The organism is Halomonas sp. YLB-10 (genome assembly GCF_003856855.1).
Lineage (GTDB): Bacteria > Pseudomonadota > Gammaproteobacteria > Pseudomonadales > Halomonadaceae > Halomonas > Halomonas litopenaei.
Genome location: NZ_RRCU01000002.1, coordinates 519,043 through 576,713, shown reverse-complemented (window position 1 = coordinate 576,713; position 57,671 = coordinate 519,043). Strand labels below are relative to the sequence as shown.

Below are 57,671 nucleotides of genomic sequence, written 5' to 3'. Positions count from 1 at the left end.
GGGGGTGAGCTGAAGGACGAGAATCACAGCGTGATGACCGCCCAGACCGTGGAGTTTGCCCGCCAGCGGGTGCAGGAGTTCGAGCGCCGCCACCGCCTGCATCGTTATCAGGTGAACTGACCGCGCAGGCGCTGCCTGGCACGCGACGGCCCCGTGGAGACACGGGGCCGTCTGCGTTTTCCTTCTGTGTCTTGATGGGGCGGACCGGGGTTGCCTGTCGGGGGCGGTGATGCCTGGCGGTTTTCTCCCGGCGGGCATGGGGTAGAATGGCCGATCATCAGCACTTCGCACTTCGCCAGGACAAGGGTTTACATGACCACCGATGCTTCGACCCGTGACGAGGTCGCGCGGCTTCGCACCGAACTCGATGACGCCAACTACCGCTATCACGTGCTCGACGACCCGCGCCTGCCCGACGCCGAGTACGACCGGCTGCTGCGTCGGCTGACGGAGCTCGAACAGGCCCATCCCGAGCTTGCGAGCCCCGACTCGCCGACCCAGCGGGTCGGTGCCAAGCCCGCCGACGGCTTCCCCGAGGTGACCCACGCGCTGCCCATGCTGTCGCTGGACAACGCCTTCGATGACGATGAGATACGAGCTTTCGTCAAGCGGGTGGCCGAGCGTATGGAGCTGGACGCCGACGCACTGTCGTTCTCCTGTGAGCCCAAGTTCGACGGCGCTGCGGTCTCGCTGGTCTACCAAGACGGTGTGCTGGTCAGCGGTGCCACACGTGGCGACGGCCGTACCGGCGAGGGCATCCTGTCCAATCTGAAGACGCTGAAGTCCATTCCGCTGCGCCTTCGGGGCGAGACGCCGCCGACGCTGATGGAGGTGCGCGGCGAGGTCATCATGCGTCACCAGGAGTTCGAGGCGATGAACGAGCGTGCCCGTGAGCAGGGCAGCAAGGTCTTCGCCAATCCTCGTAATGCCGCCGCCGGCAGCCTGCGCCAGCTCGACCCCAGGGTGACCGCCACGCGGCCACTCGAATTCCGTGGCTACCAGGTAGCGCGCCTCGAGCCCGATGGAGGCGCGAGCACCCATAGCGAACTGATGCAGCGGGTGGCCGAGGTCGGCCTGCCGGTCAGTCGCGAGCTCGAAGTGGTCAAGGGGGCGGACGGTGTTATCGACTACTGCCGCCGCCTGGGGGAGCGTCGTGAGCGCCTGGACGTCGATATCGACGGGGTGGTGATCAAGGTCGACGAGCTACGCCTGCAGCGCGAGCTGGGCTTCGTTTCGCGGGCGCCGCGCTGGGCCATCGCCTTCAAGTTCCCGGCCCAGGAGCAGACCACGACCCTCACCGACGTGGAATTTCAGGTGGGGCGCACCGGGGCGATCACCCCGGTGGCACGGCTCGACCCGGTCAGCGTGGCCGGGGTGACGGTGTCCAACGCCACCCTGCACAACGCCGACGAGATCGCGAGGCTTGGCGTGCGCATCGGCGACCGGGTCGCCATTCGCCGCGCCGGCGACGTGATCCCCCAGGTGGTCAGGGTGGTCGAGGCGGCAGGCGAAGGTCAGGATATCGTCTTCCCCGAGCGCTGCCCGGTGTGCGAGTCCGAGATAGAGCGGATCGAGGGCGAGGTGGTGGCACGCTGCTCCGGCGGGCTGGTATGCGCCGCCCAGCGCAAGGAGGCGCTCAAGCACTTCGCCTCGCGCCGGGCGATGGACATCGACGGCCTCGGCGTCAAGCTGATCGATGCCCTGGTCGAGCGTGACTGGGTCAAGACCCCGGCGGACCTGTTCAGCCTGTCCGCCGAGCGGCTGGCAGAATTGCCGCGCATGGCCGAGAAGTCGGCCAGCAATCTGGTCGAGGCGCTGGAAAGGGCCAAGGCCACCACCCTGGCACGCTTTATCTACGCCCTGGGTATCCGCGAGGTCGGCGAGGCCACCGCGGCCAACCTGGCGAGCCACTTCGGCAACCTCGATGCCCTCAAGCAGGCCGACCGTGAGACGCTGGAGGCGGTGGACGACGTGGGGCCGGTGGTGGCCGCCCATATCGCCACCTTCTTCCACCAGGCGCACAACCTCGAAACGCTGGAGGCGTTGATCGCCGCGGGGGTGCACTGGGACGAGGTCGACGTCGGCGAGCGCCCCACGCCATTGGAAGGCCAGGCCTGGGTGCTCACCGGTACTCTGGAGACCATGACAAGGGACGAGGGCAAGGCGCGCCTGCAGGCGCTGGGCGCCAAGGTGGCCGGCAGCGTGTCGAAGAAGACCCATTGCCTGGTGGCCGGCCCCGGTGCCGGCAGCAAACTGGCCAAGGCCGAGCAGGCGGGGGTCGAGGTGATCGACGAGGCGACCTTCCTCGCGCGCCTTAACGAGTGGGAATCCGAGAGTTCGGAGGAGCAAGCATGAGCCGTTTCGTCGAAGTACCCTATCGCATGTTGCCCGGGGAGACACTGGACGCCCTGCTCGAGAGTTTCGTCACCCGTCAGGGCTACGACACCACCGACACCGGAGAGGGCATGAATGGTTGGGTCAAGGAGCTCAAGGGCCAGCTCGAGCGCTCGGAGCTGATCATCGCCCACGATCTGGAGACCGAGAGCACCGAGGTGCTGACCCTGGCCCAGTGGCGATCTTTTGGCAGAGACATCGCAGATGACGAGGAAGAAGGAGACATCTGATCTGCCGATGCCCCCGGCCGCCTGACGCTTGCTGCGGCGGGTGAAAAAGACGACGGCCCGCCTTCAAGGCGGGCCGTCGGCGTCTGGGCGTTGCTGCTCGCGTCCAGCCCTGGAGCAAGCTCTGGTGCTAGCCCTGGTGCAAGCCCCGGAGCTAGCTCTATAGCCAGGCCCTGGAGCCCGCCCTTTTGCTAGCCCTGTCGCTAGCCCTGTCGCTAGCCCTGGCGCTTGCCCTGGACGATATCGCGGATCAGCCGCCGCCCCGGGTGCAGGTGGTCGGCCAGGGGGGCTTCCAGCGGCAGCGGTTCATCGCAGATCCGCGAGGCCAGCAGTTCGGCGCACAGCGGCGCGCTGGCCAGCCCCCGTGAGCCGTGGGCGGCGCTGATCCACAGGCCGGGATGGTGGCTGCTAGCGACGTCCGGCACCCGGGTGGCGTCCTTGGCCAGCACCGCGTAGTCGCGAAGCCATGCCGGCTGATCGGGCAGCGGGCCAGCGTAGGGCGTCTTGTCGGGGCTTGCGCAGCGCACACCGCCACGGCCATCGAGGTTCTCTATCGCCAGAGGATGGCCGGCCTGGCGCAGCTGGTCGAGGTAGCCCGGCAGGGTTCTGTCGAGTTCCTCCAGGTTGGCCTGGTGGTCTTCGTCGAGGGTGTCGTTGTCGCTACGCCCCGGGGCAAAGGTCGCGCCGAAGGTCAGCACGCCATCCAGCGGCGGTGCCACGTAGCCACCGGCGCAGACCACTCGCTTCGGCGCCGGGGCCTCGAGCGCCAGGGGCGCGCGGCTGACCTGGCCGCGTACCGCCTGCAGCGGCAGGCCAGTGACCTGGCTGAAGTCAGCCGAGCGATAGGCGGCGGCGACGATGACCTGATCCACCTCGATGGCGACGCTGGTGTGATCGCCCTTCAGGGCGTGGCTGCCGACAAGACGCCAGCCGCCGTCCTCCAGAGGCTCGATGCTGTCGATGCTGGCCTGGACGAAGGTCACCCCTGGCGTGCGGGCGAGCTGCTCGCACAGCTCGCGCGGCCTGGCCCAGCCTGCCAGCGGATAGTAAAGGCCGCCGTGGGGCAGCGAGAGCCCGGCGAGGCTGGAGGCCTCGTCGGCGTCGATGCCACGCACCACCGTGTGGGGAAGGCCGTGGTGATCGAGAAAGCGTCGCTGGCGACGGGCCTCGCGCTCGTTGGCACCGAGTTGCAGCACGCCACAGGCTGACCACAGGAGCTGCTCGGGGTCGAGCCGGGCGAGCCAGCGCTGGCTGTAGAGCAGTCCGCCCAGATAGACCCGGCTCTGGTGGTTGGTGTCGGCGGCGAGCTTCACGTATAGCGCGCCCTGGACATTGCCGGAGCCCCCGCTGCCGGGTCGCGAAGCGTCGATCAGGGTGACCTCGACACCACGTCGGGCCAGCGCCTCGGCGGCGCTGCAGCCGGCGATGCCCGCGCCGACAATGGCCACGCGCCGACAGGGCCGCGCCTCAGGAGGGCGAAACCAGGGGGTGTGACGTCTGCCGGTATCGTCGGGAGGCGAGTCGATCTCGCCGGCGAGCATCTCGCGCTTGCGTCCATGGCCCGGTACCTTGCGCCAGGTGAAGCCGGCGGCCTTGAGCCCGCGCTTGACGATGCCTGCGCAGGTGAAGGTGGCGAAGGTGGCGCCAGGACGGGAGTGCGCCGCCATCGCGGCGAACAGTGCAGGCTGCCACATTTCGGGATTCTTCGAGGGGGCGAAGCCGTCGAGGAACCAGGCGTCCACCAGGCCGTCGAGCAGCGCAAGGCGTTCGCTGCTGTCACCCAGGTGCAGATCGAGAATGACCCGGGGCGACAGCACCAGTCGATGCACCCCGGTGACCGCCACCGGCCATTGACGAATCAACGCCGCCGCCTTGTCGGCCAGATCCGGCTGGCCTGCCAGGGCCCGAATCAGATCCTCGGCGCTCATGGGATAGCGCTCGGTGGAGACGATGTGCAGCCGCGCCCCGGGGGGCGCCAGCGCCTCGAAGCTGTGCCAGGCGCACAGCACGTTGAGCCCGGTGCCGAAGCCCGTTTCACCGATCACGAAGGGGCGCTGCTCGTGCCAGGCGGCAAAGCGCTGGGGCAGCCGGTTGGCGGCGATAAACACGTGCTCGGTCTCGGCGCGACCGTCGTGGCGCGAGAAGTACACATCGTCGAAGGCACGGGAGTGAGGGCTGATTCCGCTGTCGTCCTCGCGCCAGTCCAGTTCGGCGGTAGTGGCGGCGGTCAGGGCGGGGAGGCCATCTGGAGATGATGTCACGTCGAAGATTTCCGGCTGGCGGGGCTGGTCAAGAATTGATCACTCTGTTGTCGAGGGCGTGGCAACAGGGTTACAGCAATGCGTCCGCGGCGTTTCAACAGACTTTTCCACAGACTCTGTGAACAAGCAGGCTGTGAACAAGACCTGTGCAAACAGGCTGTTCGTGAACGGCAGCCAGGACATCGCTTGTCCACGAACAGGTGCCAGAAGCTGGGTGCCCGCGATCCCGCCAGGTGCGCGGGGCAGGCACTCGGCTCGCCTCAGGGCAGGACCTTCTTGAACGGCTTGACGGTGACCGACGCGTAGACGCCGGCGATCATGTAGGGGTCGGCATCGGCCCAGGCCTGGGCGCTGGCCAGGTCGTCGAACTCGGCGACCACCAGGCTTCCGCTGAAGCCGGCGTCTCCGGGATTTTCGCTGTCCACCGCCGGGTGCGGTCCGGCCAGCACCAGGCGTCCCTCATCGCGCAGGGCCTCGAGTCGAGCCAGGTGGTCGGGCCGGGCGGCCAGTCGACGTTCCAGGCTGTTGTCCACATCTTCGCTGATGATCGCGTAGAGCATCGATAGTTCCTCGATAGGGCCCGGTTGACGTTGGCCCGGGCAGACTCGCCGGGCGGTCGGATGCCGCTCTACGGCATCCTGGATGACGATCACCCGGCTCGGGGAGGCGCATGCGCGACGCGACCAGCATTGACCGCGGCAGGCGCCACGCGCACCATGGAGGCCATATTCTGTCAAAGTCGCCGCCCGGCGTCATGTCGAGGAGCCAGTTTCCTGTCCCATGCCAGCCCTTCCTGAGTCCTTCGAGGGCACGGCCCTCGCCATCGATTTGCATATGCACTCGACCGCTTCCGACGGCGCTCTTGCGCCGTCGGAACTGGTGACGCTGTGCCACGCCAAGGGGCTTTCGCATATCGCCCTGACCGACCATGACAGCCTCGAGGGGGTCGCCGAGGCCGACCGTCGCGCCCGCGAGCTTGGGCTGTCGGTGCTGCCCGCCAGCGAACTGTCCTGTCAGTGGCGGGGACTCAATATCCATGTGGTCGGGCTGTTGCCGTCGGGGCCGGGGGACATGCTGGAAGCCGGCCTTGCCGAGCAGGCCATCGCCCGCGAGAAGCGTGCCGAGACCATTGCCCGGCGACTCGAGCGCATCGGCCTGAGCGACGGGCTGGCCAAGGCGCGTGCCTGGGCCGGCAGCGACCGGCCGCTCAATCGCCCCGACTTCGCCCACGTGATGGTGGCAGAAGGGCTGGTGGCGGATCTGTCCGGGGCCTTTAGCAAGTATCTTGGCAACGGCAAGATCGGCGACGTGAAGTCGCATTGGCCCTACCTGTCCGAGGTGGTGGAGTGGATCCTCGACAGCGGCGGCGTGGCGGTGCTGGCTCATCCCCTTCGCTACAAGCTGACCCGGCGCAAGCGCGGCCTGCTGCTCGATGAGTTCTGTCGGGCGGGGGGCCAGGCGGCGGAGCTGGTCAGCGGCTTCCAGAACCCGGATGTCACCCGGGACCTGGCGCGACAGTTGATGGAGCGCGACCTGTACGGATCGCTGGGCAGCGACTTTCACTTTCCGGGAGGACACCTGGCACCGGGCAGCATGAGTCCGATTCCGCGCACCGCGGTGGCGCCGGTGTGGGCCCATCCGCGCCTTGCCGCCTGGTTCGCCAGCGCGGCGAGTACGGACGTGGCGGGCCCTGGCGCGACAAATGGGAGCGTGGACGATGACACCCCGCGCGCCGGCCCGGAAGGCGAGAGCCCGGAATACCAGAGCCCGGAAGACAAGAACGCCGCCCATTCGGTCTAGTCTCAGAGGGAAGGCCCGCGCTGCGCCTCGTGCTTTCTTCGCCAACTTCTTTTGCCCGTTTGTTCGCCAGGGAGGCAACATGACCCAGTACTTTCAGATTCACCCCGACAACCCCCAGAAGCGCCTGATCGACCGCGCGGTCGAGATCATCCACAAGGGCGGAGTGGTGGCCTATCCGACCGACTCGGGCTACGCCCTTGGCTGCCACCTGGGGGACAAGAAGGCCATCGAGAAGATCAAGTGGCTCAGGTCGCTGGACGACAAGCACAACTTCACCCTGGTGTGCTCGGACCTGTCGGAGATCGGCACCTACGCCAAGGTGGACAACGCCGTCTTCCGCCTGCTCAAGGCCCACACCCCGGGCGCCTACACCTTTATCCTGCACGCCACCACCGAGGTGCCCCGGCTGCTGCTGCATCCCAAGCGCCGCTCCATCGGCGTTCGGGTGCCGGACCACGAGATCTCGCGTGCCCTGCTTGAACGCCTGGGCGAGCCGCTGATGAGCGTGACCCTGATTCCGGTAGGGGAGGCGTTGCCGATGACCGACCCCGAAGAGATTCGCGATCGCTTCGGTGCGCACCTGGACCTGGTGATCGACGGTGGCGCCTGTCAGCTGGAGCCGACCAGCGTGATCGATCTGCGCGACATGCCGCCGGTCATCGTGCGCGAAGGGCGCGGCGATATCTCACCCTTCCAGGAGTAGCGCTCGACGCAAACCAGCGAAAGCATGCGGCGCATTGTCAGAAAGGCGACAGGCGCATGCAGCCACGATGTTTCGACTGGTCCCGTCCCTGGCTCGCTCTCCTGAACCCCCGCCCTGGACAGGGGCCCGCTGCGGCCAGGGCCTTGGACAGAGGGCCCGTTGCGGCCAGGGCCTTAGACAGAGGGGCCGCTGCGGTCGGGATTGCTGACGCCATCGTCGCCATCATCGTCGTCATCTTCGCGCTTGGCCTTTTTTTCCTCACCGCCGTCGTCCTCCGGTTCCTCTTCTGGTTCTTCCTTCGGTGCGTTGGGGTCGGGGGTGTCCTCGTCGAGCCAGGTGCCACAGATCAGGCAGTACTTGGCACGCTGCTCGTGGCGGTCGTGGCCGCAGCCTGGGCAGGCTTCGTCGGAGTAGCGATCGGCACGAATCGAGCGGATTACCTCGGCGGAGAAGACCCCGGTGGGGACCGCGATGATCGAGTAGCCGATCAACATGACCACCACGCTGATGGCCTGGCCAAGCGGCGTCACCGGCGAGATATCGCCGTAGCCCACCGTGGTCAGGGTCACCACCGCCCAGTAGATGGCTACCGGAATGCTGGTGAAACCGGCCTCCCTCGGCTCGATCAGATACATCATCGAGGCGAAGATGGTCACCAGCATGAACACCGTGAACAGGAACAGGAAGATCTGGTGGCCGCTGCGCTTCAGCGCGTCGATCAACAGGCGTCCCTCGCCGACGAATTCCATCAGTCTCAGTATCCGGAAGATGCGCAGGCTGCGCAGCAGGCGGATGACGATCAGCGACTGGGCCCCGGGGATCAGCAGCGCCAGCCAGCTCGGCAGGATGGCGATCAGGTCGACGGTGCCGTAGAAGCTCTTCAGATAATTGAGTGGCCGCTCGAGGCAGTAGAGCCTGAGGACTAGCTCGATGGTAAAGAGGATGGTGAAGGTCCACTCGATGGCCCGGAACAGCTCGCCATACTGCATGCGCAGGCTATCGACGCTCTCCAGCACCACCACCAGCACGCTGGCCAGGATGGCGGTGATCAAGGCGATGTCGAAGCCCTTGGCCAGCCGGGTATCCGACTCGAAGATGATCTGAAAGATGCGCGTCTTGAGGCCTTCGGCGGCCGGCTTGTAGCCGTTGATCACGGGCGTGTCCTTGTGGTCTCGGGGCATTCTCCTGCAGGGATCGGGCTATCGCCTACAGGAAATGGGGCCATCGTCGGCGTTGCTCGCTATTGACGTTACTCCATCTCGACGTTGTCGGGTAGCCGGCGACCGAGTCTCAACAGGCCGGCGCCGACCTCGGCACTGAGCCAGTCGGGACGGTGCTCGGCGTCCTCGAGGGAGCCTTGCAGGTGCTTCACTTCCTCACCGACACCGGGCGCCGACGAGCACTGTGCAAGCCGCTTTAGCGTCTCCCGGGCGGTGACCATCCAGCCGCTGTCCTGGGTGTCGGCGTAGGCGTCGAGGGCGACCACCAGGCGATGCAGCAGGGCCGAGGGGCTGTCGCCGGACGGCAGCCGCCAGCCCTCCGCCAGTGCCGTTCCGCGAGCCGCCTTGCTGGTGTCCGATGGGCGCAGCGGGACGCTCTCGGCGAAGCCGTCGGCCAGCTCCAGTAGCTGTCTGGCGTCTCCCCGCTTGAGCTCGAGCTCGACCTCGCGAATGGTAACGCTTAGCTCCCCCACGCGAATCTCGCCCTCGTCGAGGGCGATTTCGACCTCGCCACCATCGCTTTGCAAAAGCCACACCTCCCGCTGAAAGTCGGTGGTAAAGCAGGGAACCAGGCGGGTCAGCAGGGGCTCGTCCAATGCCTGGATCGGCTCGAGCCCCTTGAGACCTTCCAGGTCGAGGGTGTCGCCGGCCACCTTCCATTCCCATTCTCCCCGGGTGGACAGGCCGCCACCGCCCTGGCCGCTGGTCTTCAGGGTCTGGCGCCACTCGTCGCCGATACGCCGCAGACGCAGGGCGACGCGGGCCTCTTTGAGATCTCCCTCTGGGGTGTCGTAGTAGGTATTGACCAGCGTCTCACGGCGGGAAGCCTCTCCGGCGAGGCGGGGGTGGCGTCGTAGCGCATCCGGGCCGTCCGGCCCCAGGGCGAGTTTGAGTTCGACTTCATGGCTCATGCGGAGCGTCCTGACAGGGATAATGGAGGGTGAATCACATCAATGTGACGTTAGTGTGGCGGTATTTTTTCCATGACGTGACAGTTTGGGGTCACTATACTGTCGCCGCCATTTCTCCAGTGTCCGTGACTCCCTATGGTGACATCAAATCCGTTTTCGGCGATGTTTGGCCGCTCCCCCTTTCAACCGCTGCTGGCCCATATCGAAAAGGCGCACGACTGCTCTGCCGAGCTGCTGCCCTTCTTCGAGGCGACCCTTAGGGGCGACTGGGATGCGGCGGCCTCGCATCGTGAAGTGATTACCCGGCTCGAACACGAGGCGGACTCGCTGAAGACCGAGCTGAGGCTGAACCTGCCCAACACCCTGTTCCTGCCGGTTTCCCGTTCGGACCTGCTGGACCTGGTCAGCGTTCAGGACAAGATCGCCAACAAGACCCGCGACATCACCGGCATCATGCTCGGCCGCCAGATGCAGGTACCCGACGCCCTGGCGACCCCGATGCGCGAGTACATCGCCACCGCCGTCGACTGTGTCGCCCAGGCGCGTCAGGCCCTCGAGGAACTCAAGGACCTGCTCGAATCCGGCTTCGGACGCAATGTCACCGAGCTGATGCAGAAATTGATCCGTGGGCTGCATGATCTGGAGCAGCGTGCCGACGAGCAGCAGATCGCCATTCGTCGCCAGCTGTTCGCCCTCGAGAAGGACCTGCCGCCGGTAGACGTGATGTTCCTCTATCAGATCATCGAATGGATCGGAGAAGTGTCGGACCGCGCCGAGCGGGTCGGCAGCCGACTCCAGATCATGACGGCGAACTGAAGACCGTCTTTCCATCCGACCGCCCGCGGGCGGTCTGACGTCATTCAGACTTTCCTCAGTCAGCAATCAAGGGATCTTCTCCCATGTCGATCATTGCCCAGCACGGTGACATCTTCATCCTACTGGCCTGCGCGTTCGGTTTCTTCATGGCCTGGGGCGTCGGTGCCAATGACGTGGCCAATGCCATGGGTACCTCCGTAGGTTCACGGGCGGTCACCATCAAGCAGGCGATCATCATCGCCGTCATCTTTGAATTTCTCGGTGCCTGGCTGGCCGGTGGCCAGGTCACCGAAACCATCCGCAAGGGCATCATCAATCCGGCCCTTCTGGAAAACGACCCCCAGTTCCTGGTCTACGGCATGCTGGCCTCGCTGCTGGCCGCCGGCACCTGGCTGCTGATCGCTTCGATGAAGGGCTGGCCGGTGTCCACCACCCATTCCATCGTCGGTGCCATCGTCGGTTTTGCCCTGGCCGGGCTCGGCATCGAGGCGGTGGGCTGGGGCAAGGTGGGCCAGATCGCCGCCAGCTGGATCGTCTCGCCGCTGCTCGCGGGCTCCATCGGTTTCATGCTGTTCAAGTCGGTGCAGCGTCTGGTGTTCGAAGCCGACGACCCGTTCGCCGCTGCCAAGCGCTATGTGCCGATGTACGTGTTCCTGGTGGGTTTCATCGTCGCCATGGTGACCCTGACCAAGGGCCTCAAGCACGTGGGCCTGCACCTTGCTCCGTTCGAGAGTCTGCTGATCGCGGTGCTCTTCGGCCTGGCGCTGATGGGCCTGGGTATCTGGCGCGAGCGCAGCATCGGCCGTAGCCAGCGCAAGACCGACTCCTTCGGTTTCGAGGGTGTCGAGCGAGTGTTCGGCGTGCTGATGATCTTCACCGCCTGTGCCATGGCCTTCGCCCACGGTTCCAACGACGTGGCCAATGCCGTCGGCCCTCTAGCCGCGGTCATCAGCGTGGTGCATGAGCATGGCAGCATCGAAGGCGCCTCGGCGGTGCCCTGGTGGGTGCTGGTGCTGGGCGGTGGTGGCATCGTGGTCGGCCTGGTGACCTATGGTCACAAGGTCATCGCCACCGTCGGCACCGGCATCACCGAGCTGACCCCGAGCCGTGGCTTCGCCGCCACCCTGGCCGCCGCCACCACCGTGGTGCTGGCCTCGGGAACCGGCCTGCCGATCTCGACCACCCACACCCTGGTGGGTGCGGTGCTGGGCGTGGGTCTGGCCCGCGGTCTTGCCGCCCTCAACTTGCGGGTCATCGGTACCATCGTGATGTCCTGGCTGATTACCCTGCCGGCAGGGGCGGGCCTTGCGATCATGTTCTTCTTTATGTTCAAGGGGATCTTCAACTAACGGGTTGGAAAGGGGCGATAGGGCTGACAGGCGAGATCGCCAGGCGATTATGTCGCTCACTCCTCCCCCCCCACCACACACACACCCGCTACGGCGCCTTCGGGCGCCGTTGTCGTGTCTGGCATTCGGGCAACCGGGCGTAACGGGCGGGGCGGGTGTGGGTCGATAGCAGGCTCTGATATAGTGAGAACTCCTTTCTCCTTGTCCTCCGCAGCAGGTCCGGTCCTTGAACACGTCCTTTTCCTTCGTCGACTGGTTTCGCCATTCCTCGCCCTATATCAATGCCCACCGTGGCCGCACCTTCGTCGTGCTGGTCGAAGGGGAGGCGATGGCGGCGGGGCGAGGGGAGTCGCTGATCCAGGACCTGGCGCTCTTGCACACCCTAGGGGTCAAGCTGGTGGTGGCCTTCGGCATTCGCCATCAGGTACACAGCGTGCTCGAGGCCGAGGGTATCTCGCCGGTGCGCCATCAGGGGCGCTGGGTCGCCGACGAAACCATCATGGCCAGGGTCGAGCGGGTCGCCGCCGAGCAGCGCCTGTGGCTCGAGGCGCGGCTGTCACTGGGGCTGCCCAACACGCCGCTGCACGGTATCGAGTTGACCACGGTGTCCGGCAATCTGGTCATGGCCAAGCCCCTGGGGGTGCGTGACGGCGTCGACTTCCAGCGTTCCGGCGAGGTACGTCGGGTCCGTTCGGGGGCGGTCAGAGCCCTGCTCGAGCAGCACTCGCTGGTGCTGCTGCCGCCGCTCGGGTTTTCCAGCACTGGCGAGGTCTTCGACCTGGACGCCGCAGAGGTCGCCCAGCAAGTGGCAGTGGCGCTGAAGGCCGACAAGTTGATCCTGCTGGGGGAATCCGACGGTCTGCGCGATGACAGCGGGCGGTTGTTGCGACAGCTGTCTCCGGCGGAGGCGCGGCCGCTGCTGGACGACGCCTCTATCGGTGAGGAGCGCGCACGCCACCTGGGAGCCGCCTGCGAGGCGGCGTCCCATGGCGTCGCACGCACCCACCTGTTGTCCTGGCGCGACGCCGACGCTCTGCTGGGCGAACTCTTCACCCGTGACGGCGTCGGCACCATGATCACCCAGCATCGCTACGAACAGCTTCGAGCGGCGGGCGTGGAGGATATCGGCGGGCTACTGGAACTGCTGGATCCGCTGGAGAAGCGCGGCATGCTGGTCCCGAGATCCCGCGAACGGCTCGAGCACGAGATCGACGACTACCTGGTGATCGAGCGTGATGGCATGGTCATCGGTTGCGCCGCCCTGCACCGTTTCGACGACGCCAACGTCGGTGAGCTGGCCTGCGTGGCGGTGCACCCGGACTATCGTAGCGGGGCCCGTGGTGAACGCCTGCTGGCAGAGATCGAGCGTCAGGCCCGGCGCCAGGGCATCGATCGTCTGTTTGCCCTGACCACCCACACCGCCCACTGGTTTCTTGAGCACGGCTTTGTCCCCTCGGCGCTCGATGAACTGCCACCGCTGCGACGCGATGCCTACAATCATGCGCGGAAGTCGAAGGTAATGAGCAAGGCCTTGTAGGGCGTACCAGGGAAGGTGCTCGTCGACGTTTCGGCCAACCATTGCGGCGTCTCCAAATGGAGACGCCGTAATTTTTTGTTAAGTAAGGATATTTTGATTTTTACTCGTTTTGCGTCTGGATTTGGCGACGTTTGTTCAAAGGTCAGGCCTCGAAAGTCGGCCATGACGCTCAAGATGTCTATGGTTGGCGATTTTTGATAATTTTAAGTTATTGATAATAAATAAGTTGCTTTGTTTTTGGCACGGTGATCGCAATAGTCTTGGCGAGCAGGGAAGGTGGCGATCAAGTGTCGTTGTCCTTCCGGGATCGGCGGAGAAATCACTGCCCTGTGCGACTCCGACGAACCCAGCGCCTGCTCCGCGTGATGTGCGACACAAGGTTGCGATGAGACGGCACCGGCCGATCAGGCATGGAGAGGTGTCGTGAAGAGCAAGGATGCTCTGGCAAGGAAGCCGACCCCTTCGGGGGAGTCTTTCGCTCCGCCGCCCAGGCGACGGAGCCAGAACGAGGCAGGATGGGAGACCATCCGAGAGGTGAGATCAGGTTCCTGGTAACGACGATCGCACCTTGGCTTCGGGCCCTTCGGGCCACCCGAAAACCGTTCAATGGGCGGACCAGGCCATCGATTGATCTGTTTTCGACCCTTCAGTTCCCTGCGTATTCGGGCCGGCCTAGCCGGCCCCTTTTTTTTCATACGGTTTTTTGCGAAGTCGGCTGAGCGTTTGACGCGGGGGTAATGGGCCAATTCTGGTATTCTTCTGGATGGATTGATGGACGCTTCATTCACCTTCCTTCACAGAACTCTGGTCATGACCTCTGCTGCCACGCGCCGTTGGCGCCCCCGCTCGTTGTTGCAACTGGTGCTGCTGGCCTTCGTGGTGGTCATGCTGCCGCTTGGTGTGCTGATGTACCAGGCTGGTCAGGCGCTGTCGGAGCTGTCGCGGCTGGCCGAGGTCAGCGCTCGTCAGGCGGTGTCCGAGACGCGTCGGGCACGCACCCTGGGGTCGCTGGCGGTGGAAATGGAGCGTGGTGCGCGCCAGTACGCGGTGATCCAGGAAGAAAGCCTGCTCGACATCTATGCCGATCGTCTGGCCGAGTTCCGTGAGTTGCTGGCGCGCCAGCGCCTGCTGCTGCCCGATGACCCCGACATCCAGGCGCTGGAACGCCTGCTCGACGAACTCGCGACCCTGCCGCAACAGCCGCCGGAGGCCTACGCGGCTTCGCTCGACGACTTTGTAGCTTTTTCCCGACACGTCGAGGGTATGCGCCAGGCCACCAACAGGCGTATCGATCTACGCCTGGACGCCATCCGTGAACGTGCTCGACAAGTGCAGCAACGCCTGTGGTGGCAGACCGGGGCGCTGGTCTCGGCGAGTCTGATGCTGATGCTGTTGTTCACCCGCTTGATCATACGCCCGGTGCGTCAGCTCGAGCGGCGCATCCTCGGCATCGGCAGTGGCTATCAGGACAGCCAGCAGCGCCACGTTCAGGGCCCTGCGGAGCTGGTAGCGCTGGGCGAGAGGCTCGACTGGTTGACCCATCGCCTGGAAGAACTCGAAGCCCAGAAACAGCAGTTCCTGCGCCATATGTCCCATGAACTGAAGACACCGCTGGCCAGCGTTCGTGAGGGATCGGCGCTTTTGTCCGATGGCGTGGCCGGTGAGTTGAGCCCGCGTCAGCGTGAAGTGCTGGACCTGATCGACGCCAGCGGCGCCGAACTGCAGCGCCTGATCGAGCAACTGCTCGACTATAATCTGTTGCAGCACCACCGCAGTGCGGCCATCGAGCGCCTCGACATGGCCACGGTGGCACGCGAGGTGCTGGCCAAGCATCGATTGAGCCTGCAGTCCAAGGAAATGGCGGTCGAAGTGTTCTCGGGCCCGCTGCAGTGGCGTGCCGATCATCAGGCCACCGCCCGATTGCTCGATAATCTGGTGTCCAACGCCGTGGCTTACGGTGAGGATGGTGGCAAGCTGCTGATTCGCGCCCGTGCACGCCACGACAGGCTCGAGCTCGAGGTGGCCAACACCGGCGAGCCGATCGCCGAGCAGGACCGTGACCACCTTTTCGAGGCCTTCTACCAAGGACGAGCACGACGCAAGGGTGCGCTCAAGGGCTCCGGCATCGGACTCTCCGTGGCGGCCGACTGCGCTCGTCTACAGCACGGCCGGCTCGAGCTGATCGATGATCCCGAGTGGCCGGTGTGCTTTCGACTGACGCTGCCGGCAGCACCACCGGAAGATGGCCGACATTACGGCCTACATAACGATACAAGGCCCGCATTGACGGGTCAGGACGCAAGGAACCTGACGCTATGAACTCAAGGGGTGTGACCCTGACACCTCGACGCTCGCTTACCCGAGTCGTCGGCCCTGCCGCTGTTGTCAGTCTGATGCTGGTGATCAGCGGTTGTGAAATGCTGCCTATCGAGTCAGTCGGTGACGAAACACCGGCGGTCGAAGCGCTTGATCTGACCACCTGCCATGCAGAGGTGCCGACCTTTGCCGAGTCCTCTTGCATGTTGACCGACTGGATCGCCTTCGGTCTGGCCTCCCAGCGTGGCGATCGCCAGTGGCGTGACGCCATGCTGGCGCGGCTGGAAGGTCATGCGCCCGAGCAACGCCTGGGGCGCGCCGTGGCCTTGAGCTGGGGCAGCGAAGCCCAGTGGGACCAGGCCTCGGAGCTGTACAAGGCGGACCTGAGCCTGGCGCCCGTTGAACTCCAGCCCCTGCTGCGCTACTGGCTCAATGAACTCGAAGGGCGGCGCGCCCTGGATGACCGCGCCGGTCGCCATCATGGCGAGGTGGCTCGGCTACGCCAGGAAAACAAGGAACTGGCAGACAAGCTCGATGCGATGACCGCCATCGAACAGAACATCAATCTGCGACAGCAGGCGGAATGAGAGCAGAGCACCAACCAGCGACAGCGGATGGAGTGAAATTGTGGAGACGGTGATATGAAGCAAGTCGCAGCGACCGCGAACGCCAGGACATCGGCCCATGTACTGCTGGTAGACGATGATGTCAGCCTGCTGAAGCTTCTGGGCATGCGCCTGGAAAGCCGCGGCTACCGGGTGACCACCGCCGAGAGCGGTCGCGAGGCGCTCAAACGGCTGGAAGAAGGGCGGCCGGATCTGGTGCTGTCCGACCTGCGCATGGATGAAATGGACGGCATGGCGCTGTTCCAGGATATCCAGCGGCGCATGCCCGGCCTGCCGGTGATCATCCTGACTGCCCATGGCTCGATTCCGGATGCGGTCAGCGCCACTCGCCAGGGCGTGTTCAGCTTTCTGACAAAACCGGTGGACCGCGAAGAGCTGTTCGGGGCCATCGACGATGCCCTGTCCAATACCGCTAGCAGCGGCGAAGGTGATGATAGCTGGCGCGACGAGATCATCACCCGCAGCCCTGAAATGGAGCGTATTCTCGAGCAGGCGCGGATGGTGGCGGGGTCCGATGTCAGCGTGCTGGTCACTGGACCATCGGGCTCCGGCAAGGAGCTGCTGGCCAATGCCATCCACAAAGCCAGCGCCCGCGCCGACAAGCCCTTTATCGCGATCAACTGCGGCGCGCTGCCGGAGCAGTTGCTGGAAAGCGAGCTGTTTGGCCACGCCAAGGGCGCCTTCACCGGGGCCATCAGCGAACACGGCGGGCTGTTCCAGGCGGCCGACGGTGGCACCCTGTTCCTGGACGAGATCGGCGACATGCCACTGGCGATCCAGGTCAAGCTGCTGCGGGTACTGCAGGAGCGTCAGGTGCGCCCGGTGGGCTCCACCACGTCGGTGCCGGTGGACGTGCGGGTGCTGTCGGCGACCCATCGCGATCTGGATCAGGCCATGCATGAAGGTGAGTTCCGTGAGGATCTCTACTATCGCCTCAACGTGGTCAACCTGAAGCTGCCGGCGCTCAAGGATCGCGCCGAGGACGTGCCGCTGCTGGTCAAGCATCTGGTAGCCCAGGCGGCGTCGCGCCACAAGCCCTTCGTCAAGGGGTTCTCGCCGGAGGCGCTCAATCTGCTGGCAACCTGTGCCTGGCCCGGCAATGTGCGTCAGCTGGTCAACGTGGTCGAGCAGTGCGTGGCACTGTCCAGTGCGCCGATGATCCCGGAAGCCCTGGTGGCCCAGGCGCTGGCGGCGGAAGACAACGCCATGCCGACCTTCAACGACGCTCGCGCAGGATTCGAGCGTAGCTACCTGGTCAAGGTGCTGAAGATTACCGAGGGCAACGTGACCCAGGCGGCGCGCATCGCCGGACGTAACCGTACCGACTTCTACAAGCTATTGTCCCGCCACGAGCTGGAACCCGCCTCGTTCAAGCCGGGGGTGGCAAGCCCTTGTCGCTAGCCCGATGGGCAGGCTTGGTCCGATGGGCCGAGCCCCCGAAGATCCCCACTCCGGCCCCGTCCGGCTGCTTCAGCCGGCGGCGGTTCGCCGCCAAGGTGCCGCCGGCAAGGTGCCGCCGGCAAGATACCGACAACCTAGGCGCTGTCCGAAAAGTCGACGAGCGAAGGTTAGACAAGGCAAAAATCGGTGAGAAAGCGCAGTTTACGGGGTGTAAATGAGCATTTTGATCCGATTTTTAACGCTGTATTACCGAGCGCAGGCACTTTTCAGACAAGCCCTAGGCCTCGTCGTCGGATCGGTTGTCCGGGGCCTGCTCGGCTGCCGGCCATGTCTCGATCACCTCGACGTCCAGCTCGCCATCGGCGAGACGAGCGTGCAGTCGCTGGCCGGGCGCGGCCTGATCGGCACGGCGCACCGCCTGGCCGTCGCTGGCGGTGAGGATGGCGTAGCCACGACCTAATACGGCCAGCGGACTGACCGCCTGCAACTCCCGGGCGGCGGCTGCCAGGCGCTCGCGCCGATGGACCAGCGATAGCCGCTGGGCGCCGTCGAGACGGCGTCTCAAGCGGCTCAGTTGGCGCCGATTCTCGTCCAGGGTGAGTCCGGGCGAGCGCAGCGACAGACGGTGAGCCAGGTCTGTCTGGCGGCGCCGCTCGGCGACCACTCGACCGCTGATGGCGCGTCCGAGGCGTTCCTTCAGCTGGCCAAGACTATCGCGCTGACGTGCGATCGCCTCGCCGGGGTGACGCAGGCGCGAGCGCAGGTGATCCAGCCGCTGGCCTTCCCGCTGCAACAGGCGTGCTTGTGCACCCTTCAGACGATTGTCTGCCTGGGTTAGCCGGGCCGTCAGTTCCTGGCGCGAGGGCACCAGACGTTCGGCGGCGGCGGAGGGCGTCGGTGCGCTGGCGTCGGCGGCCAGATCCGACAGGCTCTGGTCGGTCTCGTGGCCCACCGCAGACATCACCGGCAGGCGCGAGTGGTGGATCGCTCGGGCCAGGTGTTCATCGTTGAAGGCCCACAGATCCTCGAGACTGCCGCCGCCACGGGTGATCAGCACCACGTCCCGGTCCTGGTCCAGCGTCGCCTGGCGATTGAGCAGGCCCAGGGCGGCGATGATCGCGGGCGCCGCCTCGGCCCCCTGGACCGGTACCGGTATCAGGGTCACCGTGACCAGCGGCCAGCGTGCCCGGAGTACCGCCAGCACGTCGCGCAGGGCGGCGCCGCTGGCGGAGGTCAGCACCAGCAGATGTCGCGGGGGAAAGGCCAGCGAGCGAGCGTTGGTGAAGACCCCCTGGTCGCCCAGGCGTTGCTTGAGCGCCGCCAGGGCGGCGAGCAGGGCGCCGGCTCCGGCGGCCTGCACCGCCTCGACGATCAACTGGTAGTCGCCCCTGGGCTCGAACAGCGAGACTCGGGCGCGCACCCGCACCAGATCACCGTCACGCATGGGCGTCGACACAAAGCGTCCACGCGTGCGAAACAGCACCGCCTTCACCTGGGCGCGTTCATCCTTGAGGGTGAAGTAGACGTGCCCCGAGGCCGGGCGCGAGACCCCCGACAGCTCGCCTTCGATCCACTGTTCGCCGAGATCGGCTTCCAGCGTAGCGCGCGCGCGTCGATTGAGGTCGCTGACCGAGAGTACGTCCTGGGCGCTATCCGACGTCGCTGTCATGGAGGCTTCCTGGGCTGGCATTGAAGAGAATCGGCGAGCATCAGCGACTGGCAGGACCACGCTGGCAAGTGACAGGTTACCAGAGCCCAGGTCGCCGCTTCAGCAAAGTCGAACTACGCTTAACGGGACAGGCGGGCAACCGGTCTGCCTCGCACGCGCCGCTGCGACGGAGGAGGGCACATGTCGGGACTTCGCGCGCCCGATATCGGGCCTATCGTGGGGCACACCACGGCTCACAGCTGTCGGTTGTGGGTTCGCGGTATCGCTCCCAATGATGATGGCGTCGACCTGACCGCGTCCTTGCGTACCGTGGGCCTGCTGGCGGTGGTCGAGGACAATGGCTTGCCCCGCCTGATCGACGGTGATCCGTCACGTCCCCACGCCTTCTATTTTCGTCTGCACCGGGAGTTTGATCGTACCGGAACCTTCGAGCTGGGGGCCGAGGAAGGTCTGGGAGCGATCGATGGCGTGGCGCCGCTGGGCCAGCCCGATGGGGTGGTGCCGTTGACGCCCGATACCCGCTACAAGGTGCGTGTCGCGACCCTCACCCTGGATGACACGACGCCCGATGTGGAAAGCCTGAGTGACGCCCAGATCGCCGCCAGGCTGCCCGACGTCAACGGCATGGCGTCGCTGCTCGCCGACCTCGATGGCGAGCACTGCGAGGCCGAATTCACCACCTTCGCCGCCGCAGTGGAGCCACGACTGGCCTTTCTGCTGGGGTCCTGTCGCTATCCCGGTACCCTGTGGAAGACCAAGGAAGCCGATCGCATCTTCGGCCCCATGGCCAGTCACTTGAGGCGTCGAGGCAGTCGGCCGGCGGCGCGCTTCAGCCTGCTGGTGGGCGATCAGATCTACGCCGATCAGTACAGTCGCTTCGTGCCGATCGGTCGCGCCGAGACCTTCGCCGAGTTTCAGGACCGCTATCGCCAGGCCTTTGGTTCCCCGCAGATGCGCCACTTCCTGCGCCAGGCACCGGTGTACATGATCCTCGATGACCACGAGATCGAGGACAACTGGCATCGTGACCGCCTCGCCGCCAAGCGCGAGCTGTTCAATGTCGCCATTGGCGCCTACATGAGCTACCAGTGGTCACACTGCCCGCGCAGCTTCGGGCGTCATCTGCACTATCACTTCGACTGCGGCGGCTATCCCTTCTTCGTCTGTGACACCCGTACCCATCGTACCTACGGTCGCGAGAACCGGGTGATGGACAACCATCTGCTGGGACGGCCCAGCATCGACCCCCAGCATCCTTCCCAGCTGGACGTGCTGCTCAGGTGGCTGAGCGACCAGCAGGCCCGCTGCGGCGCGATGCCCAAGTTTGTCGTTACCTCGACGGTGTTCGCGCCCAGTCCGCTGGATGAAAGGCTCGATCCGGCCCTGGATGGCCATGACGCCCAGGCGCCGACGGATCTGGTGCGGACCAACCTCTCCCGGCGTGCCGAAAGCGATAGCTGGTCGGGGTTTCCGGCCACCCGCAAGGCGCTGGTCGAACATATCGTCGAGGCCGGCATCGACAACGTGATCTTCCTCAGCGGCGACGTGCACTGCGCCAATATCGCCGAGATGGTGGTGGAAGGGGGCGGCGGCGAGCCGCGACGGCTGTATGACGTCACCTCCTCGGCGCTGTACTGGCCGTTCTTCTGGGCCGACGGGGACCCCAACGGTTTTGTTCACGACTCCCGTCTGCCCGGTCAGGTGGATGGCTTTCCGCTGTTTGATGGTGACATGACGCTGCACTACCGGGCCTTTGGCTTCTATCAGCAGGAAAACTTCTGTCGCCTGGAGCTGGACCGCGCTCACCACCGTCTGCGGGTCAAGGTGATCGATCGCTACGGCGATGAAGTCAGGGTGACGGACCCCGATGGCTCCGTGGTGCCCTATAACGATCTGGCGCTGGTGCCCTGGTAGCGAGCGATATGGCCGGTAGCGGCAATGTCGAAAGCGGGGCTGAAGGGCGCTGGGCTGGAGAGCGCTCGTCGGAAGAGTGCTCGTTGGAAGAGTGCTGACGGGCCGGTCGCCAAAGGGCGGGCGGCCCGGACGACAGGCGCAAGAGCAGGTCCTTTCCTGGAGAAATGGCGGTGAATACGACTAACCCCATGCTGGCGGGATTGCTGTTCGAGGAAACCATGCGAGGCCATTTTTCGCTCGGAAGCCAGGCGCCCGAGCGCGGTGAACGGCTGGGGCATACAGAAGGCACCGAACTGGCCCTCCACGCCAAGGTCCAGATCGATGACATGAGCGCCTTCCTGGCCGACGACCGCCACCACGGCAGGCTGGGTGGTGTCGTCGATTTTGCCCCGCTGGGCCTCGGGCTGGTGATTCTCGAGGGTGACTTTCAGTTGTTTTCCCAGGGCCCCGGGGCGGGGCGTCAGATGGTCTACGACGCGGTTCTGGAACTGGATGAGCGGCGATTGTTCCTGCACGGGGTGAAGCGGGTCAACGACGATCCGGGGCCTGATCTCTGGCGCGATACCACCACCCTCTATACCACCCTGCACGAGGGCGAGAGCGCCACGGCCGACATTCTCGGGGCGGGCATCCTGCACCTGGGCGTGGCCGAGTTGATGGCCATGCTCAAGACCATGACGCCGACGGGCCAAGGGGACCTGCGCACGGTGGCGGATTTCGGTCGCTTCTTCTTTGGTGAACTGTGGCACCTCTATGCGCCCTGGGTCATTCGCCGGGAGCCCGAGGCATGAACTACGACGCCATCGTGGTGGGGTCAGGGTTTGGTGGGGCCGTGGCGGCCTGCCGGCTCGCCGAGGCCGGGCTCAAGGTGCTGGTGCTTGAGCGCGGAAGACGCTGGGAGCGCGAGGACTTTCCCCGGGGGCCGGATGATGACTGGTGTTTCGATGTGGACGCCCCTCGGGAGCGTCATGGCTGGCTCGACCTGCGCTTCTTTTCGCGCATGGCGGTGGCACAGGGCGCTGGCGTGGGTGGTGGTTCGCTGGTCTACGCCAATGTCTCGGTGCCGGCTGAGCGCTTCGCCTTCGACAGTGGCTGGCCGGAGGCGATCGACTTCGATGAGCTCGTCCCCTACCAGGACCGGGTAGGCCAGATGCTGGAGGTGGCCGAGGTCCCCGCGGGCCAGGTCAGCGAGCGCTATCGACTGGTCCAGGAGGCCGCCGTGCGCAGCGGAGACGGCGATCGCTTTCGCCCCTTGCCGCTGGCGGTGCGTTTCGACCCCGACTGGAACTATCAGCTCAGTGAGCCTCACCACCGTCGACACAGTCGGCAGACCCTCAATGTCCACGGCAAGGAACAGGGGACCTGCATCCACTGCGGCTATTGCGATATCGGCTGCCCGGTGGGGGCCCGCAATACCCTTGACCTGAATTACCTGGCCCGGGCGGAGCAGTTGGGGGCACAGGTCCGTCCATTGAGCATGGTGCGATCGCTGGTGCCGGAGTCCGGGGGCTATCGGGTGACCTTTCAGCATCTGGAAGGCGCGCCGACGATCCGTCACGAGCGCGCCGAGCGGGTGATCCTTGCCGCCGGCTCGCTGGGGTCCACCGAGCTGTTGCTGCGGGCCAGGGACCAGTACCGCACCCTGCCGGAACTGTCGCCGCTGCTCGGCCATCACTGGTGCGCCAATGGCGATTTCCTGACCCCCGCGATCTACCCGAACAGACGCATCGATGCTTGTCGCGGGCCGACCATCAGCGCCGCCATCGACTATCTCGACGGCAGCGACGGCGGTGAGCGCTACTTCGTCGAGGACGGCGGCTACCCTGACTTGATCGCCCACGCCTTGACGCAATTGCTGTCGCGCTCGGCCACAGCGAGCATGTTGCGGGGTGGCTGGCGTGCGGTGCTGGCCGAGGCGCTAAAGGAGAATGATCCCGATCGCTGCCTGATGCCCTGGTTCGGCCAGGGCATGGACACCGCCGACGGGGTGCTGAGGCTGACGCGGCGTTGGCTGGAGCGAGAGCCGTCGTTGAGCCTGGACTATCGGGTGGCCGCGTCCCGGGCCACGGTGCAGGCGCTGTGCGAACGCCACAAGCGCCTGAGTGCGGCCACCGGAGGCGTCGCCATCGAGCCACCGAGCTGGCGCCTGCTGGACTATTTGATCACCCCGCATCCGCTGGGCGGTTGTCCCATGGGAGAGAATCGCTGGGACGGGGTGGTCGACCATGCCGGGGAGGTGTTCGGCTATCCGCGACTGTACGTGCTCGACGGTGCCATCGTGCCGCGCGCGCTGGGGCTCAATCCCTCGCGCACCATCGCCGCCCTGGCCGAGCGCGCCATGGCGCGGATGCTGGCCTAGCAGACGGAAGCGGCGACCCACCGGGAGGTAACATCATGGCCCGCGAGATCCCCCTCTACACCCTCGACGGCGTTGTCGACGCCGAGGTCACCCAACACGGCTTCTGTACCGAGGATGGCCTGGGGCTGTCGCTGCTGCGCTTTCGGCGTGGCCAGGGGCGCATGGCGGTGATGATCGTTCATGGCCTGACCACCTCCAGCGACATGTTCATCCAGCCCGAGCATCGCAATCTGGTCAGCTTCCTTTTGGACGAAGGGGTCGACGAGGTGTGGACGCTGGACTTCCGCATGAGCAACCGCCACCCCTACAACCTGCAGCCCAACCGCTACTCCATGGATGACTGTGCGCTGTTTGACTTTCCCGCGGCGGTGGCAAAGATCCGTCAGGTCGCCGGTGACGACGTCGAGCTGCACGTGATCGCTCATTGTCTCGGCTCGATGGGCTTTGCCATGGCACTGTTCGGCGGCACCGTCAGCGGCATTCGCTCCTGCATCCTCAACAGCGTTGCGCTGACGCCCCATGTACCGCGCTGGTCGAGGATCAAGGGCCACATCTTTCCCTTCGTGATCGAGCGCATCTTCCAGCAGCCCTACGTCAGCCCGCGCTGGAGCGAGGATCCAAGATTCACGCTGGGCAAGCTGTTGTCGAAAGGCGTATCGCTGTTCCACCGCGAATGCGACGTGCCGGCCTGCCATATGCTGTCACTGATGTGGGGCACCGGCTGGCCGGCACTGTACAACCACGAGAACCTGGACGAGCGCACCCACCGACGGGGTGGTGACCTCTACGGCCCGGTAGGGCTCAACTATCACCGTCATGTCTTGAAGATGCTGGGCCGGGGCCATCGCACGGTGAAGATGCGCGAGGCACCCGAATACGCCGCGCTACCCGACGACTACCTGCTCGAGGCGCGCCGCGTCGATACCCCCTGCCTGTTGCTGACGGGACGCGACAATCGCGTCTTCACCGACAGCAACGTGCACTGCCACCGGGCCCTGGAGGAGGCCGCCCCGGGCCGCCATGAGCTCGCGATCATCGACGGCTACGGTCATCAGGACGTGTTCATGGGCGCCCGGGTCGACCGTGAGGTCTTTCCCCGGTTGATGACGTTCCTGAACGCCCACGCCTGAGCCCAGGCGCCACGCCAGAATCCAGATGCCGTCAGGCCCTGAGGCGGCGATGGGCCCAGCCCACCAGCGGCGGCAACGCCACCAGCAGAACGGTGATGCGCAGCAGATGGTGGGAGGTGACGAAGGCCGGTTCGATGTTCAGTGACAGCGCCACCAGGCTCAGCTCCGGCGCCCCACCCGGCATGTAGGCCAGCAGTGCCGCGGCCACCGAGATGCCGGTCAGCGCCTGGCCGACCCAGGCTGCCGCCACCGCCAGCACCACCAGGATCAGCGCCTGGACCACCGCCAGTCCCAGCTGTCGCGCCATGTCGGACAGCGCCACGCCGACGAAGCGCACGCCCACCGAGGTGCCGATGACTACCTGAGCCAGGGCGATCAGCGCCGGTGGCAGCACCGCGTGGGTCAGCCCGGAAAAGTGCAGCAGCGACGACACCAGCGCCGGGCCGAACAGCAGGGCGTTGGGCAGGCGCAGCACCCGGCCGACCACGGCGCCGAGCACCGCCGCTACCACCAGCCAGGCGGTGCCGGCGAGCGAGGGTAGCTGGCTCCACTGGGCCGGCCCGTTGCTGGCGCCGGCCAGATCCACGTGGCCGAACAGGCCGAGGATCGGTGGAATCGCCAGCAGCAGCACCAGGATACGCACCGCGTGGGTGATACCGACGGCGCGCAGGTCAGCGCCAGACTCGTGGGCCATCATCAACAGCGCCGACAGTCCGCCCGGGGCGCCGGCGTAGAGCGCGGTGTCCAGCGAGTGACCGGCCACGCGGTAGCTGAAGGCCACCGCCACCACCATCATTACCGCGGTGGCGGCGAGCATGATTGCGGCGCTGGCGGCCCAGGCGGTGATATCGCCGGACAGCTCCGGGGTGAAGGCCGAGCCCAGCATCACCCCGATGACCACCAGAACCCCCTTGCGCAACCGTCCCGGCGAGCCCAGGCGCACCCCGGCGAGGCTCGCCAGGGTGGTGGTGATCAGGGCGCCGAGCAGCCACGGAAGCGGCAGGTCGATCAGGTAGGCGATGACCCCGCCCAGGCTGCCCAGGGCCAGTGTGGGCAGGAAGCGCCAGGCGCCGGGGGGAAGGAGTGAGGGGGCGGCGGGCATGGCGTCTCCTGTGTGCGTTGCCTGTACTCTGTGCACAGGTGGTGGTGATCGAGCCTGACGACGGCGCGCGGCGCCAGATGGCGCCGCGCAGGGACTACATAAGGGCTACATAAGGGCTACGCTGGGGCTTCGTGCGGGCCACACAAGAGCGATGCCGAGATCTATGCCGAGAGCGATGCCAGGGCCTTTGCCGGGGCGACTCGAGCATGGCCCTGAAGCCCGTTGCATCAAGCCTGGCTCGAGGGCCGTTGCTTGAGCAGCTTGGGTACCAGCCAGGGCAGTACAAGCAGTGCCGAGGCGGCGATCCACAGCGACAGCGAGATGCCGGACTGCCACAGGATGGCGGTGTCGCCACCGCTGATCGCCAACGCCCGACGCAGGTTCTCTTCCATCAGGCCGCCCAGCACGTAGCCGAGGATGACCGGCGCCAGCGAGAAGCCGAGCTTGCGCAGCAGGTAGCCGAAGACACCGATGACGAGCATCAGATAGATGGCGGTCAGGTCGGAATGCAGCTGATAGACCCCGACGAAGGATAGCACGGCGATGGCCGGCACCAGCACCCAGCGCGGGATGGTCAGCACCTTGGCGAAGACCCCGGCCAGCGGCAGGTTGAGCGCCAGCAACACCAGGTTGCCGATGTACAGCGAGGCGATCAGGCCACCGGCGACCTCCGGGTTGTCGGTGAACATCATCGGACCCGGGGTGATGTTGTAGAGCATCAGCGCGCCGAGCAGCACCGCGGTGGTGCCGGAGCCAGGGATGCCCAGAGTCAGCATCGGTACGAAGGAGCCTGCGGCGGAGGCGTTGTTGGCCGCTTCGGGCGCCGCCAGGCCACGCATGTCGCCGGTGCCGAAGGTGTTGTCCTTGTCCACCAGCCGCTTTTCGGTGGTGTAGGACACCGCACCGGCCACCGAGGCGCCGGTCCCGGGCAGTACGCCTATGATGAAGCCGAGCACGCCGGAGCGCAGCATGGTGCCCTTGCAGGCCATCACTTCCTTGAGGCTGACGAACACCCGGCCCAGCGGCGGCAGGGTGTCATCGACGTCGTCGCGATGGGCGTGCTCGAGCATCAGCAGGATCTCGCTGATGGCGAACAGGCCGATGATCATCACCACGAAGTCGATACCGTCATAGAGCTCCGGCATGCCGAAGGTGTAGCGCATCACGCCGGTGCCGGAGTCGACGCCGACGGTGCCGATCAGCACGCCGAGTACGGCGCCGATGGCGGTCTTGATCGGGTCCTTGCCCATCATCACCGACATCGACGAGAAGGCGAACACCATCAGCGCGAAGAATTCGGCGGGGCCGAACATCACCGCCACCCGGGCCAGCAGCGGGGCGAACAGGGTCAGGCCGATGATGGCGATGGTGGCGCCGACAAACGACGCCACCGCCGACAGGCCCAGCGCCGGACCGGCCAGGCCACGCTTGGCCAGCGGATGGCCATCGAGGGTGGTCATCACCGCGCCGGCGTCGCCGGGCACATTGAGCAGGATGCTGGACATGCGCCCGCCGTACTCGGCACCGGTGTAGATGCCGGCCAGCAGGATCAGCGCGGATTCGGCGGGCAGGCCCAGGGTGTAGGCCAGCGGCATCAGGATGGCGATGCCGTTGATTGGCCCGATGCCCGGCAGGGCGCCGAACAGGGTGCCCAGCAGCGCGCCGAGGAAGGCCAGGCCAAGATTGAGCGGCGTCAGGGCGACGCCGAAGCCTTCAATAAGAAAGTCGAACATGGGAACACCTTGATCAGGGATCGGTGGCGGTCAGGGCTGGGGCAGCGCTGGCAGCTGAGCTGTTACAGGAGCTGGCTTCAGGGCGGCGGTTCGCGCTACCACGGCAGGCCGGGCAGGCCGATGCCAAGGCCATGGGTGAACAGCCACTGGCCGCCCAGCGCCATCAGCACACCGGTGGCCACGGCCTTGAGCGGACTGGCCTCGAACAGCCAGGCCAGGGCGGCGATCACCAGCATCGAGCTCAACAAAAAGCCCAGGCGCGGGAACAGCACGGCGTAGACCAGCAGCAGCACCAGCACGCCGATCAGGCGCAATCCCAGGCGCTTGTCGGGCCAGTGGCCGTTTTCTCCCGGACGTATCACCAGCACCAGCGACAGCAGCCCCAGCAGGATGGAGAGCCCCAGCGGAAAGGCCTTGGGGCCGACGGGGTCGTAGCTGAAGGGCACCTCGAGGGACAGGGCGTTGACGGCGGTAAACGCCGCCAACCCCATCAGGGCGATACCCAGACAGCGGTCGGCGGCGATACTCATTGGGTCAGACCCACTTCCGTGGCCAGCTCCTTGAAGCCGGCGACCTGATCCTTGACGTAGCCGTCGAAGTCGTCACCGAAGCGGGCCATGGGGAACAGGCCGCGAGCTTCGCGCAGTTCGGCGAAGGTCTCGTTGCCGGCCAGGTTCTCGAGGCGCTCGACCCAGGCCTGGTAGGCCTCGTCGCTGACCTCGGGGCCCATGTAGTAGCCGCGCCAGATCGGCCACTGGACGTCGTAACCCTGTTCGGCGGCGGTGGGAATCTCGGCGTAGGGGCCGCCCATGCGCTCCTCGGACAGCGCCGCCAGCACGCGGATGTCGCCGCTCTCGAGCTGGGACTTGAGCTCCGACAGGTCACCGGAGAACACCTGGATATGGTTGCCGAGCAGTGCGGCCAGGGCCTCACCGCCACCCTCGAAGGCCACGTAGCGCAGGCTGCGCGGGTCGACGTCGGCGGCCTTGGCGGTCAGCGCGGCCTTCATCCAGTCCTGGCTGCCCACGCTGCCACCGGCGCCGAAGGCGACCTGGGTGGGGTCTTCCTGCAGCGCCGTCATCAGCTCATCCAGGGTCTGCCAGGGCGCGTCGGCCTTGACCACGATGGCGCCGTAGTCGACCCCCAGGGCGCCGACCCAGCGCACTTCGCTGGCGTCGTACTGGCCGAACTTGCCCAGCGCCAGGTTGACCGCAGCGCCGGTGCTGGCGGCGACGATCAGGTTGGGGTCGTCGGTGCGCACGCCGTTGACGTGGTTGTAGGCCACCGCACCGATGCCGCCGGGCATGTAGGTGACCAGCATCGGGTCCTCGATCAGTCCGGTCTCGAGCAGGCCATTGGCGGCCAGCCGGCAGGTCAGGTCGTAGCCACCGCCGGGCTTGGCCGGGGCGATGCATTCGGCCTCGTCGGCGGCCTGGGCGGTGCCGACGCTGAGGCTGGCGCCGAGCAGCAGGGCGGCGGGCAGAGCTGTGATATTCTTCATGCGGACTCCTGACAACTATTATTATGGGTTGATGAAACCGGGGTGCTTTAGCGTGAGAGATGCTAGGCCGACTAGCTTTCATCAACCTGTCATGCCCTCCCTGCCTGGATAAGACATTAGTCGCATGCGCCTTCTCGTCGTCGAAGATGATGCCCTCATCAGCCGCTCGCTGGTCGAGGCCCTGACCCCCCTTGGCAATACCGTGGAGGTGTTCGCCTGCTGCAGTGATGCCAGGGCGGCGCTGCGCCAGGGTGGGGTCGACCTGATGCTTCTGGACATCGGCCTGCCCGACGGCGACGGCCTGTCACTGCTGGCCGAGTTGCGTGACGCGGGCGATCGCACCCCGGTGATCATCCTGACCGCCCGGGACGCCCTGGATGACCGGGTCAGGGGACTCGACCTGGGCGCCGATGACTACCTGGCCAAGCCCTTTGAGCTGGCCGAACTTGAGGCGCGGGTACGCGCGCTGCTCAGGCGCAGCCAGCAGCGTGCCGACAACCGTCTTGGCCTGGGTCCCTTGTCCTTCGATCCGGCCAGCGGCGCCGCCAGTCTGTTCGGCGAGCCCATGGCGCTGCCCCATCGCGAATTGCTGCTGGTCGAAAGCCTGTTGCTGCACGCTGGAGCCATCGCGCCTCGCGAGACCCTGGAAGGGCGACTTTTCGGCTTCGGCGAGGTGGGCTCCAATGCCCTGGAGGTCTACGTCAGCCGGCTGCGCAAGCGGCTCAAGGGCGCAGGTCTGCGCATCCGCACCTTTCGCGGTCTCGGCTACCGTCTGGAAGAGGACGACGGGTGATCGAGGTCGAGGGATCACTCAAGCGTCGGCTCGGTGGCTGGCTGGTGGTCACCGTCGGAGTGCTGGGGCTGGCGCTGATGGTGGAGGCCTGGGTCAGCAGTCAGCGGGCGGCGGCGCGGGCCTTCGACGCCCAGTTGCAGGCGGCGGCGCTGACCATCGCCGAGGCGGTGCGCTGGCAGGACGGCATCCCCCAGGTGGTGGTGCCGGCGGCGGCGCTGCAGATCCTCGCCACCGACAGCCAGGCGCGGGTGTTCTACGCGGTGCTGGACGATGAAGGCAGGACGCTGTCGCGTAACTGGCCGGTGGACATCCCCGTCGCCTGGCAGCAGGCGCTGGATGAAGGCGGTATGTCGCGGGACTTGACCACGACGCTGGGAGAGCTGCGTCTGCATGCCCAGCGGGTGGCCTCGGCGGGTTGGGTCACCCAGCTGCCGGTGCAGGTGTGGGTCGGGCATACCCTCGAGGGGCGCCGAGCCCTGGCCCGCTCACTGTTCGAGCGTTCGCTGTCGCGCTTTATTGCCATGGTGCTGCTGACCGGGGTGCTGATGGGCTTGACCATGCGCGCGGCGCTGTCTCCCCTGCGCCGCCTGCGCCGCCAGATTCGTGGACGCGGCGCCGATGACTTCAGTCCGCTGGCGGCCAGGGTGCCCAGGGAGCTTCATGAGCTCGCCCAGGCCTTGAACCACCTGTTCGCCCGTCAGCGCCAGGGCCGCGAGGATCTTCTGCGCTTCACCGCCGACGCCAGCCACCAGCTCAAGACGCCGCTGGCGGGACTCAAGACCGTCAGCGAGCTGGGCCTTCGCAGCAGTGATCCGGATGAATGGCGCCAGGCGCTCACGCGCGTTCACGCCCGGGCCGAGGACACCAGCCGACTGGCCGGCCAATTGCTGTCGCTGGCGCGACTGCGCCACCTCGACCGGGAGACGGCGCTGCCTGCGCTCGACCTGGGTGAGCTGGTACGCGACGTCGCCCTGGACTGGGCGGCGCGGGAGCGGGCGGCGGAGCATGACCTCGGGCTTGGCAGCCTGCCAGCCGAGCCGCTGAAGGTCTGTGTCGAGGACTGGGCACTGCGCGAAGCCCTGGGCAACCTGATCGACAACGCCCTGCGCTACACGCCGACAGGTTGCGAGATCACCCTGCATCTGTCGCGCGAGGGCGACTGGGCGCGGTTGTCGATCGTCGACGACGGCCCTGGTGTCGCCGACGCGGCGCTGGCGACGCTGGGGCAGCCGTTTCAGCGGGGTGGGCGCCAGGACACCGAGGGCTCCGGGCTTGGTCTTGCCATCGTCGATACCACCGCCCGGCGCATGGGCGCCCGCGTGCAATTCGCCAACCGCTCGCCGCAGGGACTCGAGGTGGTGCTGTGGCTGCCGCTGGCGAAGGACGAACAGGATGTCACCGGTGCCTTTGCGGCCGACGTGAATCAAGGAGAGAGTACTTGATGTCCCTGCAGCCCGGACAACGCCTTCGATCCTGTGGACGTCTCCCGGCCCGCTGTGCGACGCAGGTCACACGGCGGCAGCCCCTGGTGGTATCGCCGTGCCTGCCGCTTTTACTGCTCATGCTTCTGCTGCTGGGTGGCTGTCACAGCGGCGACAGCCGCACCCCCACAGATGAAGATCCGCTGGTGATCTCGGCGGCGCTGGATCTTGACGTGGTGGCGCCGCTGCTGGACGCCTTTCGCCAGGCCTATCCCCAGATTCCCCTGCGCTTTGAGGATCGCACCACCCGGGAGGTGGACGACAGCGTGGTGGGACATCTTCAGGGAGGCCAGGCGACGGGCGAAGGGGCGAGCAGAGCGCCGGACGTGGTGATCAGCTCGGCGATGCCGTGGCAGATGGCCCGGGTCAATGAAGGACTGGCGCGGCGCCTGAACGGGCCGGAGATCGAGCGCTGGCCCGAGTGGGCGCGCTGGCGCGACGAGGTCTTCGCCTTCACCTTCGAGCCGGTGGTGATGGCCTATCGGCTGGATCTGTCGCGGCATATGCTGCCGCCTCAGACCCATGGCGACCTGCACGCACTGCTGGCGACCCAGGCCCGCTGGCTGACGGGCAAGGTGACCACCTACTCGCCGCTTTCCAGCGGGGTGGGCTACACCCTGGCCCAGCAGGATGCACGCTACTCCTCGCGCTTCTGGGAGCTGGTCGGCGCCATGGGGCGTGTCGATACCCGCCTGGAGACGACCACCCGGGCCATGCTCGAAGGGCTCAGCCAGGGACGCTACTGGCTCGGCTACAACCTGCTGGGGTCCTACGCCATGGTCTACGCCCAGGAACATCCCGAGGTGATCGTGCAGGTGCCCAGGGACTATTCGCTGGTGCTGATGCGCATGGCCTTCGTGCATCGCGATGCCCCCCACGTCGAGGCCGCCGAGACCTTCGTCAGGTTTTTGCTGAGTCAGCGTGGCCAGCGGGTGCTGGCGGGACAGACGCCACTGTTCAGCGTGCTGCCGGGGGTGACCGGCCCCTACACCGCCGCCAGGCTGCGCACCCAGGTGGGGGAGCGGCTCTACCCGATACTACCCAACGCCACCTTGCTGGCCTTCGTCGATCCTGCCCGCCGGGAGGCCTTCGCCGACCACTGGCGAGCGCGTTTTCAGGGCGAGCCGGCGGCCAACGATGCGGTCGAACGGGGTAGCGGGGCGCTGGCGCCGGAGTAGACGGCGGATGGCAACCGAGGAGCATCGATGTGTCAAGCTGGCACATTGCCGGAGGCCGGGGCGGAACGTTATAATGGGCGATTAACTTCTTCCCTCCCTCTAAAGCCTCAGTGGGTGTTGCCGATTATGCTACGTATGGCCCAAGAAGCACTTACGTTTGACGACGTATTGCTCGTTCCCGGCTATTCCGACGTTCTCCCCAAGGACGTCAGTCTCCGGACCCGCCTGACTCGCGACCTCTTCCTCAATATTCCCCTCGCCTCCGCCGCCATGGATACCGTCACCGAAGCCCGCCTGGCCATCGCCATGGCCCAGGAAGGTGGCATCGGCATCATCCACAAGAGCATGGGCATCGCTCAGCAGGCGCTGGAAGTGCGCAAGGTCAAGAAGCACGAGAGCGTCATCGTCAAGGATCCTGTCACCGTCGGACCCAAGGCCAAGCTGCAGGACCTGCTGGCGATGGCCAAGGAACACGGCTTCTCCGGCTTCCCGGTGGTCGAGGGCGAGACCCTGGTCGGCCTGGTGACCGAGCGTGACATGCGCTTCCAGCCCAACCATGGCGACAGCGTCGCCGACATCATGACCCCGAGCGATCGCCTGGTGACCGTGCCGGAAGGCACCCCGCTGGACGTCATCAAGGGCAAGATGCAGGAGCACCGGGTCGAGAAGATGCTGGTGGTGGACGGCGACTTCCGCCTGCGTGGCCTGGTGACCTTCCAGGACATCGAGAAGGCGCGTACCTTCCCCAGCGCCGCCAAGGATGCCGACGGCCGCCTGCTGGTCGGCGCCGCCGTGGGTACCGGTCCGGAAACCCCTGATCGGGTCAAGGCGCTGGCCGAAGCCGGTGTCGACGCCCTCGTCGTCGATACCGCCCACGGTCATTCCCGTGGCGTGATCGAGCGGGTGCGCTGGGTCAAGGAGCACTTCCCGCAGATCCAGGTCATCGGCGGCAACATCGCCACCGCCGACGCCGCCCGGGCGCTGGCCGAGGCCGGTGCCGACGCGGTCAAGGTGGGCATCGGTCCCGGCTCCATCTGCACCACCCGCATCGTCGCCGGTGTCGGCGTGCCGCAGATCACCGCGGTGTCCAACGTGGCCGAGGCGCTCAAGGAGTTCGACATCCCGCTGATCGCCGACGGTGGCGTGCGCTTCTCCGGCGACATCGCCAAGGCGGTAGCCGCCGGTGCCAGCTGCATCATGGTCGGTGGCCTGCTGGCCGGCACCGAGGAGGCGCCGGGCGAGGTCGAGCTGTTCCAGGGGCGTACCTACAAGGCCTACCGTGGCATGGGTTCCATGGGCGCCATGTCCCAGACCCAGGGTTCCAGCGACCGCTACTTCCAGGACAAGGACGACGGCGTCGAGAAGCTGGTGCCGGAAGGCATCGAAGGCCGGGTGCCCTACAAGGGCGTGATGGGTGCCATCGTGCACCAGCTGATGGGTGGCCTGCGTGCCTCCATGGGCTACACCGGCTGTGCCAGCATCGACGAGATGCGCACCAAGCCCGAGTTCGTCAAGATCACCGGCGCCGGCTTCAACGAATCCCACGTTCACGACGTCCAGATCACCAAGGAAGCGCCCAACTATCGAGCAGGGTAGGCGCTGACGTGACGCGCCAGGCGTATCGCACCAGACGCGTTGCACCAGAGGGCGCGCGGGGCGACTCGCCCCTCGTCACCCTGAGCTGGAAGCGGTCCGCCGCTTCCAGCTTTTCGCTTTTCGATTGCTCGGCCCACCGGCCCCACTGCCTGCAAGGTAAGTCCCCATGACCGATATCCACGCCCACAAGATCCTGATCCTCGACTTCGGCTCCCAGTACACCCAGCTGATCGCTCGCCGGGTTCGCGAGATCGGCGTCTACTCCGAGATTCGCGCTTTCGACATCACCGAGGAGGAGATCCGCGAGTATCGCCCCAACGGCATCATCCTGGCCGGTGGCCCGGAGTCGGTGACCGAGCTGGACTCGCCGCGAGCGCCGGCCTGCGTGTTCGAGATGGGGCTGCCGGTGTTCGGTATCTGCTACGGCATGCAGACCATGGCCGAGCAGCTGGGTGGCAAGGTCGAGGGCTCCAACAAGCGCGAGTTCGGCTACGCCCAGATCCGCCTGGACGCCGAGACGGCGCTGTTCAAGGACATCAAGGATCACGTCGATCCGGACAGCGGGCGCGGCCTTTTGGACGTGTGGATGAGCCACGGTGACAAGGTCGCCCAGGTGCCGGAAACCTTCACCGTCACCGCCTCCACCCCGAGCTGCCCGATCGCCGCCATGGCCTGGGAGGAAAAGCGCTTCTACGGCGTACAGTTCCACCCCGAGGTCACCCACACCCTGCAGGGTCAGCGCATCCTCGAGCACTTCGTGCTGGAGATCTGTGGCGCCGAGCGCAACTGGACGCCGGCCAAGATCATCGAGGACCAGATCGCCCGGGTGCGTGACCAGGTCGGTGACCGCCACGTGCTGCTGGGACTGTCAGGCGGGGTCGACTCCTCGGTTGTCGCGGCCCTGTTGCACAAGGCCATCGGCGATCAGCTGACCTGCGTGTTCGTCGACAACGGCCTGCTGCGCAAGAACGAAGGCGACCAGGTGATGGAGACCTTCGCTCAGCACATGGGCGTACGGGTGATCCGCGTCGACGCCGAAGAGCTGTTCCTCGGCAAGCTCGAAGGCGAGGCCGACCCCGAAGCCAAGCGCAAGATCATCGGCAACACCTTCATCGACGTCTTCGACAGCGAAGCGGCCAAGATCGAGGGTGTGGACTTCCTGGCCCAGGGCACCATCTACCCGGACGTGATCGAGTCGGCCGCCGCCAAGACCGGCAAGGCCCACGTGATCAAGTCCCACCACAACGTCGGTGGCCTGCCGGAGACGATGAAGCTCAAGCTGGTCGAGCCGCTGCGTGAGCTGTTCAAGGACGAGGTGCGCAAGCTCGGCCTGGAACTCGGCCTACCCTACGACATGGTCTACCGTCACCCCTTCCCGGGGCCGGGCCTGGGCGTGCGTATCCTCGGCGAGGTCAAGAAGGAGTACGCCGACATCCTGCGCGAGGCCGACGCCATCTTCATTGAAGAGCTGCACAACTCCGGCTGGTACCACAAGACCAGCCAGGCCTTCGCGGTGTTCCTGCCGGTCAAGTCCGTCGGTGTGGTCGGTGATGGCCGCCGCTACGAATGGGTCATCGCCCTGCGTGCCGTCGAGACCATCGACTTCATGACCGCCCGCTGGGCCCACCTGCCCTACGAACTGCTGGAGAAGGTCTCCAACCGCATCATCAACGAACTGTCCGGTGTCTCCCGCGTCACCTACGACGTCTCGTCCAAGCCGCCGGCGACGATCGAGTGGGAATGATCCCTTCTCCGACGACCTGACGGCGTCGGTGCAATGTTCGAAAACCACAACACCCGCCACTTGGCGGGTGTTGTGCGTTCAGGTGCAGACTATTGGCCCGGGCCTGGCGCACCATCAAGCCGCGCCGGTCGGGGACTCTGTCGTTCAATCGCTCTCGTACAGTTCTGCCTTGGCGTCACGCATGATGTCCTCGCAGGCGGCCTGCTGGGCCAGCTCGGTCATCAGGGTCTGGGAAAGGGCAAAGCCCTTGCCCAGGCAACGATCCACATCGTCCTTGGCGATGGAGGGCTGGACATCCACATCCAGAATCAGGGTGCGGCGGCCTCCTTCGAGACGGTCTGCCATCTGCCTGAGCTGCCAGGCCAGGCGATTCTTCCAGCTTGCGGTCTGCTCTGCGCCCTCGGTCACGTTGAGGGTACATTGCCACTGAGGTTTGTAGACCTTCATGTGAACCTCCTTGCTGGTGAAGTGAGCGATCTCCTGTTCTTTCATCACGTTCAGGTCCCAGCATACTCGCATATGACGTCCTTGCCACTCCCTCCCTCGGGGGCGCTACCTCAACCCTGTTGGGTCGTCTCGTGTAAGTGAGTCCTTGCTGGGGGATTTGGGCACTATCCTTCCTCTGGGTTGAAACTTCGCTGGCGGCACAGTGCCGCAGGAAAGGTATGCCGGAAGGAAGCGGCTACACTGAGTCTGGGCGACAAGGAGTGCTGCGATGCAGTGGGGCGGCGGAGGTGAGTCGGGCAGAGGCATGGGGCGGCTGTGGCTTTTGTTGACCGCGATGGTGGTGCTGCTGGCGTGGGAGCTGGCGGGGGAGGCCTCACGCCCACAGCCCAATGTGTCGCTGTGGGTACTCGACCACCAGGGGCAGCAACCACCGGAGAAAGGAGCGCTTTCTACGGTTACCGCAGAGTCTCTCGATGAGCAGGTCAGCCTAGGACTCAAGGCGCATCCGGTATGGCTGCGACTGAGGGTGGTGGGTGCACTCCCCGGGCAGCGCCTGGTGCTGTCCAATCCGCTGGTTCAGGGAGTCGAGCTGCTGGTCTGTGACGACTCGGGGTGTCGCCCCGTCGCGAGGGAGACGCATTTTGCCGATGATCCGGGGCTCGCTGCTGCCTTGCCCCAGTTCCGCTTGCCTGTGGCAACGAATGAACTGCTGTTGCGCGTCGAGACCGATCAGGCGATACGCTTCAATGTGCAGGTACTGGATGACGTCGATCTACACCGTTACTGGCGTGACTTGTTGCTGGGGCAGGGGCTCTATTTCGGCTTGATTGCGGGTCTGGTGATCTACAACAGCCTTCTGCTGTTCAGTCTTCGCGATACCAACTACCTCTGGTATCTGGGGTTCTTGAGTGGAGCGGGCGCTTACTTCTTGTGTCAGAACGGCTTGCTGCTGCTTTATTTGCCGCAGATGGGGGCACGCCTGAACGAGGCCTTGCTGCTGACGGCTCTGTCGGTGATCAGCATCTGCGGGTTGCAGTTCTGCCGGCGTTTTCTGCTGACGGCGCGCCAGGACCCGAGAGTGGACTCGTTGATGCGGTGGCTGTGCTGGCTCCTGGCGCTGGCCGCCGCCATCGCCTGGCTGCTGCCGAGCTTCTTGACCGTAGTGTTCTATTCGCTGCTGGGGGTGCTGACGCTAACGGCTTTTCTGCTGTCGTCGGTGCGTGGCTTGTGGCGTGGCTTTCGCCCCGCGCAATGGCTGTTGATGGCGTGGTCGGTGCTGGTGGTCGGCGTGGTCCTGTTGCTGCTGGTGACCTATGGGTTGTCCCCCCACAACTTCTGGACGCTGCACGGTTTCCAGATCGGTTCCGCGCTGGAGGCCATCCTCTTGTCGCTGGCCCTGGCCGATCGCATCAGTCTGTTGCAGCGCGAGCGAGAGACGCTGCTGGAGGAGAAGGCGCGGTTGCACGGCATGAGCTATCTCGATGGTCTTACTGGCGTGCATAATCGCCGCTATCTCGACGAAGCCTTGCCCGCTGCGGTGGCCCAGGCCGAGGTAAGCGGGCGACCACTGTCGTTGATCATGCTGGATATCGATAACTTCAAGCGATTCAACGATGGCTGGGGGCATGCCGAGGGCGATCGCGCGCTGCAGCATCTGGGCAAGGTGATCGAGGAGGTCGTGCGCGACATCGATCCTGTGTGTCGCTACGGGGGAGAAGAGTTCGTGATTCTGCTCAAGGAGCGCGACGAGCATCAGGCGCTGGATATCGCCGAACGCATTCGCAAGGGGCTGGCGACGACGCCATTGACGCTGCTTACCGGAGAGCAGGTGTTGTTGACCTGTACCCTGGGGGTGGCCAAGCGACTGGAGGGCGAGAGCGCCTCAGCCCTGTTGCGGCGGGCCGACCAGGCGCTGTATCGAGGCAAGTACGCCGGCCGCGATCGGGTGGTGCTGAATGCCTCCGGTGGCGTCGCCTCGACAACCTCATGAAGGTACCTTCTGAAGTCTGGCGTCTGGCCGGTTCCCTGATCTTCGACATGCGCAGGCGTGGAACCCTTGGCAGGATGGCGGTCCAAGATCAGTCACATGTTGCCACAGCCGTGTGCCAGCATCGTTTCTTCAACACCAAGGGGGCACCATGAAACCGACTCCAGGAACTCTACGCCAGTCGCGTCTGTGGGGGACGGCCTGGCTGTTGCTGCTGATGGCCGGTTGTACCGGGGCGCCGTCGAGTGGCACCGGGTCGAACGAGTCGTTCCAGGCAGAGGCGTCCAGCCTGGCGCCACTTCCTGCGAGCTTTCGTGGTGAACTGTCCTGTGATGACTGCAAGGCGGTACGTCTCGATCTGGCGCTCGATGATGGGGGGCGATATCTGCTCAAGGAGACGCATCTGGGACCCGGCGAGCAACCTCGCCGCCGCCACCGTGGTCAGTGGCAGTTGACGGATGGCGAACTGTCGCTGGGCGAGTCCGCCCCGGTGGCGGCGCAGCGGTGGCAAGTCGCGCAGGGTGGCGATCTTGTGTCGCAGGCGTCGCGTACGCCGGATGGCGAGGCTGCTCGCCTGGCGCGGCTGCCCGAACCGCTGCGCGAACCACTGGAAGAGCGCTACTGGAAGCTGGTGCAAGTCGACGGAGAAGTCGCTGTCGACGGTTCTGCGCATATCGTGCTGCACTCCCAGGAGGGACGCCTGGCCGGATCCGGAGGGTGCAACCGCCTGATGGGAAGTTACCAGCGGGAGGGGGATGCGCTGTCGCTGGCCCCGCTGGCCGCTACCAGGAAGGCCTGCCAGGGGCCTGTCATGGCCCAGGAGCGCGCGCTGGTCGAGGCACTGGGGGCCACCAGAGCGTTTCGTCTGCTGGCCGATGAACTTGAACTGCTCGATGAAAACGACAAGGTGCTGGCGCGATTCGAGGTGGTGGACCTGACCTGAGTCCTGCCTGAAGGCAGGCTTTGACGGGCGGCATATGATTGGCGTGGGAGCGATGACCGAGCGCTGTCCGAGTGGTCGCTTGGCGCTTGGCGCTTGCCGGCTAGAGCGGCGGTGGGACCTGCTCCCCGGTCTGATCGCTGATGATTCTGTCCCGACCTTCGGCCTTGGCTCGGTAAAGCAGGTGATCGGCGCGATTGATCAGCAGATCATAGTGCATGCCGGGCGTATGGCTGGTCACGCCGACGCTGACGGTCAAGGAAATGACGTCGCCGTTGTGCATGATGGGAAGGCTGTGAAGGCGCTCCTGGAAACCTTCGAGCACCGGAAGGATCTCGTTCAAGTCGGCGCCGGGGAAGATCAGCAGGAATTCTTCGCCGCCCCAGCGACAGAGTACATCCGAGCGGCGAAAGTGGCGCACCAGCAGATCGGAAATCTGGATCAGGCACTGGTCGCCGACCTTGTGCCCATGCTTGTCGTTGATCAGCTTGAAATGATCGATATCGATCAGCGCGAGGCTGTAGGGCGTGTTGGTGCCATCCTGTCTGTCGCCTGATAACTGGCGCAGGTATTCGCCGGCAAAACGACGGTTGTGCAGGCCGGTGAGGGCATCACGGGTCGCCATGCTGGTCAGCGTTTCTTCCTGGGTCTCGTAGACGTGGCGGGCCAGCATGGCGAAGCCGACCATGGTGAACAGCGCACAGGAGAGGTTCAGGGTCGCCAGCATCAGCGGGAAGCCGGGGCCGCTTTCCAGCGGAAACATCTGGGACAGCGGGAACTCCAGGAACAGGAAGATCAGCATCCCCATCAGGCCGAGCACCAGCGCGACCCACTTGACCGAGTGGGTGACGGCCGCCCAGCAGGACAGTGTCAGCAGGTAGAAGTGAAAGCCGGCGGAGGTACCCAGGATCACGGTGGCGATGATGGCGTGGCAGTAAGCCTCGGTGGTGATCAGGTAGACCGCGCGGTCCTGCTCGCCATGTTGATTGGCGAGATAGGCGCCAAGCCACATGGCCACGCTGATCACGTTGATCAGTGCCAGCAGCGAGTGATCGAGCACCCAGAACAGTGGAATGAAGAGGAAGTGCACCGCCGCACCCATCAGACTGGCCCAGCGGGTGAGCAGGTGCTTGCGAAGATTGCGGTGTCGAATGTTGTCCGGGCGTTGTGCGGCAGCCTGGGTCAGGGTCGAAAATGGGGCCATGCACGGAAACTCGCTCTCGGTGGAAGTAGTCGTCGAAGCGTTCCAACGAACGGTAGAGTCCTCGCAGTTCTATCGAATCCCATGCCCGGAAGCAGTGTCAGGGCAGGGCTCATGCCTGGGTACGAGCCCCTGCCGGGCACTGCGATGCTACTTAACTGTAGCAGTTTCGTCAGTCGAAAGGCGTCGATGCGCTAGGGTAATTCAGCGCTGTGGTAAACGTTCTGGACGTCATCGAGGTCGTTGAGCATGTCGAGCAGCTTTTCGAACATGGCCAGGTCATCCCCCTCCACCGGCGTGGTGGCCTGGGGCAGGAACTGGATCTCGTCGATCTCGAACTCCTCGGCGCCGAGGGATTCGCGCAGCGCCTGACGCGCCTTGGCGTAGTCGGTCGGCGGAGCAAACACGGTGATCAGGCCGTTCTCGTTCTCGATGTCGGTGACATCCACGTCGGCTTCCATCAAGGCTTCCAGCGCGGCTTCTTCATCCTCGCCGGTGTAGGCGAGGATCGCCAGATGGTCGAACATGTGGCTGACGCTGCCCGGTGTGCCGATCTTGCTCTTGGTCTTGGTGAAGCAGGCACGAACGTCGCCGAAGGTCCGGTTGGGGTTGTCGGTCAGACATTCGACGATCACCATGGCGTTGCCGGGACCGAAGCCCTCATAGCGTGCCAGCGAGTAGTCCTCGCCGCCGACGCCCGACGCCTTCTCCAGCGCCCGATCGATGACATGACCCGGTACCTGGTCCTTCTTGGCGCGGTCGAGAAGGCTGCGCAGCGACAGATTGGCGTTCGGATCGACGCCTCCGGACTTGGCGCAGACGTAGATCTCGCGTCCGTACTTGCTGTAGACCTTGGTCTTGGCGGCGGCCGTCTTGGCCATGGATTCCTTGCGGTTCTGGAAGGCCCTGCCCATTGCGTATTCCTGTGGCGTGTCTACACGAGTCTGGAATTCTACGAGAGTCCGCCCCTCGGCGAGAAGTCTTATTTCCCCTCGGCTTGCCCGGGATCGCCTGGAAGACGAACCGGCTTGACTGTCTACACTGTGGTGAATCGATCAAGGAGACGGCCAATGGATCACCATCAGTACCGCCAGGCCCTGGCGGTAGAGCACGCCGGAAGCGAACTGCCGTTTGCCGCCGAGGAGTTCGAACGCCGGCTGGCACGCGCTCGCGATGCCATGCAGCGACAGGGGCTGGACGCCCTGCTGCTGTGCCAGGCGGCGGACATCTTCTATCTGTGTGGCTATCACACCTTCGAAGTCTCCGTGCACGCGGCCCTGGTGGTCACCCCTTCGCGCACGCTGCTGCAGGTGGCGTCCATCGAGACCGGGCCCGCCGTGGTAACGGCGAGGGTCGATGAAGTGGTCGGCTATCGCTGGGAAGCCCTCGATGAGGTGATCGATCCGTTGGCTGACGCCTTGGCGGACAGTCACGACATCGGCATCGATGGCAGCAGTAGCGGTCTACGGTTTGGCCTGATGCGTCATCTGCAGGGGCGACTCGGTGGCGATCGCTTTCATGATCGTGCCGGTGGCCTGATGGCGAGCCTGAGACTGGTCAAGAGCGACGCCGAACTCGATTGCCTGACGCGCAGCGCCAAGATGACATCGCTAGGGCTTGCGCGTGCCATCGAGGTGGTCGAGCCCGGTGTTACCGACAACCAGGTGGCCGCCGTCGGTGCCCAGGTGATGCTCGAGGCCGGCAGTGAATTTTTCAGCCTGGCCCCGATCGTCACCAGCGGGTCGCGCAGTGGCATCATCCACGTCAACCACAAGCGCCGGGGCATCGCTTCGGGCGATGCGGTGTTCCTCGAGTTTGGTGCCGTCTGGCAGCGCTACACTGCGCCGACCATGCGCACGGTGGTGGTCGGGCCGATCAGCGACGAGATGCGCCTCGCCGCCGACCTGTGTGTCGAGATGGAGGCCCGCATGTGCGAGGCCATGACGCCGGGCACACCTTTCGAAGACGTCGCCCGGCTCGCCGATGCTATCCTGGCGCCACACCGCGAACGCTTCTTCCATTCGGGGGTTTACGGCTACGCGGTCGGTGCCCAGTTTCCGCCGAGCTGGGTGGAAGGCACTGGTTTTCTCGCCGCCGGGCAGACCACACCGCTTGCCCGCAACATGGTCTTCCACCTGCCGCTGTGTCTGCGCTTGCCGGGAGGTTTCGGCATCGGTCTAAGCAATACGGTGAGGGTCACCGATCGAGGCGCGATGCGCCTGACCGACCACGACATGGCACTGGTGCACCGACCCTGACAGGACACGCCGCATGAACGGCACAAGGGTATGATGAGCGGCTGACGTCATGCGATACGAGAGCGGAACATGCTGCGTTTTTTCGAGAGGCTGGTGGATCCCTATCCCGATCAGCCCGAGTCGGTACCCGCGGACCGGTTGTGGCCCTTCGTGCTGCACTATTCGCGTCCCTTCACCGGGCTGTTGGCGGCCATGGCGGTGGTCACGGCGCTGGTCTCCATCGCCGAGGTGGTGTTCTTCACCGCCATGGGCGAACTGGTGGACTGGCTGGCCGAAGCCGACCGTGAGGGCTTCGTCGACACCCACCTGACCAGTTTGATCGGCCTGGGAGCGGCGGTGCTGGCAGGACTGCCACTTCTGGTGTTTTTGCTGTCGTTGATCACCCACCAGGGAATCTTCGGCAACTACCCCATGCTCGGGCGCTGGCTCTCCCATCGGCTGATGCTCGAGCAGAGCCTGTCGTTCTTTCATGACGAGTTTGCGGGGCGCGTCTCGCAGAAGGTGATGCAGACCGCGCTGGCCATGCGCGAGACCGTCACCAAGGTGCTCGACATGCTGGTCTATGTGCTGGTGTATTTCACCGGCGCGCTGGTGGTGCTGGGGGCCGCCGAGCCCTGGTTGATGGCTCCTCTGGTGCTATGGCTTGCGGGCTACCTGGCATTGATGAGGGTTTTTATCCCCCGGCTGCGCCGAGTGTCCATGGCCCAGGCGGACGCGCGGGCGGAGATGACCGGGCGGGTCGTGGACAGTTACAGCAATATCCAGACGATCAAGCTGTTTGCCGATGCCGGGGCGGAGCGGGCCTACGCCCGGGAAGCCATGGATGGTTTCATGGGAACGGTACATCGGCAGATGCGCCTGGCCACCTGGCTATCGGTGTCGTTGGCGACCCTCAATACCCTGCTGCTGGTGGGTATGGCGGGACTGGTCGTACTGGCCTGGTATCACCGCTGGGTGTCCCTTGGTGAAACGGCGGTGGCGATCGGTCTGGTCATGCGGGTGCGCTCCATGTCCGACTGGATCCTGTGGGAAGTCGCTGGCCTGTTCGAGAATGTCGGCACCGTTCAGGACGGTATCAACACCCTGTCGCGTATCCCCGAAGTGCAGGATCGACCAGCGGCCCCTGCGCTGCGGGTCCAGCACGGCGAGATTCGTTTCGAGGACGTGGTCTTTGGCTACGCCCGGGGAAGCCAGGCGGGCCCCAGGGTGTTCGACGGTTTCGATCTGAACATTTCCCCGGGCGAAAAGGTGGGCATCATCGGCCGCTCCGGCGCCGGCAAGTCGACCCTGGCGTCGCTGCTGATGCGCTTTCATGACCTGCAGGCCGGGCAGATAACGATCGATGGTCAGAATATCGCCGAGGTCACCCAGGCATCGCTGCGTCGACAGATCGGTATGGTGACCCAGGATACGTCCCTGCTGCATCGATCGCTGCGCGAGAATCTGACCTACGGCTGCCGAGACTGCAGCGAAGAAAGGTTGTGGCAGGCGGTGCGCCAGGCGCATGTTCACGAGTTTATCGAGGATCTGGTCGACCCTCATGGGCGTCGGGGCCTGGATGCCCAGGTGGGAGAGCGCGGCGTGACCCTGTCCGGGGGGCAGCGCCAGCGGATCGCCATCGCTCGGGTGTTGCTCAAGGATGCGCCGATCCTGGTGCTCGACGAGGCCACCTCGGCGCTGGACTCCGAGGTGGAAGCGGCAATTCAGCAGCATCTCTATACCCTGATGGAGGGCAAGACCGTCATCGCCATTGCCCATCGTCTGTCGACCATCGCCATGCTCGATCGACTGGTAATCATCGACAAGGGGCGCATCGTCGAGATGGGGGAGCACGAATCTTTGCTGGCCCGGGATGGCCTCTATGCTTCCCTGTGGCGCCGTCAGGTCGGAGGTTTTCTGGGGGAATGATGGACCATGGTCAGCATGGTGTGATCAAGAAACTAGGCGGTTTAATGCGCGAGTGGTGCGCAAGTACTGCGCAAGTAGTGCAGGGTTGGCTATGATCACTCGTCCATGCCCAAGACAGTCGACGGAATCTGGATGCGCACCTTCCACATGAATGCTCTAGAGGCGAAACGACGACGTGTCCGTGTCAGTTGATCCATCCCCCTTTGTGACGAATGCGTCCGACTCGGGGCGTCGTCGTGCCATTGCGCTCTATGTGACCGCCTTGATGCTGCTGGTCGCCAGCATCGTGTGGACCCTCAGGGGCCAGTATCTGGCCGAGGTGGAGCGTGTGGAGCAACGTCTCGACGCGCGAGCGGAGGTGGTCGAGGCGCTGGTGGCCGAGCCTTTTGATGTCGCGACTCACGCGCTTGCCGGGCTACTGGCTCTCGATGAAATGATCAATCCTGCCGGCAATGGACCGCCGATGGCACCCTTGCTCAGGGAGCGAACCAGGTCCCTTCCCCTGGTAGAAGACCTGGCGATCCTCTCGGACCCGACAAGCGCAGAAGCTCGCTTTTTCGAGGGTTGGTTACCCCAGGATGCGTTTCTTCGACAGTTGGCCGGATTGAGGAGGGGAGAGACCCTGGTTTCGTCTCTGCACTATTCGCCGTCTGCCGGCGAATATCGCATGACTCTGGTGCAACGGAGCACGGCAGAGACCACTCAGATGCATGTTGCCATGGCATCGATCGACCCCGGGCCCTTGGCGGAAGCGATCAAGGGGTTCGGCCTGATGCAGGGAGAAAGCATCGCCCTGGTCGACAGCGAGGCACGGCTGGTGGTCCGCGTGCCTGCGGCTGGGCTGGCGCCGGGAGAATTGGTGTCGCAGGCGGGAAGTCGATCGCTGACCGCGGACGCGCCGGATACGCTTCACTTTCGTCAGCAATCCCCGCTGGATGGTCAGGAGCGGTTGTTCGTGGCGAGGCGAGTGGCCGAACTGCCTCTGTGGCTGGTGCTGGGCTACAGTCACGAGGCGTTGCTGTCGGGCTGGAGCCAGCGCCTGTGGCCACTGGTAGTGCTGGGGGCGTTGCTGGCCCTGCTCGGATTATGGTTGCTGCGTCACGTGCTGGCGCAGGGGCGTGCCCAGCTGGCGTTGCAGGGGGAGGTGGTCGAACGGCAGCGCGCCGAACAGGCCGCCCACCGCCGTGAAGCTCGCTTGAAGGCGTTGATCGGTTCCATGCAGGACCTGGTACTGGTGCTGGATCGCGGTGGCCACTTCTCCTTTGTCCATGCCGGAGACGAAGCCTTGCTGCTGGCACCGCCGGAGGTCCTGGTCGGCAGCCACTACCGCGCCTTTCTGCCGCCGGACATCGCCAGACGTCTGGACGAGGCGCTGGCCGAGGTGGCGGCCAGCGGTGAAGTACGTCGGCTAGACTATTCTCTGAGCGTAGGTGGTGGCCCCCGTGACTTCAGTGCATTGATCAGTCCGCTGCTCAGCGGTGACGGGGAGCATGACGGTGTCCTGCTGGTAGTGCGTGACGTCACCCTGGAGCGGTTGCATCAGGCCAAGATGAGCATCGCCGCGGTAGCCTTCGAGACCCACCTGGGCATGATGATCACCGATGTCGATGGCCGCATTCTCAAGGTCAATCGGACCTTTACCGACATCACCGGCTATCGCGAAGACGAGGTCCAGGGGAGTCGCCCAGACATCCTGCGCTCGGGGCGACATGACGAACACTTCTATCGACAGCTATGGCAGCGGATCGGTGATACCGGTGCCTGGCAGGGCGAGATCTGGAATCGTCGCAAGAGCGGAGACATCTATCCTCAATGGCTGACCATCAGCGCGGTGCGTGACGAGCGGGGGCAGCTGCGCAACTACGTGGCGACGCTCAGCGACATCACCGAGCGCAAGGCGGCGGAGGAAGAAATTCATCAGCTTGCCTTCTTCGACCCGCTGACGGGGCTGGCCAATCGACGCCTGCTGCTCGATCGACTCGGCGAAAAACTGGAACGTTGTCAACGGGATGGCTGCTACGGCGCGCTGTTGCTCATTGATTTCGATAACTTCAAGCAGGTCAACGACATCCTCGGCCACCACGGAGGTGATGAGCTGCTCAGAGAAGCCGCCCGTCGCTTCGAGTCGGTATTGCGAGAAGAGGATACCTTGGCACGCCTCAGCGCCGATGAGTTCGTGGTGGTCCTCGAAGGCGTGGGCGTGGAACTCGAGACCGCGGTGCGCGTGGCCGATACCGTTGCTCGCAAGCTGCTGAACACGCTGGATATGCCGGTCTGGATCGAAGGACGTCCGGTGTCGCCGAATGCGCGCGTCGGTATCAGTCCGTTTCGCGACGAGGTCTCTCGCGAACGGTTGTTGCAGCAGGCCGACATGGCCTTGTTCCAGGCCAAGAGTCAGACCGCCAGCGACGTCTGCTTCTTCGACCCGGGGATGCAGCGACGGATGCAGCAGCGTGCTCAGCTATACGAAGACCTGCTTGGCGCGCTGGCACGCTCTGAGCTGTATCTGGTCTACCAGAAGCAGGTCGATCAGCTTGATTGTGTCACCGGGGTCGAGGCGCTGATCCGCTGGCGACACCCCGACAGGGGCCTCGTTCCGCCGTCCGAGTTCATTCCGCTGGCCGAGGAGCGCCCTCTGATCCACGAACTCGGTCTCTGGGTCATCGAGCAGGCCTGCCTGACGCTGGTGGATTGGGTGCAGCAGGGTGATGACACCACCAGGACCGTGTCGGTCAACGTCAGTCCCAGGCAGTTTCAGGATCCCGGCTTCGTTGCCCGGGTCAGTGATATCCTCGCGCGCACCGGGGCGCCGGCCCGGCGTCTCAAGCTTGAGGTAACCGAGTCGCTGTTCGTGGCGGATCGCGACGGGGTCGAACGCACCATGACGCGGCTCAAGGCACTGGGCGTGACCTTCGCGCTGGACGACTTCGGCACCGGCTACTCGTCGCTGGCCTATCTGAAGCGTCTGCCGCTGGACGAGCTGAAGATCGACCAGTCCTTCGTTCGCGACGTGCTCGACAACGCCACCAGCTCCGCCATCGTGGCAAGCACCATTGCTCTGGCGCGCAGCCTGGGGCTTGATGTGATTGCCGAGGGAGTGGAGTCAGCGGAGCAGCGGGACTGGCTTCATCGACACGGTTGCCACCGTTACCAGGGCTTTCTGTACGGACAGCCGGCGCCGCTGTCCGAGCTTGATTTCTCGACCTTGTAAGCGGCGGGCGCGGCCCGCCAGACGAACACCTGATGGAGCCTGCATGACCGCGCCTTTTTTCATCGACGCCTGGTCGTTTGGCCAGGAAGTCCGCCAGTTGCCCGAGCCAGCGCCTGGCCCGCTTCAGGCAGGCGCCTGGTACCACTTTCAGCGGGATGCCGAAGCCACCTGCGAGCGCCTCGAGCTGGCAGGAATCCCCGAATCCGCCATCGACGGCGTGCTGGCCGAGGACACCCGGCCGCGCTTCGAGACCCTGGGCGACGGCAACTTCCTGTTGATTCTGCGTGGGGTCAACCTCAACCAGGGCGAGCAGCCCGACGACATGCTCAGTATCCGCATCCTCTATTACGATGGGGTGCTGATTTCCACCCGCAAGCTGCCTTCCCGGGCCATCGCCGACATACGCCGTGAGCTCGAGCAGGGCAAGGGGCCTGACGATCTGGGAGCAGTGGTGGTGGATATCATCGAAAAGCTCCACGAGCGCATCGAGGATTTCGTCGAGCCCTTCGACGCCACCATCGCCGCCCAGGAAGAAGAGCCTGAGGCCGACAACACCGTCCTGATGTCGCTGAACAAGCGGTTGATCAAGCTGCGTCGCTTCCTCAAGCCCCAGCGCTACGCCATTGAAGCGATGATCGACAGCCTGCCACCGCTGCTTGCCGATGATCGATTCGATCTGGCCAATGCCCGCGACACCATCCAGCGAATCAACGAGTCGGTGGACTTCTATCTTGAGCATGTAGGCATGGTTCAGCAGTACCAGACCCATCAGCACACCGAAAAGGTCAACCGCAACACCTACCTGCTGTCGATCATCTCCGGCATCTTCCTGCCGATCAGCTTTCTGACCGGCCTGCTGGGCGTGAATATCGGCGGCATGCCTGGCGTCGACAATCCCATGTCCTTCGCCCTGTTCTGCACCTTCATGGTGGTGCTGGTGGCGGTGGAGCTGGTGGTGCTCAAGCGCTGGCGTTTTATCTAGGCCCCGTCAGCCACTTGAGCCAGCCTCTTGAGCCAGCCGCTTGAGCCTGCCGCTTGAACCAGCCGCTTCAGCGACCTTTGGCCGCCGAACGCTGGTCACACCGCGTCGACGGTTAGCCGGGAGCGGCGATGGCCCGTCGCGCCTTCAGCAGAAAGCCAAGGCCCACCAGGGCAAGTCCCGCCAACAGCCCGAACAGGGCGGTATAGCTGCCGAACAGCCCATGTAGCGCACCCAGCAGGGGTAGCCCGACAAGCACACCGCTGTAGGTCAGCACCAGGCAACCGCCGGCGGCGTCGGCCACCCGTTCGGCGGGGGCCAGACGGGTGATCTCGGCCATGAACACGCCGTTCCAGCCAAGCGCCGACAGGCTCATGAGGCACAGCACCGCGACCATTGCCCAGCGCGGCCAGTCGGCGTCCATGGTGGCGATGGCCAGGCCGCTACCGGCGCTCAGGCAGGCCAGCCCCATCAGGGTGATCAGGCGATCGTCGAGGATATCGCCGACAAGGCCCCACAGCACTCGGCCGATGATGCCGAAGACCTGGACCGCGGACATGGTGGCGCCGGCGACGACCAGGCCGACGCCCAGATCCTCGACCAGCAGCGCCACGGTGAAGGCCGAGACCGATAGCTGGATGGCTGAAAAGCAGAGACTCAAGAGGGCCAGGTAGCGCAGCGCCGGGCGCTGCCAGACGACCTGGAGACCGGCCAGGGGCGTGGTCAGCCAAGGAGTGCGAGGGTCGCGCTCGCGGTCCCAGTGATGGCGCTGCAACTGCAATAGCAGAATACCGATGACGGCGACCAGGAACAGGCAGCCCAGAGCCGCCTGCCAGCCGATGGCCAGCGCCAGGGCGGGGGCGACAAGGCCCGCCAGCACGCCACCGAAGGGCACCCCGGTCTGCTTGAGCGAGAACACCAGGCCCTGGCGGTGACGCGGAGTCACCCGAAACAGCAAAAGCGACGCAGAGGGGTTGGTCAGGCCATAGCCGAGCCCGGCGATCAGCGAGGCCAGGGCGAAGGTGGCCAGCGACGGCAGGGTCAGCAGCGCCGCGCCGCCGCCAAGCAGCCCCAGCGCCAGCTGGCTGACGCGACAGGGGCCATAGCGTCGGGTCAGCGGCCCACCGACCAGCGAGGTCAGCATGGCGCCACCGAAGATCAGGCTGACCTGGATACCCACGGTGGCGGTGGAAACTCCCAGCGAGTCCGCCAGGGTCGGCGCGATCGCCGAGGGAAACAGCGCCACCAGCGACGAGAAGGCCAGCACCAGGGTCGTTGCCAGCAGGGCGATACCGACCTGGGGAGGCGGAGAGGGTGGTGAAGAGGGAGCTGTAGAGGGCGCCGTCTGCTGGTTCATGCCCCCGCGTCTGCCCCGGCCAGGCCCTCACGTGGAACCCGGCGCAGGTGGCTTTCGGTCTTGCCGCCGGGCAGTGCCGCGATCAAGTCGGCCGCGTGCAGCAGCGCGCCAAGATCGATGTCACCTGCCATCCCGCCCCCCTGCAGGGCGTAGACCAGGTCTTCACTGGCGGTGTTGCCGGTGGCCCCCGGAGCGAAGGGACAACCGCCGAGTCCTGCGCAGGCGGCGTCGAGTGCGGTGGCACCGTGGCGGGCCGCGAACAGGGCGTTGGCCACGCCCATGCCGAAGGTGTCGTGGCCGTGGAACGCCCAGGACAGGGCGGGGGATCGGTGGCGCTCGGTCAGCTCGGTGAAGTGGTCCGCCACCTGGAAGGGTGTGGCGCGACCGGTGGTGTCGCACAGGGCGACTTCCACCGGCAACTCGCCGGTGATGGCGAGCGCCTTAGTGAGCACCTCATCGACCCGGCGCCAGTCGACCCTGCCGTCGAAGGGGCAGTCGAAGCTGGTGCCAAGGTCCAGGCGCAGGGCGGTGTTGCCCTTGGCGCGCACCGCCTCGACCACACGGGCGAAGGCCGCCAACGATTCATCCACCGACTGGCGCACATTGTTGCGGTTGTGCGCCTCGGACACCGAGACCACGTAGACCAGCTCGCTCACATCGTGTTCAAGCGCAAGCTCGGCTCCCTTGAGGTTGGGAACAAGCGCGGAGAATCTCACATCGCGGCGATGGGCGAAGGCGCGGATCAGCTCGCCGGTGTCCGCCATCTGCGGAATCGCCCGGGGGCTGACGAAGGAGCCGATCTCCATGCGTCGGATGCCGGCGTCGAGCAGCGCCTGGATGACCTCGATCTTGCGCTCTGTCGGCAGCGGATCGGCGATCGACTGGAAGCCGTCGCGCGGGGCGACCTCGACCAGTTCGATCGGGGCGGGTGACGTGGTGGTCATGCGGGAGTCTCCGTCGGGTTCAAGGGTGGGTGGCATCGATGTGATCGGAGCCGTCCGGCGGCGGCAGTGGGGCGCCGCGGGAAAGGCTCGCCAGGGTGTCGATCAGAAACTGAAGGCCGAGTGCGGTGAAGCCGATCGGCAGCAGCGCGTAGGGGATGCCCATGGGGGTGCCGAGGGCGCTGGACACCCGTTCGCCGTACTCGAAGGCCTGGGCCGCCATCAGATAACCGCGCCAGGCGAGGATCGCGCAGAACGTCATCCCGGCAAGACCAGTGAACACTTCCAGCAGGCGACGCGCCTTGGCGGGAAGCTTGTCCTTGAAGAAGGTGATACGGATATGGGCGTCGAAGCGTTGGGCCTCGGCGGCGCCCATCACCGCCAGATACACCAGCAGGAAGGAGTTGATCTCCAGGCTCCAGTGGGTGGGGGCGGAGAAGGCGTAGCGCATGACAGTGTCGTAGCAGATCGACACCGTCATGAACACCAGCACCGCCATCGAGGCCAGGCGCAGGATGGCGAGTACGCCATCCCAGCCCTTGAGGGGGATCCTCTGTGCGTGCGCTTTCATGGCGACCTCAGGCCTGTCCCAGCGCGAGCTTGATGGCACGTTCGCCGAGTTCCTCACCGACCTCGCCTTTCCAGTGGTCCCATACCTTGTGGGTGGCCTCGTTGAAGGCGGCCAGATCCTCGTCGCTGGGGGCGATGATCTCGACGTTCTCCTCGCGCACCTGAGGCCAGTACTCGTTGGGATAGATATCGTCGTTGCAGTGGCTGATGAAGTTCTCGTCGTACCAGCGGGCGGCATCTTCGAGGATCGCACGGCTGTCGTCGTCGAGGCTGTCCCAGCGGTCACGCAGCATGAAGGGCGCCACCGAGAAGCCGGTGATCGGCAGCTGGTAGCACACGTCCACCTGCTCCTGCAGGCTGCGCCCGATGATGGTGGAGATATTGAACACGCCGGCGTCCACGGTACCGCGCTGCAGCGCCATGTAGGTCTCGGACGAAGGAATGCGCACCGCACCGATGTCGTAGGCCTCCAGCGCCGAGGTGGCCTCGAAGCTGACCACCCTGACCTTCTTGCCGCGAATGTCCTCGAGGCTGCGCACCGCGTTGTCCTGGGTGCTCCAGATGTATTCGGGCTCGAGGATGCCGCCGCCGGAGGTCAGCATGTAGAGGTTTTCCTTGGCCAGCTCCTCATTGATCAGGTCGAACAGCGGGCTGCCCTGACGCAGCCGCTCGGGGTGGCGGTACAGCTCGCCGACGACACCGGGCAGCCCGGTGATGCCGAGGATCGGCAGCGAGCGGGTGATGTAGGAGGTGGTGTGGAACATGAAGTCGATATTGCGCGAGCGCAGCGCGGGAAGCTGTTCGTCGGCCTTGAGCAGCTGGCCCGAGTCGTAGAAATCGACCTCAAGCACGTCGCCGCCGTTGTCGCGCAGGTAGTTGACGAAGCCGGCGGAGCCGTAGGTCAGCGCCTTGTAGGACGGTGGCAGGTAGGTCACGCCGGTGAAGGTGGTGGCGGCGCGGGCATGGCGTGGCATCAGCGCCTGGGGGCCCAGCAGCGAGGCCCCTGCGGTGGCGAAGGCGGTGGTCTTGAGCAGTTGGCGGCGGGTCAGGTTCATGGGAATGTCTCCGTCTTGTCATTGTCGTTGTTGCCCCTGGCCAGCGGGGCGAGTGAATCGGGGCCCCTTCAGTGCATCAGGCTCGGTAGCCACAGGCTGATGCTGGGGAAGAACACGAACAGCATCAGCACCAGGAACTGCACCGCCACGAAGGGCAGCGCGCTCTTGATGATCTCCTCCACCGACAGCTCCGGGCAGACCCCCCTGAGCGCGTAGAGGTTTAGCCCTACCGGCGGGGTGATCACCGCGATCTCCAGGTTCAGCACCATGACGATGCCGAACCACAAGGGGTCATAGCCCATGGCCTGGATCAGCGGCAGCAGCACCGGCGTGGTGACCACGATCAGCGAGACCGCATCGACGATCATGCCGAGCAGGATCAGCAGCAGCATGACCGCCAGCAGGATCGCCCAGTCCGGCAGGCCCGAGGCGGTCAGCGATTCGGTCAGCAGCTGCGGCACCCGCACCATGTTGAGGTAGTCGCCGAAGATCTTGGCGCAGCCGATGATCAGCAGGATGGCGCCGCTGACTCGTGCGGTGCTGGCCAGGATGCGGCCGAAGGAGGCAAGCGTCAGGCAGCGGAAGATCAGCGCGGCGATCACGAAGGCGCCAAAGGCGCCGATGCCGGCGGCCTCGCTGGGGGTGGCCAGTCCAGAATAGATAGAGCCAAGCACCACCAGCACCAGCAGGGCGGCGTGCCAGATGTGGGCAAGGCTGGCGAAGCGCTCGCGCCAGCTGAAGCGTTGCTCGACGCTGGGCGCTTCCTCGGGCTTCAGACTCACCCGGATAAAGATGTAGAGCGACAGCGCCAGGGCCAGTACCACCCCGGGGACGATACCGCCGATGAACAGGTCGGCCACCGATACGCTGGCCACGGCGCCATAGATGATGAAGGGCACACTGGGCGGGATCAGCATCGCCAGGGCGCCGGCGCTGACCACCGCACCGGCGGCCAGCGAGCGGCTGTAGCCGCGCTCGAGCATCTGCGGTACGGCGATCGAACCGACCGCGGCGACGCCGGCCAGGCTCACCCCGGACACCGCGCCGAACACCGCCGAGGCACCCACCGAGGAGATCGCCAGGCTACCCCTGAGCCAGTGCAGCCACCTCACCGCCGCCTGGAACAGGTTGCTGCCCACCGGCGTCGCGCCGAGCAGGTTGCCCATCAATATGAACAGCGGCAGGGCAATCAATTCGAAGGCATTGAGCTGGCCAAACAGCGACGACGGCGCGAAGAAGAACGCCATGGAGCCCCGGGCCATGTACAGGCCGGCGAGCCCGGCCAGCCCCAGGGACAGAAAGATCGGCAGGCCGACGGCGATCAATACGATCAGCAGCGCCAGGACGAGTAGGGGTTCCATGCAAGAGCCTCTAGGTTGTTGTTGTCGGCAGAGTGGTCGCTGGTTGGCGGAGCTAGATCACGCTGTCCTTGCGCAGGGCATCGATGCTGTTGTGGTCGAGTTCCAGCCAGTCGCCGAGCACCGCCTCGGTGTGTTCGCCCAGGGCCGGACCGACCTGGCGTACCTTGCCAGGCGTCTGCGACAGCCGCGGAAAGACGTTCTGCATCGGCAGCGGCTTGCCGTGGCGGTCCGGCACCTCGACGATGGAGCCGCGCTCCTTGATGTGTTCGTCTTCGAGCATGTCCTTGGCGGTGTACACCAGGCCCGCCGGGACACCGGCGTCGGCCAGCAGGTCGACGATATGCTGGGCATCGTGGTGGGCGGTCCAGGCGGCGATCAGCTCGTCGATGGCCTGCTGGTTCTCGCCTCGCGCGCGATGGTCGGCATAGTCCGGATGATCGGCCAGGGTGGGCTGACCCATGGCCTCGCACAGCCGGCGGAAGACGGTGTCCTGATTGGCGCCGATGATGACGTCCCGGCCGTCCCTGGCGGGATAGGCGTTGGACGGCGCGATCTTGGGCAGGAAGCTGCCTGCGCGCTCACGGATCTTGCCGGCCCGGGCGTAGTCGGGGATCAGGCTCTCCATCATCGCCATCACGGCCTCGAAGATGGCACTGTCCACCACCTGGCCACGCCCGGTCTTCTCGCGCTGGTGCAGCGCCAGCAACGCGCCCATGGCGCCCTGGACCCCGGCCAGGGTGTCGCCCAGCGAAATCCCCACCCTGACCGGGGGGCGGTCCGGGTAGCCGCTGATGTAGCGCAGCCCGCCCATGGCTTCGCACACCGCCGCGAAGCCGGCACGCGACGCGTAGGGGCCGTCCTGGCCGAAGCCGGTGACCCGCACCATGATCAGCCCCGGGTTGTCGGCCGATAGGCTCTGGTAGTCCAGGCCCCAGCGCTCCATGGTGCCGGGGCGGAAGTTTTCGATCAGCACGTCGGCCTTGGCCGCCAGTCGCCGCAGCAGGTCCTGGCCCTCGGGCTTGCGCAGGTCGAGGGTCAGCGATTGCTTGTTGCGGGCGATCACGTTCCACCACAACGGTTCGCCGCTCTCGTCGGTCTGGCCCCATTGGCGCATGGCGTCGCCCTTGCCCGGTGGCTCGATCTTGACCACCTGGGCGCCGAAGTCGGCCAGTACCTGGCCGCAGGTGGGCCCGGCGATAAGCTGGCCGAGTTCGAGCACCTTGAGGTCGTCCAGCGGGAGTGAGGCGATAAGCTCGTTCATGTTGGAGGTCCGTGGTCAGAGGTCGAGGGTGGAAGATGAAGGGTGAAACGCAAAAAGGGCCGCGTCGGGAGGATCACGGGGGCGATGAGGTCGCGGTCGAGGTGTCGACGGTCACGTGCAGTACCCGCGCGGCCAGCAGATGGGCGCGCATCACGTTCTCCGCCCAGGCGGCGTTGCCGGCGCCGATGGCGATCAGCATCTCGCGGTGGTGCTGCATGCTGCGCTTGAGCGCCGAGCGGTCGTAGCTGGCGAAATTGCGTCGGATGATCGAGGTACGCACCACGCTCTCGAGGATCTGGGCCAGACGCTGGTTGTCGCTGGCCTGGATCAACAGGCGGTGAAACTCGTGGTTGAGCGAGGCCAGCTCGCTGTGGCCCGCACCATCGAGGGGGCTCTCGGTCAGGGCCTCCATGCGCGAGGCCAGGTCGTCCAGATGGGCGAGGGTGTCAGCGTCGATGTGTCGGCAGGCGAGTCCGACCGCCATGGGTTCGAGTACCAGGCGCAGTTCGAACACTTCACGAGCGTCCTTTTCGGTCCACTCGGCCACCCTGGCGCCCTGATGGGGGATGGCCTCGAGCCAGCCCTCGGAGACCAGCTCCCGCAGCGCCTCGCGGACCGGGGTACGGCTGACCTCGAGCTCCCGGGCAACCGCCGCCTCACGCACGAATTCGAGCGGTCGATAGACGCCGTCGAGGATGCGTTGCTTGATGGCTTCATGGACCTGGGCGGTGGCCGTGCGGGCACCGCTGGCTTCGAGCGGGGTGGTCGGAGTCACGAGGAAATCTCTTACATTGCATACAATCGTAAGAGTAGAGGGCTTTATGGATGGGCGAAGTTAGACTTTTGGTCGAAATTGCATGCAGCGTCTGGTGATTCCCCGGTGGTGGACCAGTCCTAGGCGCTGTCCGAAAAGTCGACGAGCGAAGGTTAGACAAGGCAAAAATCGGTGAGAAAGCGCAGTTTACGGGGTGTAAATGAGCATTTTGATCCGATTTTTAACGCCGTATTACCGAGCGCAGGCACTTTTCAGACAAGCCCTAGCCCACCGCGTCGTTGGCCGCGAATACGCTGTCGGCCAGGTAGCGTTCGTCGAACTGGCCGGCATCGGCCAGGGCGGCCGGATCAGGCAGCAGCAGACGATGACGGTTTCGGTGCAGCAGGCCCTCCTCGTCGAGTGCGCTGAAGGTGCGACTGACGTGCACAGGACTCAGCCCCAGCACGTCGGCCAGCATTTCCTGGGACAGTGGCAGACGGATGCTGTGGTCTTCCTGGCGGCCGGCGGTCTTGGCCAGGCGCTCGTACATTTCCATGATGAAGTGAGCCAGCTTCTGTCTGGCGCTGCGTCGCGACAGATTGACCAGGCGCTCGGTCAGCAGCACCTGCTGGCGGCTGGCCATGGCGAAGAGGATCGAGGTCAGGGTGGTCGACTGTTGAAAGATGTCGGTCAGACGGGCGTGGGGGAAGCGGCAGATGGTGCCGTCCTCGATCATCTGGACGCCGGTAAGACGCTGATGAAAGGCGTATTCGCGTAGCCCGATCACGTCGCCAGGGAGGTAGACCTCCAGGATCTGGCGCGCGCCGTCTTCCAGCTGCCGGTAGGAGAAGGCCCAGCCCTGGCTCAGGGTGAAGAAGTCCTGGGCAGGATCGCGTTCCTCCCAAAGGCTATCGCCGGCCTTGACCTCCAGCGGTGACTTCTCGAGCGCGCCCAGCAGCTGGCGATCGCCATCGCTGAGCGGGTGATAGTGGCGAAAATGCTTGACGATGCAGCTGTCCCGGTTCGACACGGCAAGGCTCCTTGCACGACAGGCTCGATGGAGAATGCGTATTAGGGGTTTACGTTAACTCAGGTTATGTCGGCGCGGTAGATACAGGCCCAGGATGGGGGTCCATCGCCGAGGTCGGTCAAGGCACAGCGTCTCCGGTCACGGCGATCCATTCTGGAATCGTTACGGAGGCGGAGTCATGACTTACGCACCCAACCAACTGTCGATCCGTTCGGATGATGGCTATCCCACACGCCTCGACGCGCCAATGGGCAATATCGCCCGCCATTGCCCGGTCGTCCATGCGACGCCCGAGCAGCGCCAGGCCGGGCCGCTCGACGAGCAGGAGCTGGCCGCATTCGAAGAACGTGGCTTTCTCTGGTTCGACAGCTTCTTCGAGGCCGACGACATTGAGCCCTTCTTCGATGAGCTAAGCGCCATGGAGCGCGATCCCGAGCTGACCGGCAGCGACAAGGTCATCACCGATCCTGTCTCTGGCGCCATTCGTTCGGTGTTCGGCATGCACGAATTGTCCGAGCGCTTCGATCGCCTGACCCGCTCGCCGCGGCTTCTGAAGATCGTCGAGCAGCTGCTCGGGGGCGGTGTCTACGTGCACCAGTCGCGGATCAACGACAAGGCCGGCTTCCAGGGCAGTGGCTTCGACTGGCACT

47 protein-coding genes (2 of these 47 only partly in view) are annotated in these 57,671 nt (G+C 65.4%); 27 read left to right on the top strand and 20 right to left on the bottom strand.

Going from position 1 to position 57,671, the window contains the following annotated elements:
- From zipA to EBB56_RS06390, 3 genes are all read left to right on the top strand, one after another.
- Positions 1 to 120, top strand: partial view of a cell division protein ZipA gene (zipA, locus tag EBB56_RS06400; protein ID WP_124803414.1) — the 3' portion only. It extends 1,857 nt beyond the left edge of the window; only the last 120 of its 1,977 coding nucleotides appear in the window; its start codon lies beyond the left edge, outside the window; it ends in the stop codon at positions 118 to 120.
- A 192-nt stretch (positions 121 to 312) separates the two neighbouring features.
- Complete coding sequence (gene ligA / locus EBB56_RS06395) at positions 313 to 2,355, top strand: NAD-dependent DNA ligase LigA (protein WP_124803412.1); 2,043 nt, start codon at positions 313 to 315, stop codon at positions 2,353 to 2,355.
- On the top strand, positions 2,352 to 2,624 hold the full coding sequence (locus tag EBB56_RS06390; RefSeq protein ID WP_108449937.1) for a YheU family protein: 273 nt from the start codon (positions 2,352 to 2,354) through the stop codon (positions 2,622 to 2,624). The genes ligA and EBB56_RS06390 overlap by 4 nt, the downstream gene beginning before the upstream one ends.
- A 212-nt stretch (positions 2,625 to 2,836) precedes the next feature.
- Here EBB56_RS06390 and mnmC read toward each other — a convergent pair whose 3' ends face one another.
- On the bottom strand, positions 2,837 to 4,882 hold the full coding sequence (mnmC, locus tag EBB56_RS06385) for a bifunctional tRNA (5-methylaminomethyl-2-thiouridine)(34)-methyltransferase MnmD/FAD-dependent 5-carboxymethylaminomethyl-2-thiouridine(34) oxidoreductase MnmC (RefSeq protein ID WP_124803410.1): 2,046 nt from the start codon (positions 4,880 to 4,882) through the stop codon (positions 2,837 to 2,839).
- Between the two features lie 260 nt (positions 4,883 to 5,142).
- Entirely contained in the window at positions 5,143 to 5,442 is a 300-nt protein-coding gene (locus EBB56_RS06380; RefSeq protein WP_045991104.1) for a YciI family protein, read from the bottom strand.
- A 274-nt stretch (positions 5,443 to 5,716) separates the two neighbouring features.
- Between EBB56_RS06380 and EBB56_RS06375 the strand changes: the two genes are divergently transcribed.
- Both EBB56_RS06375 and EBB56_RS06370 read left to right on the top strand, forming a co-directional pair.
- Complete coding sequence (locus tag EBB56_RS06375) at positions 5,717 to 6,682, top strand: PHP domain-containing protein (protein ID WP_311767529.1); 966 nt, start codon at positions 5,717 to 5,719, stop codon at positions 6,680 to 6,682.
- 79 nt (positions 6,683 to 6,761) lie between these two features.
- Complete coding sequence (locus tag EBB56_RS06370) at positions 6,762 to 7,385, top strand: L-threonylcarbamoyladenylate synthase (protein ID WP_045991103.1); 624 nt, start codon at positions 6,762 to 6,764, stop codon at positions 7,383 to 7,385.
- A 173-nt stretch (positions 7,386 to 7,558) separates the two neighbouring features.
- On the opposite strand, the gene EBB56_RS06365 is transcribed toward EBB56_RS06370, so the two are convergent.
- Both EBB56_RS06365 and EBB56_RS06360 read right to left on the bottom strand, forming a co-directional pair.
- Complete coding sequence (locus EBB56_RS06365) at positions 7,559 to 8,536, bottom strand: ion transporter (RefSeq protein ID WP_240184309.1); 978 nt, start codon at positions 8,534 to 8,536, stop codon at positions 7,559 to 7,561.
- A 98-nt stretch (positions 8,537 to 8,634) separates the two neighbouring features.
- Positions 8,635 to 9,516 carry a CYTH domain-containing protein gene (locus tag EBB56_RS06360; protein ID WP_124803406.1) on the bottom strand — a complete coding sequence of 294 codons (882 nt, stop codon included), beginning with the start codon at positions 9,514 to 9,516 and terminating at the stop codon, positions 8,635 to 8,637.
- A 135-nt stretch (positions 9,517 to 9,651) separates the two neighbouring features.
- Between EBB56_RS06360 and EBB56_RS06355 the strand changes: the two genes are divergently transcribed.
- The 6 genes from EBB56_RS06355 to glrR all read left to right on the top strand — a co-directional run bounded on the left by EBB56_RS06355 (position 9,652) and on the right by glrR (position 17,561).
- Complete coding sequence (locus EBB56_RS06355) at positions 9,652 to 10,332, top strand: TIGR00153 family protein (protein WP_045991100.1); 681 nt, start codon at positions 9,652 to 9,654, stop codon at positions 10,330 to 10,332.
- 83 nt (positions 10,333 to 10,415) lie between these two features.
- Positions 10,416 to 11,681, top strand: a complete 1,266-nt coding sequence (locus EBB56_RS06350) for an inorganic phosphate transporter (RefSeq protein WP_045991099.1) — start codon at positions 10,416 to 10,418, stop codon at positions 11,679 to 11,681.
- A gap of 226 nt (positions 11,682 to 11,907) precedes the next feature.
- Positions 11,908 to 13,218 (top strand): amino-acid N-acetyltransferase, encoded by a 1,311-nt coding sequence (gene argA, locus EBB56_RS06345; RefSeq protein ID WP_045991098.1) that lies wholly within the window; start codon positions 11,908 to 11,910, stop codon positions 13,216 to 13,218.
- Positions 13,219 to 14,028: 810 nt separating this feature from the next.
- Entirely contained in the window at positions 14,029 to 15,537 is a 1,509-nt protein-coding gene (locus tag EBB56_RS06340) for a sensor histidine kinase KdpD (RefSeq protein WP_124803404.1), read from the top strand.
- Positions 15,534 to 16,121, top strand: a complete 588-nt coding sequence (locus EBB56_RS06335) for a hypothetical protein (protein WP_231498601.1) — start codon at positions 15,534 to 15,536, stop codon at positions 16,119 to 16,121. Before EBB56_RS06340 ends, EBB56_RS06335 begins: the two co-directional genes overlap by 4 nt.
- 54 nt (positions 16,122 to 16,175) lie before the next feature.
- Positions 16,176 to 17,561, top strand: coding sequence for a two-component system response regulator GlrR (gene glrR / locus EBB56_RS06330; protein WP_124803402.1), 1,386 nt, complete (start codon positions 16,176 to 16,178; stop codon positions 17,559 to 17,561).
- A 277-nt stretch (positions 17,562 to 17,838) separates the two neighbouring features.
- Here glrR and xseA read toward each other — a convergent pair whose 3' ends face one another.
- Positions 17,839 to 19,230, bottom strand: a complete 1,392-nt coding sequence (xseA, locus tag EBB56_RS06325; RefSeq protein ID WP_124803400.1) for an exodeoxyribonuclease VII large subunit — start codon at positions 19,228 to 19,230, stop codon at positions 17,839 to 17,841.
- Positions 19,231 to 19,410: 180 nt separating this feature from the next.
- Here xseA and EBB56_RS06320 point away from each other — a divergent pair, with 180 nt between their 5' ends.
- The 4 genes from EBB56_RS06320 (at position 19,411) to EBB56_RS06305 (ending at position 24,633) form a co-directional block, all read left to right on the top strand.
- A complete protein-coding gene (locus EBB56_RS06320) occupies positions 19,411 to 21,144 on the top strand; it encodes an alkaline phosphatase D family protein (RefSeq protein WP_124803398.1) in 1,734 nt (577 codons plus the stop codon).
- A 170-nt stretch (positions 21,145 to 21,314) separates the two neighbouring features.
- Positions 21,315 to 21,935: a hypothetical protein gene (locus EBB56_RS06315; protein ID WP_124803396.1), complete on the top strand. Its 621-nt coding sequence runs from the start codon at positions 21,315 to 21,317 to the stop codon at positions 21,933 to 21,935.
- Positions 21,932 to 23,503, top strand: a complete 1,572-nt coding sequence (locus tag EBB56_RS06310) for a GMC oxidoreductase (protein ID WP_124803394.1) — start codon at positions 21,932 to 21,934, stop codon at positions 23,501 to 23,503. The genes EBB56_RS06315 and EBB56_RS06310 overlap by 4 nt, the downstream gene beginning before the upstream one ends.
- A gap of 35 nt (positions 23,504 to 23,538) precedes the next feature.
- On the top strand, positions 23,539 to 24,633 hold the full coding sequence (locus tag EBB56_RS06305) for an alpha/beta hydrolase (protein ID WP_124803392.1): 1,095 nt from the start codon (positions 23,539 to 23,541) through the stop codon (positions 24,631 to 24,633).
- A 31-nt stretch (positions 24,634 to 24,664) separates the two neighbouring features.
- Here EBB56_RS06305 and EBB56_RS06300 read toward each other — a convergent pair whose 3' ends face one another.
- The 4 genes from EBB56_RS06300 to EBB56_RS06285 all read right to left on the bottom strand — a co-directional run bounded on the left by EBB56_RS06300 (position 24,665) and on the right by EBB56_RS06285 (position 28,969).
- Positions 24,665 to 25,735, bottom strand: coding sequence for an AbrB family transcriptional regulator (locus tag EBB56_RS06300; protein ID WP_124803390.1), 1,071 nt, complete (start codon positions 25,733 to 25,735; stop codon positions 24,665 to 24,667).
- 227 nt (positions 25,736 to 25,962) lie between these two features.
- Positions 25,963 to 27,468 carry a tripartite tricarboxylate transporter permease gene (locus EBB56_RS06295; protein WP_045991091.1) on the bottom strand — a complete coding sequence of 502 codons (1,506 nt, stop codon included), beginning with the start codon at positions 27,466 to 27,468 and terminating at the stop codon, positions 25,963 to 25,965.
- Positions 27,469 to 27,563: 95 nt separating this feature from the next.
- Complete coding sequence (locus tag EBB56_RS06290) at positions 27,564 to 27,998, bottom strand: tripartite tricarboxylate transporter TctB family protein (RefSeq protein WP_045991090.1); 435 nt, start codon at positions 27,996 to 27,998, stop codon at positions 27,564 to 27,566.
- A complete protein-coding gene (locus tag EBB56_RS06285) occupies positions 27,995 to 28,969 on the bottom strand; it encodes a tripartite tricarboxylate transporter substrate binding protein (RefSeq protein ID WP_108449946.1) in 975 nt (324 codons plus the stop codon). The genes EBB56_RS06290 and EBB56_RS06285 overlap by 4 nt, the downstream gene beginning before the upstream one ends.
- Positions 28,970 to 29,093: 124 nt before the next feature.
- Here EBB56_RS06285 and EBB56_RS06280 point away from each other — a divergent pair, with 124 nt between their 5' ends.
- The 5 genes from EBB56_RS06280 to guaA all read left to right on the top strand — a co-directional run bounded on the left by EBB56_RS06280 (position 29,094) and on the right by guaA (position 35,761).
- Positions 29,094 to 29,762, top strand: coding sequence for a response regulator (locus EBB56_RS06280; RefSeq protein WP_045991089.1), 669 nt, complete (start codon positions 29,094 to 29,096; stop codon positions 29,760 to 29,762).
- Positions 29,759 to 31,204 (top strand): sensor histidine kinase, encoded by a 1,446-nt coding sequence (locus EBB56_RS06275; protein ID WP_108449947.1) that lies wholly within the window; start codon positions 29,759 to 29,761, stop codon positions 31,202 to 31,204. The genes EBB56_RS06280 and EBB56_RS06275 overlap by 4 nt, the downstream gene beginning before the upstream one ends.
- Positions 31,205 to 31,323: 119 nt before the next feature.
- Entirely contained in the window at positions 31,324 to 32,421 is a 1,098-nt protein-coding gene (locus tag EBB56_RS06270; protein WP_108449979.1) for an ABC transporter substrate-binding protein, read from the top strand.
- Positions 32,422 to 32,547: 126 nt separating this feature from the next.
- Positions 32,548 to 34,017: an IMP dehydrogenase gene (guaB, locus tag EBB56_RS06265; RefSeq protein WP_045991087.1), complete on the top strand. Its 1,470-nt coding sequence runs from the start codon at positions 32,548 to 32,550 to the stop codon at positions 34,015 to 34,017.
- Between the two features lie 166 nt (positions 34,018 to 34,183).
- A complete protein-coding gene (gene guaA / locus EBB56_RS06260; protein WP_045991086.1) occupies positions 34,184 to 35,761 on the top strand; it encodes a glutamine-hydrolyzing GMP synthase in 1,578 nt (525 codons plus the stop codon).
- A gap of 144 nt (positions 35,762 to 35,905) precedes the next feature.
- Here the strand turns inward: guaA and EBB56_RS06255 are convergent, their stop codons facing one another.
- Entirely contained in the window at positions 35,906 to 36,208 is a 303-nt protein-coding gene (locus EBB56_RS06255; protein WP_045991267.1) for a hypothetical protein, read from the bottom strand.
- Between the two features lie 268 nt (positions 36,209 to 36,476).
- On the opposite strand from EBB56_RS06255, the gene EBB56_RS06250 reads away from it, so the two are divergent.
- Together EBB56_RS06250 and EBB56_RS06245 are read left to right on the top strand one after the other, a co-directional pair.
- Complete coding sequence (locus tag EBB56_RS06250) at positions 36,477 to 38,198, top strand: GGDEF domain-containing protein (protein ID WP_124803388.1); 1,722 nt, start codon at positions 36,477 to 36,479, stop codon at positions 38,196 to 38,198.
- Positions 38,199 to 38,346: 148 nt separating this feature from the next.
- A complete protein-coding gene (locus tag EBB56_RS06245; RefSeq protein WP_124803386.1) occupies positions 38,347 to 39,138 on the top strand; it encodes an META domain-containing protein in 792 nt (263 codons plus the stop codon).
- Positions 39,139 to 39,238: 100 nt separating this feature from the next.
- Here the strand turns inward: EBB56_RS06245 and EBB56_RS06240 are convergent, their stop codons facing one another.
- A complete protein-coding gene (locus EBB56_RS06240; RefSeq protein WP_124803384.1) occupies positions 39,239 to 40,339 on the bottom strand; it encodes a GGDEF domain-containing protein in 1,101 nt (366 codons plus the stop codon).
- A 191-nt stretch (positions 40,340 to 40,530) separates the two neighbouring features.
- The gene (locus EBB56_RS06235) at positions 40,531 to 41,250 is read right to left on the bottom strand and encodes a YebC/PmpR family DNA-binding transcriptional regulator (RefSeq protein ID WP_108132350.1); all 720 of its coding nucleotides are present in this window, start codon (positions 41,248 to 41,250) and stop codon (positions 40,531 to 40,533) included.
- Between the two features lie 156 nt (positions 41,251 to 41,406).
- Here EBB56_RS06235 and EBB56_RS06230 point away from each other — a divergent pair, with 156 nt between their 5' ends.
- The 4 genes from EBB56_RS06230 to EBB56_RS06215 all read left to right on the top strand — a co-directional run bounded on the left by EBB56_RS06230 (position 41,407) and on the right by EBB56_RS06215 (position 48,695).
- Positions 41,407 to 42,594 carry a Xaa-Pro peptidase family protein gene (locus EBB56_RS06230; RefSeq protein WP_124803382.1) on the top strand — a complete coding sequence of 396 codons (1,188 nt, stop codon included), beginning with the start codon at positions 41,407 to 41,409 and terminating at the stop codon, positions 42,592 to 42,594.
- 69 nt (positions 42,595 to 42,663) lie between these two features.
- Positions 42,664 to 44,502, top strand: a complete 1,839-nt coding sequence (locus tag EBB56_RS06225; protein WP_124803380.1) for an ABC transporter ATP-binding protein — start codon at positions 42,664 to 42,666, stop codon at positions 44,500 to 44,502.
- Between the two features lie 181 nt (positions 44,503 to 44,683).
- Entirely contained in the window at positions 44,684 to 47,713 is a 3,030-nt protein-coding gene (locus tag EBB56_RS06220) for an EAL domain-containing protein (RefSeq protein ID WP_124803378.1), read from the top strand.
- Positions 47,714 to 47,756: 43 nt separating this feature from the next.
- Complete coding sequence (locus tag EBB56_RS06215; protein ID WP_052704205.1) at positions 47,757 to 48,695, top strand: CorA family divalent cation transporter; 939 nt, start codon at positions 47,757 to 47,759, stop codon at positions 48,693 to 48,695.
- Positions 48,696 to 48,807: 112 nt separating this feature from the next.
- Here EBB56_RS06215 and EBB56_RS06210 read toward each other — a convergent pair whose 3' ends face one another.
- The 8 genes from EBB56_RS06210 to EBB56_RS06175 form a co-directional block, all read right to left on the bottom strand.
- Complete coding sequence (locus EBB56_RS06210; protein ID WP_124803376.1) at positions 48,808 to 50,049, bottom strand: MFS transporter; 1,242 nt, start codon at positions 50,047 to 50,049, stop codon at positions 48,808 to 48,810.
- Positions 50,046 to 50,993 carry a hydroxymethylglutaryl-CoA lyase gene (locus EBB56_RS06205; protein WP_124803374.1) on the bottom strand — a complete coding sequence of 316 codons (948 nt, stop codon included), beginning with the start codon at positions 50,991 to 50,993 and terminating at the stop codon, positions 50,046 to 50,048. The genes EBB56_RS06210 and EBB56_RS06205 overlap by 4 nt, the downstream gene beginning before the upstream one ends.
- A gap of 19 nt (positions 50,994 to 51,012) precedes the next feature.
- Positions 51,013 to 51,561: a TRAP transporter small permease gene (locus tag EBB56_RS06200; RefSeq protein ID WP_108132356.1), complete on the bottom strand. Its 549-nt coding sequence runs from the start codon at positions 51,559 to 51,561 to the stop codon at positions 51,013 to 51,015.
- A 7-nt stretch (positions 51,562 to 51,568) separates the two neighbouring features.
- Positions 51,569 to 52,615 (bottom strand): TRAP transporter substrate-binding protein, encoded by a 1,047-nt coding sequence (locus EBB56_RS06195; RefSeq protein ID WP_045991077.1) that lies wholly within the window; start codon positions 52,613 to 52,615, stop codon positions 51,569 to 51,571.
- Between the two features lie 68 nt (positions 52,616 to 52,683).
- The gene (locus EBB56_RS06190) at positions 52,684 to 53,976 is read right to left on the bottom strand and encodes a TRAP transporter large permease (protein ID WP_045991076.1); all 1,293 of its coding nucleotides are present in this window, start codon (positions 53,974 to 53,976) and stop codon (positions 52,684 to 52,686) included.
- 52 nt (positions 53,977 to 54,028) lie between these two features.
- Positions 54,029 to 55,237 carry a CaiB/BaiF CoA-transferase family protein gene (locus EBB56_RS06185; protein ID WP_108449960.1) on the bottom strand — a complete coding sequence of 403 codons (1,209 nt, stop codon included), beginning with the start codon at positions 55,235 to 55,237 and terminating at the stop codon, positions 54,029 to 54,031.
- A 73-nt stretch (positions 55,238 to 55,310) separates the two neighbouring features.
- On the bottom strand, positions 55,311 to 56,012 hold the full coding sequence (locus EBB56_RS06180; RefSeq protein WP_124803372.1) for a GntR family transcriptional regulator: 702 nt from the start codon (positions 56,010 to 56,012) through the stop codon (positions 55,311 to 55,313).
- Positions 56,013 to 56,274: 262 nt separating this feature from the next.
- The gene (locus EBB56_RS06175; RefSeq protein ID WP_045991981.1) at positions 56,275 to 57,021 is read right to left on the bottom strand and encodes a Crp/Fnr family transcriptional regulator; all 747 of its coding nucleotides are present in this window, start codon (positions 57,019 to 57,021) and stop codon (positions 56,275 to 56,277) included.
- A 178-nt stretch (positions 57,022 to 57,199) separates the two neighbouring features.
- Between EBB56_RS06175 and thpD the strand changes: the two genes are divergently transcribed.
- Positions 57,200 to 57,671: the 5' portion of an ectoine hydroxylase gene (thpD, locus tag EBB56_RS06170; RefSeq protein WP_108449962.1), read on the top strand. It continues 452 nt past the right edge of the window; only the first 472 of its 924 coding nucleotides appear in the window; it begins with the start codon at positions 57,200 to 57,202; the stop codon falls past the right edge of the window.

Bases quoted from the DNA above. Each gene is read 5' to 3' on its own strand.
- ligA (WP_124803412.1), top strand. From the start codon at position 313: ATGACCACCGATGCTTCGACCCGTGACGAGGTCGCGCGGCTTCGCACC.
- EBB56_RS06390 (WP_108449937.1), top strand. From the start codon at position 2,352: ATGAGCCGTTTCGTCGAAGTACCCTATCGCATGTTGCCCGGGGAGACA.
- EBB56_RS06380 (WP_045991104.1), bottom strand. From the start codon at position 5,442: ATGCTCTACGCGATCATCAGCGAAGATGTGGACAACAGCCTGGAACGT.
- EBB56_RS06375 (WP_311767529.1), top strand. From the start codon at position 5,717: ATGCACTCGACCGCTTCCGACGGCGCTCTTGCGCCGTCGGAACTGGTG.
- EBB56_RS06370 (WP_045991103.1), top strand. From the start codon at position 6,762: ATGACCCAGTACTTTCAGATTCACCCCGACAACCCCCAGAAGCGCCTG.
- EBB56_RS06360 (WP_124803406.1), bottom strand. From the start codon at position 9,516: ATGAGCCATGAAGTCGAACTCAAACTCGCCCTGGGGCCGGACGGCCCG.
- EBB56_RS06355 (WP_045991100.1), top strand. From the start codon at position 9,652: ATGGTGACATCAAATCCGTTTTCGGCGATGTTTGGCCGCTCCCCCTTT.
- EBB56_RS06350 (WP_045991099.1), top strand. From the start codon at position 10,416: ATGTCGATCATTGCCCAGCACGGTGACATCTTCATCCTACTGGCCTGC.
- EBB56_RS06340 (WP_124803404.1), top strand. From the start codon at position 14,029: ATGACCTCTGCTGCCACGCGCCGTTGGCGCCCCCGCTCGTTGTTGCAA.
- EBB56_RS06335 (WP_231498601.1), top strand. From the start codon at position 15,534: ATGAACTCAAGGGGTGTGACCCTGACACCTCGACGCTCGCTTACCCGA.
- glrR (WP_124803402.1), top strand. From the start codon at position 16,176: ATGAAGCAAGTCGCAGCGACCGCGAACGCCAGGACATCGGCCCATGTA.
- xseA (WP_124803400.1), bottom strand. From the start codon at position 19,230: ATGACAGCGACGTCGGATAGCGCCCAGGACGTACTCTCGGTCAGCGAC.
- EBB56_RS06320 (WP_124803398.1), top strand. From the start codon at position 19,411: ATGTCGGGACTTCGCGCGCCCGATATCGGGCCTATCGTGGGGCACACC.
- EBB56_RS06310 (WP_124803394.1), top strand. From the start codon at position 21,932: ATGAACTACGACGCCATCGTGGTGGGGTCAGGGTTTGGTGGGGCCGTG.
- EBB56_RS06305 (WP_124803392.1), top strand. From the start codon at position 23,539: ATGGCCCGCGAGATCCCCCTCTACACCCTCGACGGCGTTGTCGACGCC.
- EBB56_RS06300 (WP_124803390.1), bottom strand. From the start codon at position 25,735: ATGCCCGCCGCCCCCTCACTCCTTCCCCCCGGCGCCTGGCGCTTCCTG.
- EBB56_RS06295 (WP_045991091.1), bottom strand. From the start codon at position 27,468: ATGTTCGACTTTCTTATTGAAGGCTTCGGCGTCGCCCTGACGCCGCTC.
- EBB56_RS06290 (WP_045991090.1), bottom strand. From the start codon at position 27,998: ATGAGTATCGCCGCCGACCGCTGTCTGGGTATCGCCCTGATGGGGTTG.
- EBB56_RS06285 (WP_108449946.1), bottom strand. From the start codon at position 28,969: ATGAAGAATATCACAGCTCTGCCCGCCGCCCTGCTGCTCGGCGCCAGC.
- EBB56_RS06280 (WP_045991089.1), top strand. From the start codon at position 29,094: ATGCGCCTTCTCGTCGTCGAAGATGATGCCCTCATCAGCCGCTCGCTG.
- EBB56_RS06270 (WP_108449979.1), top strand. From the start codon at position 31,324: ATGCTTCTGCTGCTGGGTGGCTGTCACAGCGGCGACAGCCGCACCCCC.
- guaB (WP_045991087.1), top strand. From the start codon at position 32,548: ATGCTACGTATGGCCCAAGAAGCACTTACGTTTGACGACGTATTGCTC.
- guaA (WP_045991086.1), top strand. From the start codon at position 34,184: ATGACCGATATCCACGCCCACAAGATCCTGATCCTCGACTTCGGCTCC.
- EBB56_RS06255 (WP_045991267.1), bottom strand. From the start codon at position 36,208: ATGAAGGTCTACAAACCTCAGTGGCAATGTACCCTCAACGTGACCGAG.
- EBB56_RS06250 (WP_124803388.1), top strand. From the start codon at position 36,477: ATGCAGTGGGGCGGCGGAGGTGAGTCGGGCAGAGGCATGGGGCGGCTG.
- EBB56_RS06245 (WP_124803386.1), top strand. From the start codon at position 38,347: ATGAAACCGACTCCAGGAACTCTACGCCAGTCGCGTCTGTGGGGGACG.
- EBB56_RS06240 (WP_124803384.1), bottom strand. From the start codon at position 40,339: ATGGCCCCATTTTCGACCCTGACCCAGGCTGCCGCACAACGCCCGGAC.
- EBB56_RS06235 (WP_108132350.1), bottom strand. From the start codon at position 41,250: ATGGGCAGGGCCTTCCAGAACCGCAAGGAATCCATGGCCAAGACGGCC.
- EBB56_RS06230 (WP_124803382.1), top strand. From the start codon at position 41,407: ATGGATCACCATCAGTACCGCCAGGCCCTGGCGGTAGAGCACGCCGGA.
- EBB56_RS06225 (WP_124803380.1), top strand. From the start codon at position 42,664: ATGCTGCGTTTTTTCGAGAGGCTGGTGGATCCCTATCCCGATCAGCCC.
- EBB56_RS06215 (WP_052704205.1), top strand. From the start codon at position 47,757: ATGACCGCGCCTTTTTTCATCGACGCCTGGTCGTTTGGCCAGGAAGTC.
- EBB56_RS06210 (WP_124803376.1), bottom strand. From the start codon at position 50,049: ATGAACCAGCAGACGGCGCCCTCTACAGCTCCCTCTTCACCACCCTCT.
- EBB56_RS06205 (WP_124803374.1), bottom strand. From the start codon at position 50,993: ATGACCACCACGTCACCCGCCCCGATCGAACTGGTCGAGGTCGCCCCG.
- EBB56_RS06200 (WP_108132356.1), bottom strand. From the start codon at position 51,561: ATGAAAGCGCACGCACAGAGGATCCCCCTCAAGGGCTGGGATGGCGTA.
- EBB56_RS06195 (WP_045991077.1), bottom strand. From the start codon at position 52,615: ATGAACCTGACCCGCCGCCAACTGCTCAAGACCACCGCCTTCGCCACC.
- EBB56_RS06190 (WP_045991076.1), bottom strand. From the start codon at position 53,976: ATGGAACCCCTACTCGTCCTGGCGCTGCTGATCGTATTGATCGCCGTC.
- EBB56_RS06185 (WP_108449960.1), bottom strand. From the start codon at position 55,237: ATGAACGAGCTTATCGCCTCACTCCCGCTGGACGACCTCAAGGTGCTC.